This window comes from Massilia sp. UBA6681 (assembly GCF_002454935.1).
Taxonomy (GTDB): domain Bacteria; phylum Pseudomonadota; class Gammaproteobacteria; order Burkholderiales; family Burkholderiaceae_D; genus Telluria; species Telluria varians.
This window is the reverse complement of record NZ_DKJX01000123.1, coordinates 1-46,481: the sequence shown is the minus strand read 5'-3', so window position 1 is coordinate 46,481 and position 46,481 is coordinate 1. Positions and strand designations below refer to the sequence as shown.

General features: G+C 65.7%; 44 protein-coding genes and 1 pseudogene. 21 read left to right on the top strand and 24 right to left on the bottom strand.

Translation table 11 applies throughout. From position 1 onward, the window contains the following. A pseudogene (locus B2R83_RS22980) lies at positions 1-237 on the bottom strand (EamA family transporter); the annotation flags it as partial. Positions 238-350: 113 nt separating this feature from the next. Between B2R83_RS22980 and B2R83_RS22975 the strand changes: the two are divergent. Next, complete coding sequence (locus B2R83_RS22975; protein ID WP_292045374.1) at positions 351-1,772, top strand: PLP-dependent aminotransferase family protein; 1,422 nt, start codon at positions 351-353, stop codon at positions 1,770-1,772. Positions 1,773-1,775: 3 nt separating this feature from the next. On the opposite strand, the gene B2R83_RS22970 is transcribed toward B2R83_RS22975, so the two are convergent. The 10 genes from B2R83_RS22970 to B2R83_RS22925 form a co-directional block, all read right to left on the bottom strand. Then, complete coding sequence (locus B2R83_RS22970) at positions 1,776-2,246, bottom strand: VOC family protein (RefSeq protein WP_292045372.1); 471 nt, start codon at positions 2,244-2,246, stop codon at positions 1,776-1,778. A gap of 82 nt (positions 2,247-2,328) precedes the next feature. Further along, entirely contained in the window at positions 2,329-3,528 is a 1,200-nt protein-coding gene (locus tag B2R83_RS22965) for a Gfo/Idh/MocA family protein (protein ID WP_414674464.1), read from the bottom strand. Continuing rightward, positions 3,525-4,580, bottom strand: a complete 1,056-nt coding sequence (locus B2R83_RS22960; protein WP_292045369.1) for a sugar phosphate isomerase/epimerase family protein — start codon at positions 4,578-4,580, stop codon at positions 3,525-3,527. Before B2R83_RS22960 ends, B2R83_RS22965 begins: the two co-directional genes overlap by 4 nt. Before the next feature lie 16 nt (positions 4,581-4,596). After that, a complete protein-coding gene (locus B2R83_RS22955) occupies positions 4,597-5,559 on the bottom strand; it encodes a substrate-binding domain-containing protein (RefSeq protein ID WP_292045366.1) in 963 nt (320 codons plus the stop codon). A 29-nt stretch (positions 5,560-5,588) separates the two neighbouring features. Further along, positions 5,589-6,596 carry an ABC transporter permease gene (locus B2R83_RS22950; protein WP_209586065.1) on the bottom strand — a complete coding sequence of 336 codons (1,008 nt, stop codon included), beginning with the start codon at positions 6,594-6,596 and terminating at the stop codon, positions 5,589-5,591. Beyond that, on the bottom strand, positions 6,565-8,064 hold the full coding sequence (locus B2R83_RS22945) for a sugar ABC transporter ATP-binding protein (protein ID WP_292045363.1): 1,500 nt from the start codon (positions 8,062-8,064) through the stop codon (positions 6,565-6,567). The genes B2R83_RS22950 and B2R83_RS22945 overlap by 32 nt, the downstream gene beginning before the upstream one ends. Next, complete coding sequence (locus tag B2R83_RS22940) at positions 8,061-8,927, bottom strand: sugar phosphate isomerase/epimerase family protein (protein ID WP_292045361.1); 867 nt, start codon at positions 8,925-8,927, stop codon at positions 8,061-8,063. The genes B2R83_RS22945 and B2R83_RS22940 overlap by 4 nt, the downstream gene beginning before the upstream one ends. A 16-nt stretch (positions 8,928-8,943) precedes the next feature. Beyond that, positions 8,944-10,683, bottom strand: a complete 1,740-nt coding sequence (locus tag B2R83_RS22935) for a GMC oxidoreductase (RefSeq protein ID WP_292045359.1) — start codon at positions 10,681-10,683, stop codon at positions 8,944-8,946. 17 nt (positions 10,684-10,700) lie between these two features. Beyond that, positions 10,701-11,303 (bottom strand): gluconate 2-dehydrogenase subunit 3 family protein, encoded by a 603-nt coding sequence (locus B2R83_RS22930; protein WP_292045357.1) that lies wholly within the window; start codon positions 11,301-11,303, stop codon positions 10,701-10,703. Next, entirely contained in the window at positions 11,297-12,202 is a 906-nt protein-coding gene (locus B2R83_RS22925) for an AraC family transcriptional regulator (RefSeq protein ID WP_292045355.1), read from the bottom strand. The genes B2R83_RS22930 and B2R83_RS22925 overlap by 7 nt, the downstream gene beginning before the upstream one ends. Positions 12,203-12,472: 270 nt before the next feature. Between B2R83_RS22925 and B2R83_RS22920 the strand changes: the two genes are divergently transcribed. Both B2R83_RS22920 and htpG read left to right on the top strand, forming a co-directional pair. Next, on the top strand, positions 12,473-13,276 hold the full coding sequence (locus tag B2R83_RS22920; RefSeq protein ID WP_292045353.1) for a 3-keto-disaccharide hydrolase: 804 nt from the start codon (positions 12,473-12,475) through the stop codon (positions 13,274-13,276). 134 nt (positions 13,277-13,410) lie between these two features. Then, positions 13,411-15,330: a molecular chaperone HtpG gene (gene htpG / locus B2R83_RS22915; RefSeq protein WP_292045351.1), complete on the top strand. Its 1,920-nt coding sequence runs from the start codon at positions 13,411-13,413 to the stop codon at positions 15,328-15,330. Between the two features lie 287 nt (positions 15,331-15,617). Here htpG and B2R83_RS22910 read toward each other — a convergent pair whose 3' ends face one another. From B2R83_RS22910 to kynB, 6 genes are all read right to left on the bottom strand, one after another. Beyond that, the gene (locus B2R83_RS22910; RefSeq protein WP_292045348.1) at positions 15,618-16,145 is read right to left on the bottom strand and encodes a GNAT family N-acetyltransferase; all 528 of its coding nucleotides are present in this window, start codon (positions 16,143-16,145) and stop codon (positions 15,618-15,620) included. Further along, a complete protein-coding gene (locus tag B2R83_RS22905) occupies positions 16,142-16,693 on the bottom strand; it encodes an RBBP9/YdeN family alpha/beta hydrolase (protein WP_292045346.1) in 552 nt (183 codons plus the stop codon). The genes B2R83_RS22910 and B2R83_RS22905 overlap by 4 nt, the downstream gene beginning before the upstream one ends. Positions 16,694-16,754: 61 nt before the next feature. Beyond that, on the bottom strand, positions 16,755-17,876 hold the full coding sequence (locus tag B2R83_RS22900; protein WP_292045344.1) for an acyltransferase family protein: 1,122 nt from the start codon (positions 17,874-17,876) through the stop codon (positions 16,755-16,757). A 54-nt stretch (positions 17,877-17,930) separates the two neighbouring features. Next, complete coding sequence (gene kynA / locus B2R83_RS22895; RefSeq protein WP_292045342.1) at positions 17,931-18,776, bottom strand: tryptophan 2,3-dioxygenase; 846 nt, start codon at positions 18,774-18,776, stop codon at positions 17,931-17,933. A gap of 7 nt (positions 18,777-18,783) precedes the next feature. Next, positions 18,784-20,040 (bottom strand): kynureninase, encoded by a 1,257-nt coding sequence (kynU, locus tag B2R83_RS22890; protein WP_292045339.1) that lies wholly within the window; start codon positions 20,038-20,040, stop codon positions 18,784-18,786. Continuing rightward, complete coding sequence (gene kynB / locus B2R83_RS22885) at positions 20,037-20,684, bottom strand: arylformamidase (RefSeq protein WP_292045338.1); 648 nt, start codon at positions 20,682-20,684, stop codon at positions 20,037-20,039. Before kynB ends, kynU begins: the two co-directional genes overlap by 4 nt. Before the next feature lie 590 nt (positions 20,685-21,274). Here kynB and flhD point away from each other — a divergent pair. The 15 genes from flhD to B2R83_RS22810 all read left to right on the top strand — a co-directional run bounded on the left by flhD (position 21,275) and on the right by B2R83_RS22810 (position 33,963). Continuing rightward, positions 21,275-21,592 carry a flagellar transcriptional regulator FlhD gene (gene flhD, locus B2R83_RS22880; RefSeq protein WP_027863769.1) on the top strand — a complete coding sequence of 106 codons (318 nt, stop codon included), beginning with the start codon at positions 21,275-21,277 and terminating at the stop codon, positions 21,590-21,592. A gap of 59 nt (positions 21,593-21,651) precedes the next feature. Continuing rightward, positions 21,652-22,218, top strand: coding sequence for a flagellar transcriptional regulator FlhC (gene flhC / locus B2R83_RS22875; RefSeq protein WP_292045335.1), 567 nt, complete (start codon positions 21,652-21,654; stop codon positions 22,216-22,218). A 145-nt stretch (positions 22,219-22,363) separates the two neighbouring features. After that, a complete protein-coding gene (locus tag B2R83_RS22870) occupies positions 22,364-23,107 on the top strand; it encodes a class I SAM-dependent methyltransferase (RefSeq protein WP_292045333.1) in 744 nt (247 codons plus the stop codon). 136 nt (positions 23,108-23,243) lie between these two features. After that, positions 23,244-24,098: a flagellar motor stator protein MotA gene (gene motA, locus B2R83_RS22865; RefSeq protein ID WP_292045330.1), complete on the top strand. Its 855-nt coding sequence runs from the start codon at positions 23,244-23,246 to the stop codon at positions 24,096-24,098. A gap of 52 nt (positions 24,099-24,150) precedes the next feature. Next, positions 24,151-25,098: a flagellar motor protein MotB gene (gene motB / locus B2R83_RS22860; protein WP_292045328.1), complete on the top strand. Its 948-nt coding sequence runs from the start codon at positions 24,151-24,153 to the stop codon at positions 25,096-25,098. A gap of 17 nt (positions 25,099-25,115) precedes the next feature. Then, a complete protein-coding gene (locus B2R83_RS22855) occupies positions 25,116-25,664 on the top strand; it encodes a chemotaxis protein (RefSeq protein WP_292045325.1) in 549 nt (182 codons plus the stop codon). Between the two features lie 84 nt (positions 25,665-25,748). Continuing rightward, the gene (locus B2R83_RS22850; RefSeq protein ID WP_027863763.1) at positions 25,749-26,114 is read left to right on the top strand and encodes a response regulator; all 366 of its coding nucleotides are present in this window, start codon (positions 25,749-25,751) and stop codon (positions 26,112-26,114) included. A 36-nt stretch (positions 26,115-26,150) separates the two neighbouring features. Next, positions 26,151-28,322 (top strand): chemotaxis protein CheA, encoded by a 2,172-nt coding sequence (cheA, locus tag B2R83_RS22845; RefSeq protein WP_292045322.1) that lies wholly within the window; start codon positions 26,151-26,153, stop codon positions 28,320-28,322. A 38-nt stretch (positions 28,323-28,360) separates the two neighbouring features. Beyond that, positions 28,361-28,861: a chemotaxis protein CheW gene (locus B2R83_RS22840; RefSeq protein ID WP_209586083.1), complete on the top strand. Its 501-nt coding sequence runs from the start codon at positions 28,361-28,363 to the stop codon at positions 28,859-28,861. Positions 28,862-28,961: 100 nt separating this feature from the next. After that, on the top strand, positions 28,962-29,828 hold the full coding sequence (locus B2R83_RS22835; protein WP_292045316.1) for a CheR family methyltransferase: 867 nt from the start codon (positions 28,962-28,964) through the stop codon (positions 29,826-29,828). A 9-nt stretch (positions 29,829-29,837) separates the two neighbouring features. Continuing rightward, the gene (gene cheD / locus B2R83_RS22830) at positions 29,838-30,431 is read left to right on the top strand and encodes a chemoreceptor glutamine deamidase CheD (RefSeq protein WP_292045313.1); all 594 of its coding nucleotides are present in this window, start codon (positions 29,838-29,840) and stop codon (positions 30,429-30,431) included. A 32-nt stretch (positions 30,432-30,463) separates the two neighbouring features. Further along, on the top strand, positions 30,464-31,525 hold the full coding sequence (locus B2R83_RS22825) for a protein-glutamate methylesterase/protein-glutamine glutaminase (protein ID WP_036207316.1): 1,062 nt from the start codon (positions 30,464-30,466) through the stop codon (positions 31,523-31,525). A gap of 140 nt (positions 31,526-31,665) precedes the next feature. Then, entirely contained in the window at positions 31,666-32,061 is a 396-nt protein-coding gene (cheY, locus tag B2R83_RS22820) for a chemotaxis response regulator CheY (RefSeq protein WP_036207318.1), read from the top strand. 1 nt (position 32,062) lies between these two features. After that, positions 32,063-32,701 carry a protein phosphatase CheZ gene (gene cheZ, locus B2R83_RS22815; RefSeq protein WP_292045307.1) on the top strand — a complete coding sequence of 213 codons (639 nt, stop codon included), beginning with the start codon at positions 32,063-32,065 and terminating at the stop codon, positions 32,699-32,701. A gap of 56 nt (positions 32,702-32,757) precedes the next feature. After that, positions 32,758-33,963 (top strand): EAL and HDOD domain-containing protein, encoded by a 1,206-nt coding sequence (locus B2R83_RS22810; protein WP_292045305.1) that lies wholly within the window; start codon positions 32,758-32,760, stop codon positions 33,961-33,963. Between the two features lie 13 nt (positions 33,964-33,976). On the opposite strand, the gene B2R83_RS22805 is transcribed toward B2R83_RS22810, so the two are convergent. The 6 genes from B2R83_RS22805 to metG all read right to left on the bottom strand — a co-directional run bounded on the left by B2R83_RS22805 (position 33,977) and on the right by metG (position 40,664). Further along, a complete protein-coding gene (locus B2R83_RS22805) occupies positions 33,977-34,750 on the bottom strand; it encodes a PilZ domain-containing protein (RefSeq protein ID WP_292045304.1) in 774 nt (257 codons plus the stop codon). A 124-nt stretch (positions 34,751-34,874) separates the two neighbouring features. Continuing rightward, a complete protein-coding gene (gene panC, locus B2R83_RS22800; protein WP_292045302.1) occupies positions 34,875-35,714 on the bottom strand; it encodes a pantoate--beta-alanine ligase in 840 nt (279 codons plus the stop codon). A gap of 35 nt (positions 35,715-35,749) precedes the next feature. Continuing rightward, positions 35,750-36,631 (bottom strand): segregation and condensation protein A, encoded by an 882-nt coding sequence (locus tag B2R83_RS22795; RefSeq protein WP_292045301.1) that lies wholly within the window; start codon positions 36,629-36,631, stop codon positions 35,750-35,752. Positions 36,632-36,647: 16 nt separating this feature from the next. After that, positions 36,648-36,857 carry a DUF3460 family protein gene (locus B2R83_RS22790; protein WP_027863751.1) on the bottom strand — a complete coding sequence of 70 codons (210 nt, stop codon included), beginning with the start codon at positions 36,855-36,857 and terminating at the stop codon, positions 36,648-36,650. Positions 36,858-36,923: 66 nt separating this feature from the next. Continuing rightward, positions 36,924-38,240 (bottom strand): enoyl ACP reductase FabMG family protein, encoded by a 1,317-nt coding sequence (locus B2R83_RS22785; RefSeq protein WP_292045300.1) that lies wholly within the window; start codon positions 38,238-38,240, stop codon positions 36,924-36,926. Between the two features lie 270 nt (positions 38,241-38,510). Further along, positions 38,511-40,664 carry a methionine--tRNA ligase gene (metG, locus tag B2R83_RS22780; protein ID WP_292045299.1) on the bottom strand — a complete coding sequence of 718 codons (2,154 nt, stop codon included), beginning with the start codon at positions 40,662-40,664 and terminating at the stop codon, positions 38,511-38,513. Positions 40,665-40,812: 148 nt separating this feature from the next. Here metG and apbC point away from each other — a divergent pair, with 148 nt between their 5' ends. Then, on the top strand, positions 40,813-41,901 hold the full coding sequence (apbC, locus tag B2R83_RS22775) for an iron-sulfur cluster carrier protein ApbC (protein ID WP_209586090.1): 1,089 nt from the start codon (positions 40,813-40,815) through the stop codon (positions 41,899-41,901). A gap of 25 nt (positions 41,902-41,926) precedes the next feature. Next, positions 41,927-42,946 (top strand): RNA methyltransferase, encoded by a 1,020-nt coding sequence (locus B2R83_RS22770; RefSeq protein ID WP_292045297.1) that lies wholly within the window; start codon positions 41,927-41,929, stop codon positions 42,944-42,946. Between the two features lie 12 nt (positions 42,947-42,958). On the opposite strand, the gene ycaC is transcribed toward B2R83_RS22770, so the two are convergent. Next, complete coding sequence (gene ycaC / locus B2R83_RS22765) at positions 42,959-43,612, bottom strand: isochorismate family cysteine hydrolase YcaC (protein WP_292045295.1); 654 nt, start codon at positions 43,610-43,612, stop codon at positions 42,959-42,961. 201 nt (positions 43,613-43,813) lie between these two features. Here ycaC and B2R83_RS22760 point away from each other — a divergent pair, with 201 nt between their 5' ends. Then, the gene (locus tag B2R83_RS22760) at positions 43,814-46,381 is read left to right on the top strand and encodes a putative bifunctional diguanylate cyclase/phosphodiesterase (protein ID WP_292045293.1); all 2,568 of its coding nucleotides are present in this window, start codon (positions 43,814-43,816) and stop codon (positions 46,379-46,381) included. Positions 46,382-46,481: the final 100 nt, after the last annotated feature.

Genomic DNA, 46,481 nt, shown 5'->3' with positions numbered 1-46,481 from the left:
TGGCGGCGGCAGCGGGGCGCGGCGCCACAGCAGCCATCCGGCCGCCAGCAGGGCGGCGCCCAGGGCGCGGCCGAGCGCGACGAACACCGGATCAAGCTGCGCGACCGCCATGCGGGTAAAGGGCATGGTCAGGCTGAACATCGCCACGCCGAGCAGGCCGAGCAGCATGCCCCGGTTCTGGTCAGGGGTATCCGTGCTGCGGATGGCAGCGGCGGCGGGGCAGGCGGCGGTAGGCATGGGAGTCCTTCGGAAGATGCTTGCGGCGAGGTGGGCACAGGTCTATGCTAGCGCGGTGGACCAATACAGTCCCAGTACACTTTGCTACTTAATTTCTTCACTGTGATGGTGAAATGACTAATACGCCCGTCTTGAGCCTGGCGCGCGATTCCGGCGAGCCGCTGGCCGACCAGATCGTGCGCCTCGTTGCCGCCCGCATCGACGAGCGCCTGCTGCGCCCCGGCGCACGCATGCCCTCGATCCGCCAGTTCGCCGCAAGCCACGGCGTGTCGCCCTTCACCGTGGTGGCCAGCTACGACCGGCTGGTGGCCCAGGGCTACCTGGATTCGCGCCGCGGCGCCGGGTTCTTCGTGCGCGGGCGGACGCCGGTACCCGCGGGCTCGGCCGACAGGGCGCTGGCGCCCGTAGGGAGCGCCGGCGCCAGCCTCGACGTCGCCTGGCTGATCCGCAACCTGTTCCGGCAATCCCCGCTGCAGCACTCGCCGGGCGCGGGCGTGCTGCCGGCCGACTGGCTCGACGGCCCGGCCGTGGCCAGGGCCCTGGCAAGTCTGAGCCGGCAGAACAGCGCCGCCTTCCTCGGCTATGGCGCGCCGCAGGGCTTCCTGCCCCTTCGCCAGCAGCTGCAGCGCAAGCTGGCCGAGTTCGAGATCGGCGCGCCGCCGGAACAGATCGTCATGACCCTGGGCGTGAGCCAGGCGCTCGACCTGGTGGCGCGCGAATTCTGCCGGCCGGGCGACACCGTTTTTGTCGACGATCCGGCCTGGTTCCTGATGTTCGGATCGTTTGCCGCCATGGGCCTGAACGTGGTCGGCGTGCGCCGCCTTGGCGACGGTCCCGACCTGGAGCAACTGGCCGAGCTGGCGGCGCGCTACCAGCCGCGCCTGTACGTGATCAACTCGGTGCTGCACAACCCGACCTCGACCTCGCTGTCGGCCTCGAAAGCCTTCCAGGTCCTGCGCCTGGCCGAGCAGCATGGTTTTACGGTGGTGGAGGACGACATCTACGCCGATCTCCATCCCGGGAATGCGACGCGCCTGGCGGCGCTCGACGGCCTGCGCCAGGTGATCTACCTGGGTGGCTTCTCGAAATCGATGGCGCCCAACCTGCGGGTCGGCTTCATCGCGGCATCAAGCGAGCGGGCGCAGCGCCTGGCCGACCGCAAGATGCTGGCCACGCTCACCACCAGCGACATCGGCGAGCGCGTGGTCTACAAGATCCTGTCCGATGGACTCTACCGCAAGCACCTGGACCGGGTGCGCAGCCGCCTGGACGCGGTACGGCCGAAGGCATTGCGCCAGATCGAGGCGCTCGGCCTGCGCCCCGAACCGGCCCCGGCAAGCGGCATGTTCGTCTGGGTCGATGCCGGCCGCGACACCAACGAGCTGGCCGCGCGCGCCATGCGGGAAGACCTGCTGCTGGCGCCGGGCAGCCTGTTCTCGCCAAGCCAGCTGCCCTCGACCCGCATGCGCCTGAACGTCGCCGCGCTGCAGGACCCGGCGACCTTCCGCTTCCTCGAACGTGCGTTGACCGGCTGAGGCTCAGGCGCCGGGCACCTGCCTGGCCATCTCGGCCGCGATTTCCTGCGGCGTCATGTCGCGCAGGTGGGTGGCGATCGCCCAGCGGTGGCCGAAGGGATCGACCAGCTGGCCGTAGCGGTCGCCCCAGAACGCATCGCCCAGCGGCATGATGGGCTGGCCGCCGGCGGCCAGCGCCCGTTCCCAGACCGCATCGGCGTTGGGAACGTAGAGGTGGATGGAGACCGCCGACCCCGGCGCGGGAATCTGTCCGCTGCTGCAGAATTCGGGGAATTCGTCGCACAGCATGAGGATCGAATCGCCGATGCGGATGCTGGCGTGCAGGAGCCTGCCGCCCGGCCCCGGCATGCGATCGAGTTCGACGGCGCCGAAGGCTTGCTGGTAGAAGGCAATGGCGTCGGCCGCGCCCTTGCAGATCAGGTGCGGGGTGATGCTGTGGAAACCTTCGGGGATGGGACGTGCTGCCTGATTCATGATTGGACCTCCTGTTCTGGTTGTGGGGTGCTACTGCCACTACGACGAACGGGGAGGTCCGGATTCGACATGCGCCGCCAAATTATTTTTTTCCGAGCTCCACCCAGCGCGAACCCGCGTCGTGGCTGGCCAGCACGGCGTCGATGAAGCGCAGGCCGGCCACGCCGTCCTCGACCGTCGGCAGGCTGGCGCTCGCCGCCGGCAAGGGCTGGCCGGCCTCGGCCGCATGGATCTGCGCCGCCGCGTCCCGGTACAGCTGGGCGAACGCCTCCAGGTAGCCTTCCGGATGGCCGCAGGGCACGCGGGTCGCATGTCCGGCCGCGACGCCGCCCACGCGGCCGCGCGTGAGCCGCTGCGCACAGCCGCCCTGGGGCGTCAGGACGAGCTCGTTCGGGTTCTCCTGGTCGAAAGCGAGGCTGGCCTTGCTGCCGAACACCCGCAGCTTGAGCGCGTTCTCGCAGCCGGTCGCCATCTGGCTCGACCACAGCATGCCGCGCGCGCCGTTCGGGTAGCGCAGCATCACCTGCACGTGGTCGTCCAGGATGCGCTCCGGCGTGAACGAGTGCAGCTCGGCCAGCAGTTCGCTCGGCTGGATGCCGGTAACAAAAGCCGCGAGGTGGAAGGCATGGGTGCCGATGTCGCCGGTACAGCCGGTCGGGCCGGCGCGGCGCGGATCGTTGTGCCAGTTGGTGGCCTGGAATTCCGGGGACTGGTTGGCGGCTTCGGCCATCCAGTCCTGGGCGTACTCCACGTGCACCAGGCGCACGTCGCCGATCGCGCCCGAGGCGACCAGTTCGCGCGCGTGGCGCACCATCGGGTAACCGCTGTAGGTGTGGGTGAGGGCGAACACCCGCCCCTTGGCGCGCGCCAGGGCGGCCAGTTCTTCTCCTTCGCCCAGCGAAATGCCGAGCGGCTTGTCGCAGATGACGTGGATGCCGGCTTCCAGGAAGCTTCTCGCCACCGGGGTGTGCAGGTGATTCGGCGTGACGATCGCCACCACGTCGATGCCGTCCGGACGCTGGCTTTCCAGCCGCGCCATCTCGCGGTAGTCGCTGTAGCTGCGCGCCGGGTCGAGCCGGATCGCCGCGCCGCTGCGCAAGGCGCGCTCGGCGTCGCTGGAGAGGGCGCCGGCCACGATCTCGTAGCAGTCGTCCAGGCGCGCCGCGATGCGGTGCACGGCGCCGATGAAGGCGCCGTCGCCGCCACCCACCATCCCCAGGCGCAGCCGGCGCGGGGGCAGGCCGTCCTGCTTGTCCGTTTCGTTACGTTCGATCGCACTCATGCTTCGATCCCCATCAGCTGGCGCAGGGCGGAGCGGTCGGCGCCGCCGCCTGCGAAATCGTCGAAGGCGCGCTCGGCGACCCGGATGATATGGCGGCGAATGAAATCGGCGCCTTCGCGCGCGCCGTCTTCCGGATGCTTGAGGCAGCACTCCCACTCGAGCACCGCCCAGCCGGCGTAGTCGTACTGCGCCAGTTTCGAGAAGATGGCCGAAAAGTCGATCTGGCCGTCGCCCAGCGAGCGGAAGCGCCCGGCGCGCTCGGCCCAAGAGCTGTAGCCGCCATAGACGCCCTGGCGCCCGGTCGGGCGGAATTCGGCGTCCTTGACGTGGAAGGCCTTGATGCGCTCGTGGTAGATGTCGATGAAGGAGAGATAATCGAGCTGCTGCAGCACGAAGTGGCTCGGGTCGTACAGGATGTTGGCGCGGCGGTGGCCTTTCACTCCGTCCAGGAAGCGCTCGAAAGTCACGCCGTCGTGCAGGTCCTCGCCTGGATGCAGTTCGTAGCACACGTCCACGCCGGCGTCTTCGAAAGCGTCCAGGATCGGCAGCCAGCGCCGCGCCAGTTCGCCGAAGGCTTCCTCGACCAGGCCGGCGGGCCGCTGCGGCCATGGATACAGGTAAGGCCAGGCGAGCGCGCCCGAGAAGCTCGCGTGCGTGTTCAAGCCAAGGCGGCGCGAGGCGCGCGCCGCGTTCTTCATCTGGCCGACCGCCCATTCCTGGCGCGCCCGCGGGTTGCCGCGCACCTGCGGCGCGGCGAAGCCGTCGAACAGGGCGTCGTAGGCCGGATGCACGGCCACCAGCTGGCCCTGCAGGTGGGTCGACAGCTCGGTGATCGCCAGGCCGTGCGCGGCGAGCACGCCCTGGATCTCGTCGCAGTAGTCCTGGCTCTCGGCGGCGATGTCGAGGTCGAACAGGCGCTTGTCGGTCGGCAGCTGGATGCCCGCGTAGCCCAGGCTGCTGGCCCAGGCGGCCAGGTTGGCCAGGGTGTCGAAGGGCGCCTGGTCGCCCATGAATTGGGCGAGGAAGATCGCCGGTCCCTTGATGGTTTTCATGCTGAGGCCTGTCGTATCAGTAAGGCGAATCGGGGAAATAGAACTGCTTGGCGTTCTCGCGCGTGATCAGGACCGACGGAATGATCGTCCTGCCCGGCAGGGCCTGGCCCTTCAGGCGCGCATTGGCGGTCATCTTGATAGCGTCGTAGATGAACTTGGGCGAGTAGGACACGTCGGCCTGCACCAGCTTGTCGCCGTCCATCACCTTCTTGACCGCGAACTTGGCGCCGGCGCCGCCGAACACTTCCTTGATGTCGCTGCGCTTGGCCTGCTCGATGGCCTTGATGACGCCGATCGCCATGTCGTCGTCGGACGCCCACACGGCGTCGATCTGCTTGAAGCGGGTCAGGTAGTCCTGCATGACCTTGAAGGCGTCGTCGCGGTTCCAGTTGCCGTACTTGGCATCGAGCACCTTGATGCCCGGGTGCTTCCCGATCTCGGCCTGGAAGGCCTTGACGCGCTCGTTGTCGATGGTGCTCGGCATGCCGCGCAGGACCACGATATTGCCCTTGCCGTTCATGCGCTTGGCCAGGTATTCGGCCGGCAGCCTGCCGAAGGCCGTGTTGTCGCCGGCGACATAGGCATGCTGGGCCGCCGGATTGGTCAGGCCGCGGTCGACCACGGTCACGTAGACGCCCTTGTTCTTGACCTGTGCCACCGGCTGGGTCAGCGAAGCCGATTCCAGCGGCAGGATCACCAGCGCGTTCATCTTGTTCACCACCAGGAGGTCCTGCACCTGGTTGGCCTGCTCGGGCGTGCTGCCGGCGGTCTTGACGATGATCTTCAAGCCAGGGTTGGCCGCTTCCAGCTCGCGCTTGGCCTGGTTGGCCCACCAGACTATGCCGCCGGTGAAGCCATGGGTGGCGGTGGGGATGGCCACGCCGATGGTCAGTTTTTCAAGGGCGAAAGCCTGGCCGCTGCCGAGCACCAACAGGCAGGCCGCGGCCAGTTTGCCGAATTGTCGTTTGGATGGACGCATGGAGATTCCTTTGTTAATGAATAAACGGTTCAGCGGCGGCCGCGCTGCAAATACGCCACGGCGATGATCACCACGCCCTGCACGGCAGGGTTCAGGTGCACGCTGATGATGCTGGTGAGGTTCAGGATGTTGCCGATCACGGACAGCAGGATGGCGCCGATCACGGTGCCCATGACGCGCCCCGAGCCGCCCCTGAGCGAAGTGCCGCCCACGACCACCGCGGCGATGGCCTCCAGCTCCCACAGGATCCCGGTGGTGGGCGTGGCCGAACCCAGGCGCGGCACGTACAGGATGGTGGCGATCGCCACGCACACGCCCAGCAGCAGGTAGGTCAGCACCTTGACGCGGTCGACGCGGATCGCGGCATAGCGCGCCACCTGTTCGCTGGAACCGATCGCCTGCACGTGCTGGCCGTAGGCGGTGCGGTTCAGGATCAGGGCGCCCAGCAGGGCCACCAGGGCGAACACCCATACCGGCACCGGCACGCCCAGCAGGCTGTGGTAGTAGACCGGGCTGTAGGTCTCGGACAAGGTGAAATCGAGCGTCAGGGCGCCGCCGTCCGACAGCCAGGTCAGCACGGCGCGGAACACGCCGAGGGTGCCGAGCGTGACGATGAAGGCTTCGATGCGGCCACGCGCAATCAGGAAACCATGCAGGATGCCGAACACCGCGCCGAAGGCGAGCGCCAGCCCGATGCCGAGCAGGACGATGGTGACGGCGCCGGGCGGATTCGCGCCGCTTGCCAGCGCGTTCATCGCCACGATCATGACGCCCGCGATCAGCGCCGCCATCGAGCCGACCGAGAGGTCGATGCCGCCGGAGACGACCACGAAGGTCATGCCGACCGCGATGATGCCGATGAAGGCCGTGCGGGTGAGCACGTTCATCAGGTTGTCGAAGGTGGCGAAATCGGGATTGAGCAGGCCGCCCGCAATGCAGAGCAGGATCAGGGCCAGCGCCGGGCCGAGGCCCTTCAGGCGCGGCAGGGCAGGCAGGAAGGAGGGCCTAGTGGCGGGTGTGTTGGGTGTCGGTTGCATGGGAAATGATGTTTTCTTCACTGAGTTGGTCGGGGCCGAGCACGGCCTGCAGGCGCCCGCCGTGCAGCACCGCCACCCGGTGCGACAGGCCGATCAGCTCGATCAGTTCGGACGAGATGACGATTACCGCGCGGCCCTCGGCAGCCAGACTGTGGACCAGTGCATAGATGTCGCGCTTGGCGCCCACGTCCACGCCGCGGGTCGGCTCGTCGAGTACGATCACGCGCGGGTTCGAATGCAGGTACTTGGTCAGCGCGAGCTTTTGCTGGTTGCCGCCCGAGAGCGAGCGCGCCACGCAGTCCGGATCGCGCAGGCGGATGCCGAAGTCCGCGATGGCCCGCTCGAGCGCCGCGCGGCCCGCCTTCAGGTCGACCCAGGGCCTGGCGTCGCGCTCCAGCGTCATCATGGTGAGGTTCTCGCGCAGGCCCAGGTCGAGGTGCAGGCCCTTGCCCTTGCGGTCTTCGCTCAGGTAGGTCAGGCCATGCCGCATGGCCTCGCGTGGGCTGCGGATGTCGACCGCCTGCCCACCTATCTCGATCCTGCCGCTCTGGCGCGGACGCAGGCCGAGGATGGCCTCAAACGCTTCGGTGCGGCCTGCGCCGACCAGGCCGGCAAAGCCCAGGATCTCGCCGGCGCGCACTTCGAAGCCCAGCCTGTGTACCCAGCCCGGGACCTCCAGGTTCGATACCCGCAGCAGCACCGGCGCGTCGGCGGGCAGGGGCTGCTTGGGCGGGAACATGTCCGACACGTCGCGTCCGACCATCAGGTTGGCCATCTGCCGGCGGTTCACGTCGCAGGTAGCGGCGCGCGTGACGAACTTCCCGTCGCGCATGACGACCACCTCGTCGGTGTGCGCTTCCATCTCGTCGAGCTTGTGCGAGATGTAGACGATGGTGACGCCCTCCGCCTTCAGGCGCGCCATCAGGTCGAAGAGTTTTTTCGTTTCCCCGGCCGACAGGCTGGCGGTCGGCTCGTCCATGATCAGGAGGCGCGCCTTGCGCGACAGGGCCTTGGCGATCTCCACCAGCTGTTTTTCGGCGACGATCAGCTCGGACACGCGGGTGTCCGGGTCGCGGTCCAGGCCGACCTGCTCGAGGCAGGCAGCAGCCTCGACCGCCATGGCGCGCCGCTCGAGCAGGCCGTTGCGGGTCTTCTCATGGCCCAGGAAGATGTTCTGGGCGATCGTGAGGTGCTCGGCCAGGTTGAATTCCTGGTGGATCAGGGCGATGCCCAGCTCCTCGGCGTCGCGCGCGCTGTCGAATTGGCGCTCGACGCCGTCGACCAGCAGCTGGCCGCTGGTAGGACGTTCGTAGCCGGCCAGGATCTTCATCAGGGTCGATTTGCCGGCGCCGTTTTCCCCCAGCAGGCCCACCACGCGCCCGGGTTCGAGCGCGAAGTCGACTCCGTGCAGGACTGCTACCTTGCCGAATTCCTTGACGATGTGGCTGAAGCGGACGGACAGGCTCATTTGGCCGGCATCTTCGCGAGCACGGCCTTCAATCCTTTCAGGGAGGCGGCCACCGTGTCGAGCTGGCCCATGCCGTTCGGGTATTCCTCCTGCTCGACGATGATCCATTGGGTAGCCCCGACCTCGCGCAGGGCGCGCGTCAGGCCCGCCCAGTCGGTCCTGTCCTGGCCGATGATCGGCGTGCCGCTGGTGCCCGGTGCGAACTTGGCCTTGTAGTGGGTGCTCACGGTGCGGCCTGGGTACTTGTAGACGTAGGCCACCGGGTCTTTGCCGGCGTGCGTGGTCCAGCCCACGTCCTGCTGCATGATCGACGCCTTCGGCGTGTTCCGGGCGATCACGTCCCAGGGCGTGCTGCCGACCTCACCCGCCATTTCCTGGGCGTGGTTGTGGTAGCCGATGCGCATGCCCTTGGGAGTCAGCTTGCCGGATAAGGCGCTGAGCTCCTTGCTCATCGCGGTGCTGCCTTCGACACTGGCGCCGCGCGCATCCATCGGGATCACCAGGTTGGCGCAGCCGAGCGTCTTGTAGAAGGCGGTGGTGGCCTCGAAGCGCGCGTCCGCCAGCTGGTCGAAGCCCACGTGGGCGCCGGCGCACTGCAGCTTGTTCTTGTCCAGGAAGGCTTTCAACCCGGCCGGGTTCGACTTGTAGGGACCGAATTCGCCGGCGAACTCCACGCCCTGGAAGCCGAGCCTGGCGATCTTCGTGAGCGTGCCCTCGAAGTCCTGCTTGATCTCGTCCTTGACGGACCACAGCTGCACGCCGATGCGCGGCGACGCCTCCGCGACACCCGCGGCGGCCAGGGCCTGGGAAGCTGCGCCGAAATTGGCGGCCAAAAGGAAGTACAGCATCGTTTGCTTGTTCATTCTGTCTCCGTTCTTGTCAGATTTTCCCGGCTTTCAGCTGGTCCACCGCATAGGCGCAGGCGCGCGCGGTCAGCGCCATGAAGGTCAGCGAAGGGTTCTGCCAGGCGCAGGACGCCAGCGAGGAACCGTCGGTGACGAACAAATTCGGCACGTCGTGCGCCTGGTTGAAGCCGTTGAGCACCGAGGTCTTCGGGTCGCGGCCCATGCGCGCCGTGCCCACCTCGTGGATCGCCAGGCCGGGCGGGTATTCGGCTTCCGTCAGCATGCGCTTCTTCACGTCCTTGACGCCGAGATCCTCGAGGATGTTGGCGGCGGTATCGGCCATGTCCTCGCGCATCTTGCGGTCGTTCTCGCCGTGGGTGATGTCGATGTGCAGCAGCGGGATGCCCCATTTGTCCTTCCTGGTCGGGTGCAGGCTGACCATGTTCTCGAAGCGCGGCAGCATTTCACCCTGTCCCCCCAGGCTGAAGTGCCAGGGGCCCGGCTTTCTCAGCATGGCCTTGAAGTCCTTGCCGAAGCCGGGTTTCCACGCCGCCGATTGCCAGCCGTCGCGCGCGGCGCCGCCCGCCAGCGCATAGCCGCGCAGGAAGGAAGGGTGCTGGTCGATCACGTTGCGGAAACGCGGGATGTAGGGGGCCGTGGGACGGCGGCCGCGGTAGTAGTCGTTCTCGAAACCCTCGACCCGGCCGCTGGCGCCGGCGGCCCACAGGTGGTCCATCAGGTAGTGGCCGAGCACGCCGGACGAGTTGGCCAGTCCGGTGGGGAAGGCGCTGGAGGTCGAGTTCAGCAGGATCGCGGTGGAGGCCAGGGTCGAGGCGCACAGGATGACCACCTTGGCGTGGAATTCGCGCGTCTCCATGGTCTCGGCATCGATCACCCGCACCCCGGTGGCGCGGTTGGTCTTGGCGTCGTAGATCACGCTGTGCACGATGGCGTTGGTGGCGATGCGCAGGCGGCCGGTCTTGAGTGCCGCCGGCAGGGTCGAGCTCTGGGTCGAGAAGTAAGCCCCGAAGGAGCAGCCGCGGTGGCACTGGCTGCGCGCCTGGCAAGGGGCGCGGCCCTGGGCCAGGTGCTCGTCGCTGGCCTTGTTCAGGTTCGCGGTGCGGCCGATGATCATGCGCGCCGGCGCATACATGGCGTCGAACTTCTTTTTCAACGCCGCTTCGACCGTGTTGAACTCGAAGGGCGGCAGGAACTCGCCGTCCGGCAGCACCGCCAGACCTTCCTTGCTGCCGCTGATGCCCACGAAGCGCTCGACGTGGCTGTACCAGGGCGCCAGGTCGGCGTAGCGGATCGGCCAGTCGGTGCCGTGGCCGTCCTTCAGGTTGGCGCCGAAGTCCAGGTCGCTCCAGCGATAGGACTGGCGCGCCCACATCAGCGACTTGCCGCCCAGCTGGTTGCCGCGGATCCAGCTGAACGGACGGCCCGCGGGCGTCGAATAGGGCATGTCGCGGTCGTTGTTGAAGAACTGCTTGGTGTGCTCGTCGAAGGCGTAGCACTGCTTCTGGACCGGGTACTGCTCGTCGGCCACCGTGGCGTCGACCCGGCCGCGGTTGGGCATGGTCCACGGGTCCTTGTTTTCGCCGATGTAATCGATGCCATGCTCGACCGGACGGCCGCGCTCGACCATCAGGGTGGTGAGTCCGCGTTCGGTCAGTTCCTTGGCGGCCCAGCCGCCGGTGATGCCCGAGCCGACGACGATCGCGTCGAACTGTTCCGGGCTGCTTTTGATGTAGAAGGAGGAGACGGGTTCCATGGGGCCTGGTGTCGGGTTCATTGGATCGCCCAGCCGCGGCTGGATCGGGTGAGCTTGTAGTTGCCCTGGAAGCCGCCGGGGATCGGCAGGTAGGCCAGCTCGCGCGTGGCGCCGGCTTCCGAGGTGTAGTAGGCAAAAGCGACGTAGCCCTTCAGCTGGCGGAAGAAGCCCTGGTCTTCGCCCTCGAAGGGCGCGCTGCCCGCGTCGAGCGCGCGCAGCAGCGCCACCTGGCGCGCCGCCGGCAGGGCCTTGAACCGCTTGCCGCCCTGCGCCTGCGCCACCGCCTCGATACGGGCCAGCCCGGCCTTGAAGCGCGCCTGCTCTGCTGCATGCGCGCACACCTTGAGCAGGTGGTCGATGGTGCGGTGCGCGCCGACCTCCATGGCGCCGGGAGTGTCGGTCCTGGGGATGATCAGCTCGGCCAGCACGCCGGTCAGCAACAGCTCGTCGCGCGTGAGCAGCACCGGCTCGTAGGCGGCGCCCTTGCCGGCTGCCGCCACGGCGGCGAGCACGTCGCCGCTGGACGCGAGGGCGGACAAGCCGGTAACGCCACACAGGGCGCCCAGCCGCAGCAGGGCCGAGCGCCTTTGCCGGGCGCGAGGATCAAGAGGCTTCAACATGGTTTCCTTTTCGGTGAAAAGATGGGGGCGTTCCCGGCCCGTCCTGCCGCCAGCGCCAGCTGGTACTGCTTGGGCGTGATGCCGACGATGCTGCGGAACTGCTTGGTGAAGTAGCTCTGCCCGCCGAAGCCGGTCGCCAGCGCGACCCGGGCGATGCTGTTGGCGCCGGGGAGCAGGCGGCAGGCTTCGTGGACCTTCATGTGCAGCACGTACTGCTTGGGCGTGAGCGAGAAGTGCTCCTTGAACTTGCGCTCGAAGGTCGACAGCGACATGCAGGACAGCTTGGCGAGGTGGTCGATGCTGATGTTCTCGGTCAGGTGTTCCTGCACGTACTCGATGCATGCCTTGAATTCGTGGAAGGGCGCGATCGTGTCCTGCGAGCGGCGGGCGTCGCGCGAAAAGCCTTCGATGCCGACGATCGCCCCCTCGCGGTTGCGGATCGGGGCCTTGGTCGTGAACAGCCAGGTCAGTTCGCCGTTGCCGCCGTCGATCACCTCCAGCTTGTTCTTGACGGTGACGCCGGTCTCCATCACGGCCAGGTCGTCGGCGCGGATGCGGTCGGCGATGTCGCGCCGGAAGAAGTCGTGGTCGGTCTTGCCGAGGATGTCCTTGACGTCCGCCAGCGCGTGCTGTTCCTGCAGCAGGCGGTTGCCCCAGACGAACTGGCCGGCCCGGTTCTTGGCGAAGTAATAGGTATCGGAGAGCGTGTCGAACAGGGTGCTCGGGGTCGAGATGCCGTTCGCGGCGAAGAAGCCGGCACATTCTTCCCGTGCGGCGGAGGCGCAGGGCCTGGCCACGGAGGCGGGACGCCGGGTGCGCTGGCGCTCCTTGCGCTCGCCGGGCTCGCTGCCCGAGCCCATGGCAATAACCATGCCCATGCCAACGACAATTGTGCTCATCCTGCCTGTCTCCGCTTTTGTGATCAGCCATGTGCGCGCTAACACCATCGGCACGCCTGGCTGTTTATATGGGAAATACTAGCATTCGGAAATGTTTAAGAGTGTCAATAAATCGGAAAAATTTATAAGGAATTCGGCAAGATGGTTTTTTGTGGTAGCGCTAACACACATGCCCATGCTAGATTCACTTCGTCCGTACGGACGGGCTGCCAACGGCGTCGCAAGGCTTGTTCAGGCCAGGCGCATATTTATAAGAGAAGGAGACTGTCGATGACCCGCTATTCCTTTGCCAGAGCCGGCCTGCTGGCCGCCGCCCTGGCCCTGTGCGCGCCGCTGCAGGCGGCCGAGGCCGGATGGACCTCGCTGTTCAACGGCCGCGACCTGTCCGGCTGGACGACCTGGATCAGCATGCAGCCGACTTCCCCGAACATGAAGGCGCCGACCTCGAGCCGCGGCCTCGACAAGGACCCGCGCAAGGTGTTCTCGGTGGTCGACGGCATGCTGCGCGTGTCGGGCGAGGAGTGGGGTGCCATCAGCACGGTCGGCGAATACGAGAACTTCCACCTCAAGCTCGAGTTCAAGTGGGGCAGCAAGAAGTGGGCGCCGCGCCTCGACCTCCCGCGCGACAGCGGGCTGCTGTACTACGCGGTCGGGCCGGAAGGCGCCGAGAGCGGCCACTGGATGCGCAGCCACGAAGCCCAGATCCAGGAAGGCGATACCGGTGACTACCACAGCCTGGACGGCGTGACCGTCGATGCCCACGTGGGCGACGCCAACGAGGGCGACTGGAAATTCTACCGCTACGAGCCCTCGCTGCCGCTGCGCACCGGCCTGAAGGCGCGCATCCTCAAGCGCGGCAACCCCGAGAAGCCGACCGGGGAGTGGAACACGCTGGAAGTGATCGCCGACGGCAAGACCCTGGTCCACATCGTCAACGGCGTCGAAGTGCTGCGCGCCGAGAATCCGCGCCAGAACGTGGGCGGCAAGATGCTCCCGCACACGCGCGGGAAGTTCTCGCTGCAGTCGGAAGGCGCGGAGACCTTCTACCGCAATATCCAGGTCAGGCCCTTATAAGCAGCGCCGGTGGATCGGTTAAAATAATTGCAATATTGCTGCAATGACGGGGCCTTGAAATTGTTGTTGGTGTCCCTATATTGCAGCAGTCCGTTTGTTTTTAACCCTTTATCAGACCCACCACGAGGAACAAGATGGCAGTTGCCGAAAAAGAAACCCTTGGCTTCCAGGCAGAAGTAAAACAGCTGTTGCAGCTCATGATTCACTCCTTGTACTCGAACAAGGAAATCTTCCTGCGCGAACTGATCTCGAACGCGTCCGACGCGGCCGACAAGCTGCGCTTCGAGGCGATCAACAACGACGCCCTGTACGGCAACGACCACGAGCTGAAAATCAAGGTCAGCTTCGACAAGGACGCGCGCACCATCACGATTTCGGACAACGGCATCGGCATGAGCCGTGACGAAGTCATCTCGCACCTGGGCACCATCGCCAAGTCGGGCACCAAGGAATTCTTCAGCAAGCTGTCGGGCGACCAGCAGCAGGACGCGGCCCTGATCGGCCAGTTCGGCGTCGGCTTCTACTCGGCCTTCATCGTGGCCGACCGCGTCATCGTCAACACCCGCCGCGCCGGCGCTTTTGCTTCGGACGGCGTGCGCTGGGAGTCGACCGGCGAGGGCGACTACAGCGTCGAGCAGATCGAGAAGCCGGGCCGCGGCACCGACGTGATCCTGCACCTGCGCGCCGGCGAGGAAGAGCTGCTCTCCGGCTGGAAACTGAAGTCGATCATCCGCAAGTACTCGGACCACATCTCGCTGCCGATCGTGATGCAGAAGGAAGAGTGGGACGAGGAGAAGAAGCAGACCGTCGTCAAGGACGAGTTCGAGACCGTCAACCAGGCCAGCGCGCTGTGGGCGCGCTCGAAGAGCGACATCACCGAAGAACAGTACAACGAGTTCTACAAGCACGTCTCGCACGACTTCCAGGACCCGCTGGCCTACACCCACAACCGCGTCGAAGGGCGCAGCGAGTACACCCAGCTGCTGTACGTCCCGGGCCACGCTCCGTTCGACCTGTGGGACCGCAACAAGCGTGCCGGCATCAAGCTGTACGTCAAGCGCGTGTTCATCATGGACGACGCCGAGCAGCTGATGCCGACCTACCTGCGCTTCATCAAGGGCGTGATCGACTCGAGCGACCTGCCGCTGAACGTCTCGCGCGAGATCCTGCAGGAATCGCGCGACGTGCGCGTGATCCGCGAAGGCTCGACCAAGCGCGTGCTGGGCATGCTGGAAGAGATGGCGAATTCGGAAGAGCAGGCCGGCAAGGATAAATACGCCACCTTCTGGAAGGAATTCGGCCAGGTGCTCAAGGAAGGCATCGGCGAGGACGCGACCAACAAGGACCGCATCGCCAAGCTGCTGCGCTTCGCTTCCACCGCCGGCGAGTCCGACGCCCAGGACGTCTCCTTCGCCGACTACATCGGCCGCATGAAGGAAGGCCAGGACAAGATCTACTACGTCACCGCCGACAACTACAGCGCCGCGAAGAACAGCCCGCACCTGGAAATCTTCCGCAAGAAGGGCGTCGAAGTGCTCCTGATGACGGACCGCGTCGACGAGTGGATGCTGTCCTTCCTGAGCGAGTTCGAAGGCAAGGAACTGGTGTCGGTCGCCAAGGGCGGCCTGGACCTGGGCGCCCTGGAAGACGAGGCCGAGAAGAAGGAGCACCAGGAGGTCGAAGCCGGCTACAAGGAACTGGTCGAGCAGATAAAGGGCGCCTTGGGCGACAAGGCCAAGGACGTGCGCGTGACCTTCCGCCTGACCGATTCGCCGGCCTGCCTGGTCGCGGACGAGAACGAGCTGTCGGGTAACCTGCTGCGCATGCTGAAGGCGGCCGGCCAGAACGCGCCGGAATCGAAGCCGATCCTCGAGATCAACCCGAACCACCCGCTGGTGACGCGCCTGAAGTACGAGGACGCGAGCGGCCCGCGCTTCGCCGACTGGTCGCACATCCTGTTCGACCAGGCCATGCTGGCCGAGGGCGGCAGCCTGAGCGATCCGGCCTCGTTCGTGAAACGCCTGAACGAGATGCTGCTGGCGACCGCCAAGTAATCGACTGAGCTGCACACCGGACCGGGGCCTCGCGCCCCGGTTTTTCGTTAACGCGTCCGGGTTTTCGTAGGGTGGGCGGCTCCACCCGAGTAATCGCCCAGCTCGCGGCTTTTGCGCCGCCCACGCGGTCGACATGCCGGGTATCGAAGCGCGTCAGTGGTCCGCAACTTCGGGTTGAACGCGTGGGCGGCGCAGGTGCCGAAGGCTGAGCGACGGCCTGGGTGGAGCCGCCCACCCTACGGGTTTGCTGCTTCGGTCAAAGTCACGGCAGCTGCCGTGGTAGGTCTTCATGTGCGAAGCGCTGCGAAGGCGTCCGCGCCGATGTCGTACACCGCCACGGTTTGCGCGTGCCAGTTCTCTATACCCCGGTAGCGCATGCCTAAGCGCCGCATCACTTTCGCGGAATCCGCATTCTCCGGGTGGCAGATCGCCGCCAGCGAGGGCGCTTCAAGATCGTCGAAGGCGAAGGCCGCCATGCGGCGCGCCGCTTCCGTGGCATAGCCGCGGCCCCAGCGGCTGGGCAGCAGGCGCCAGCCGATCTCGTGTTCGTTAGCCGGGTCATGGCCCAGGTGCTGGATGCAGCCGGCGCCGACCAGTTCCCCCGTGTCCTGCTCGATGAAGCTCCACCACGAATGGCCGAATTGCCGCCAGCGCCCTTGCACGCGTTCGATCATGGCCGCGGTTTCCTCCGGCGTCTCGGGGCGGCCTGCGATGTAGCGCTGCACCGCCGGGTCGGCGTTCAGCAGCCGCAGGCCCTCGTAGTGCGCGGGGCAGACGGGTTCCAGGCGCAGGCGCGCGGTAACGAGGATCGTCACGTCGTATGCCCGATCTGGTCGCAGAACTCCTGCAGCAGGCGCTCGCCCTCGGGCCAGGGGCCGTGGCCGGAATCCGCGTTCACGTGGCCGGCCTCGCCGATGTGCACCAGGCGGCTGCCCCAGGCCTGGGCCAGGGCGGCGGCGCGTTCGGGGGTGATGTAGGGATCGTTGCCGCTCGCCAACACCATGCTGGGAAAGGGCAGGGGAGCGAGCGGGATCGGCGCGAAGCCGTTGACGGGGGCAGGGTAGCTTGGCGCCTCGACGTCGCTCGGGGCCACCAGGAAGGCGCCGGCGACCATCAAGGGCGAACGGCTGGCCGCCCAATGCGCCACCAGCATGCAGCCGAGGCTGTGCGCGACCAGGATCGGTGCGCCTTTACAGGCGGCGATGGCGGCGTCCAGTTCGGCCACCCATTCGTCGCGCGCCGGGCAGTTCCAGTCGCGGTGCTGGGCCTTGGTCCAGGCGGGATAGCGCTCCTGCCACTGGCTCTGCCAATGCTCGGGACCGGAATTCCACAGGCCTGCCAGGATCAGTACGTCGCACTTCATCGCGCCTCCGCCATTAGGAAAAGATGAACGGCGATTGTACGTCGAAAGCGGCAGGCCGGTTTCAGGCCCCGGTTTTTTCGGCCGCGACCATGGGCCTGCGTGGCGCCAGGAGCCGCGCGAACAGGGCCTGGAACAGATGGCGGCGATGTTCGGTGAGCGCGCCGAGGGCAAAGGTCGTCGCCACGATCGCCGCGCCGAGGCCCAGCAGGGCCGCGCTGGAAGGGCGCGCCTGCGGAAAGGCCGCCAGCCACATTCCGATCACGATCGCATGCGACAGGTAGAGCGTGAAGGTGTACGAGGCCAGCAGCCGCACCGCCGGTGCGATGCGCTCAAGCGCAGTGAAGCCGGCATCGCGCGCGCAGGCGAAGTTGAGCAGGACGATGGCGCAGACCACGTAGTCGGCCAGGAAGCGGTCGGCACTGCCAAGGGGCAGCCCGGGGAAGGGCCACCAGGCGATGCCGGCCATGCGCAGCGGCTCTTCCAGGCGCAGGCCGACCCAGGCCGCGAGTAGCACCAGGCTGGCCAGCCATCCGGCCCGGGCCGCATTGCGGCCGAGCCAGGGGCCATGGCTGCGCCGGTACAGCCAGGCGCCGGCCAGCCACACCGGCAGCAGCAGCCACAGCTTGTAGCCCATGACAAGCAGCGCCAGTCCCACGAGGGCGATACGGCGGCGGCCCTGCAGGTAGCAGGCCAGTCCGAACAGCAGGTAATACCAGGCCTCGTAGTTGAGCGACCAGTAGGGCTCCATGTAGGGCGGCACTTCGCCCAGGGTCCAGTGCTGGCCGAGGAAGAGCAGGTGGAATGGTACGTACACGTACAGCTTGTCGAGCACGTAGCCGTAGGGCGGGACCAGGTCGGTGAAGGCGCGCACGGCCAATGCGCAGGCCAGGCCCAGCAGCAGAACCGGCAGCGCCACCGAATACAGGCGCGACAGGCGCGCCACCGCGTAGTCGCGCGCGGACGGCCGGCGCTGCGCCGTCGTCGCCGCGATCACGAAGCCGGACAGGACGAAAAACACGATCACTGCCTCGCGCCCCATTTCCGGCACCAGGCCCCAGGCGCCTTTCGTGATGACCCCGAAGTACTCGACATGGGCGAGCACCACCATGACCGCAGCGAGGAAGCGGGTCAGGTCGAGATAGACGGAAAAGGGCTGCGCGAGCGCAGGTGGCGTGGATTGCATTGTTTCTTTAGGTTATGGAAACAATGCGATCATACACCGCCTGGCCTGCTGGAATCACAAAGCAGTTCTTAGCGCAAACAATTCAGGGAACAACACCACGTCGAGCATCTTGCGCAGGTAACTCGCGCCCGAGGTGCCGCCGGTGCCGGTCTTGAAGCCGATGATGCGCTCGACCGTGCTCACGTGGCGGAAGCGCCAGAAGCGGAAGGCGGTCTCCAGGTCGACCAGCTTCTCGGCCAGTTCGTACAGCGCCCAGTGGTGTTGGGTAGCCTGGTAGACCGCCAGCCAGGCTGCCTTCACGCTCTCGTCACCCACGGTCGGCCGGGTCCAGTCCGCCGCCAGGCGCTCCGGGGCGATCGTGAAGCCGCTGCGCGCCAGCAGCATCACCGCCTCGTCGTAGACCGAAGGCGCGTGCAGCTCGCGTTCCAGGATGGCATGCGCCTCGGGCGACTTCTCGTGCACGCCCAAGAGGTTCGGGTTCTTGTTCCCGAGGATGAATTCGAGCTCGCGGTACTGGAAGGACTGGAAGCCCGAGGACGCGCCCAGGTAGGGGCGGATCGCCGTGTATTCGGGCGGGGTCATGGTCGCCAGCACGTCCCAGGCATGCACCAGCTGGTCCATGATGCGCGCCACGCGCGCCAGCATCTTGAAGGCCGGCGGCAGGTTGTCCTCGCGAATGTGGCGGCGCACCGCCTGCAGCTCGTGCAGCATCAGCTTGATCCACAGCTCGCTGGTCTGGTGCTGGATGATGAAAAGCATTTCGTTGTGGTTCGGCGAGAGCGGATGCTGGGCGGCCAGGATCTGGTCGAGTCCCAGGTAGTCGCCGTAGCTCATCGATTCCTTGAAATCGAGCTTGGCGCCGTGCCATTCGGCCGGCTTGGGGGTAGCTTTGTCGTTCATGTCGGCCTCAGGTCACTGCGCTGCGTTCGGACCGGGTATCGTAGGCTTCGCGGTCGAGGATGTCCTTCAGGATCGCCACCGCATCCCAGACGTCGGCGAAGCTGGTGTAGAGCGGGGTGAAGCCGAAGCGCATGATCTCGGGCTCGCGGTAGTCGCCGATCACGCCGCGGGCAATCAATGCCGCCATGACCGCGTAGCCGTGCGGATGGGTGAAGCTGGCCTGGCTGCCGCGCCGCGCGTGTTCGCGCGGCGTCACCAGTCCGAGCGGATGGTCGCCGCAGGTCGATTCGACCAGCTCGATGAACAGGTCGGTCAGCCCCAGGGACTTCTCGCGGATGGCCGCCATGGTGGTCTCCTCGAACACCTCCAGCCCGCACTCGACCAGCGCCAGCGACAGCACCGGCTGGGTGCCGCACAGCGCGCGCCCGATACCTTCGCAAGCCGCGAAGCCGTGCGACATCGCGAAGGGCTTCGCATGGCTCCACCAGCCCGTGAGCGGATGGGCGAAGGCCGCCTGGTGGCGCTGCGGCACCCAGATGAAGGCAGGGGCCCCGGGGCCGCCGTTCAAGTACTTATAGGTGCAGCCGACCGCGAAGTCGGCTTTGGCCGCATGCAAGTCGACCGGTACCGCGCCGGCCGAGTGGGCCAGGTCCCAGACGGCGAGCGCGCCGGCGGCGTGCGCGTGGCGGGTCAGCTCCGCCATGTCGTGCTGGTAGCCGGTGCGGTAGTTGACGTGGGTGAGCATCAGCACCGCGCAGTCGGCGTCCACCGCCGCCGGGATCTCGTCCACCGAATCGACCAGGCGCACGCGGTAGCCGCGATCCAGCCACTGGGTCAGGCCTTCGGCCATGTAGATGTCGGTGGGGAAGTTGCTGCGTTCGGTGACGATGGTGCGTCTTTCAGCCCCGGCTCCTTCAGCCTGCAGCTGCAGGGCCGCGGCCAGCGCCTTGAACAGGTTGAGCGACGTAGTGTCGGTGACCACGACTTCGCCCTCGTTGGCGCCGATCAGCGGCGCCAGGCGATTGCCGAGGCGCTTGGGCAGGTCGAACCAGCCGGCCGTGTTCCAGCTCTTGATCAGGTCCTGGCCCCATTCGCGGCTGACGACTTCCTGGGCGCGCGCCAGGGCGGCCTTCGGACGGGCGCCGAGCGAATTCCCGTCCAGGTAGATGATGCCGTCGGGCAGGTCGAAGCGCTCGCGCAGGGCGCGCAGCGGGTCGCGTTGGTCGCGCGCGACGCAGTCGGCGCGTGTCGTTACAGCGGTCATGCAACTTCCTTCATGGGTAATTGACGCAGGATGGCGCGCACCGGGCTGGCGTCCATGCCGGCGAATTTCAGGGGCAGGGCGACCAGCTCATAGTCGCCCTCGGGGACCTCGTCCAGCACGATGCCCTCCAGGATCGCCATCCCGCCGGCGCGCACCGCATGGTGGGCGTCCAGGGTTTTCGAATCCTGCGGGTCGAGCGAGGGGGCGTCGGTGCCGACCAGGATTGCGCCGCGGCTGGCCAGCAAGGCGATCGCGTCCGGGCTGATGGCGGGGAAGGCCGGGTCCCAGGCCTGCCGGGGCGCCCTGGCGTAGGTACGCAGCAGCACACGCGGCGGGACGCCGTCCAGCTTGCCCTCGAGGTGGGACGGCTCGACCGTAGTCACGCCGGTGCAGTGGATCACGCGGCAGGCGCCGATGTAGGGCAGCAGGTCGACCTGGTCGATCGACTTGCCGGCCGGGTCATAGTGGCTCGGGGCGTCGGTATGCGCGCCGAGATGGGTGGTCATGGTCATGCGGCTGACGCGGACCGGGCAGCCATCCTTTATCTCCCAGGTGGGGGCGGCCTCGAACGGGGTGTCGCCTGGCCAGACGGGAATGCCGTTCGAGATCGTCGGGCTGATGTCCCAGATGCGTAAAGATTCCATGCTTGCCTTGGATTAGTTGAGGCTTGAAGCTTTTGCCAGTCTCGCAGTGTAGCAAGTTCCCGGGCCTGCCGCCTGCCTTTGTTGGCTTGCCGATAACTTTTTCGCGCCTCGAAAAATTTTTAAAATTTTTCTCAAGAACCCTAAAGTTCCTAAAACCGCTGCCGTTACCCCTACCAGAAGCGCGGTAAAGGGTCTTGAAAAAATATTTTCAACAAACCCTCAAGTTCTCGCCAGGCGCTCCGTTAATGCAGTGGAGAAGGGCAGCAAGATTTGAAAAAATATTTTGCGAAAACCCTAAAGTTCTCCGAAAGCTTGACGTAAACCGTATCAAGCGCACGACAGAAGCAGTCGCGAGCGCGCACAATTCGGCGGATTTTCCGCAGCTCCCTCAGCCCCGTTTTCATAGGGGCGCCAGAGTGATCCAGCAGGGTTTGTCAGACAAACTCCTACGGATCATGCCGTCATTTCGCGGACGAAAAATACAGAGTTCGTCCAATACCGAAAAAGTTTCCTCACAGTCAGAATCTATCTCAACGGCAACACCTCAGTAGCAACTGAGTCGCCGATCAACGGATACGGAGAGATAGAAAATGACGATGAACGACATGATGGCTGAAATCCGCGACGCAAACCTGAGCTACCTGATGCTGGCCCAGCAGATGATCCGCGCCGACAAAGTCACCGCCATTTTCCGTCTCGGCATCTCCGCCGACATCGCCGAGCTGATCGAGGGCATGAGCAACGCCCAGATCCTGAAGCTGGCAAGCGGCAACATGATGCTGGCCCGTTTCCGCTTCGACGACACCGCCATCCTGTCGATGCTGACCAGTCACACCAAGGAGCGCAGCCTGGCCCAGTCGCACGCCGCGATCCTGATGGCCGGCCAGCCTGTTGAAGAGATCGTATAAAATCCCGCTGACGCGGTCCCGTCGGGGCTGCATGGCAAGTAACACGGGCGGGAGTAGCAATGAGCAAGAAGAGTGTCGTATCGGAAGCGCAGGAAATCCAGCTTGCGATCGAACTGATCAACCTGGGGGCGCGCCTCCAGCTGCTCGAAACCGAAGTCTCGCTGTCGCGGGAGCGCCTGCTCAAGCTGTATAAAGAACTGAAGGGCGTCTCTCCGCCCAAGGGCATGTTGCCGTTCTCGACCGACTGGTTCCTGACCTGGCAGCCCAACATCCATTCCTCGCTGTTCATCAACATCCATCACTTCCTGGTCGAACATGCCGGCGCCAGCGGCATCCAGGCGGTGATGAAGGCTTACCAACTCTACCTCGAACAGATGCCGCCCGAGCCGGGCGAAGAGCCGCTGCTGTCGCTCACCCGCGCCTGGACCCTGGTGCGCTTCTTCCAGAGCGGCATGCTGGTGCTGGCCCCGTGCCAGAAATGCCAGGGCAAGTTCGTCGTCAACGCCCTCGACCTGAACGCCGGCTACCTGTGCGGCCTGTGCCACATGCCTTCGCGCGCCGGCAAGACGCGCAAGGCCAAGGATGCCAAGGACGCGGCCGCTGCTGCGGCCAGCCAAAACAAGTGATGATGGGGTTTTGTAGGGTGGGCGGCTTGCATCTGGCCCACTGGGCCAGATTGCCCCACGCGGTGATAGTTATCAGCAAGATCATCAGGCGCGAGATCGGAGCCCGCAGCGCTCACCGCGTGGGCGGGAAACCCGCCCGCCCTACGTGAAGCCCGCGGTGGCGGCGCTGCTGCTGCAGCTTGCCGCCTTCCCCCTCACGCTCGCCGTCACCTGGCTGCTGGCCACCGCCGGCATCCCCATGTCCTACCTCTCCGTGGCCGTGATCCAGGGACTGGCCGCCGCCGGCCTGAGCTGGTGGCGCGGCCTGGCGAGCTGGTGGCGCGCGATCCAGCTGCTGTTCCCGGTCGCGCTGTTCGGCGCCGTTCAACTGGCGATCCCGCCGCTGGTCTTCCTGGCCGTCTTCCTGTTCCTGCTCCTGCTCTACTGGTCCACCTACCGCACCCAGGTGCCGTACTACCCGTCCAACCGGCGCGTCTGGGAGGCGGTGGCCGGACTCCTGCCGGATAAACAGCCGGTGCGCGTGATCGACATCGGCAGCGGCCTGGGCGGCCTGGTGCTGGACCTGGCGCGCCGCGGCCCGGCGGTCGAGGCAATTGGCATCGAGCTGGCGCCGCTGCCCTGGCTGGTGAGCCGGCTGCGCGCGCGCCTGGCGCGCAGCCGCGCCCGTTTCATTCGCGGCGACTACGATGCCCTCAATTTCGGCCAATTCGACGTGGTGTTCGCCTACCTGTCGCCGGCCGCGATGCCCACCCTGTGGCGCAAGGCGGCGCGCGAAATGCGGCCCGGTTCGCTGCTTCTCAGCTACGAATTCATCATTGACGATCGTCTACCTAACCGTATCGTCTATCCCACAGAGGGCGGCCCGGCCCTTCATATCTGGCACTTTTAGACGACAAAACCGGCCTTTCTGCTTGCCGGTGAGCCATTCTCCCGCTAGAGTGGTTCCCTGCGTCAACTTTGCCTGAAATCACTATTATTGAGTCGGCCGGACGAAACATTCCCGGCATTTCTGGAGCGGAATTCCCTTGTTAGTCATTCTTGGTTACATCGTCGTCTGCCTCTGCGTCTTCGGCGGCTTCGCCCTCGCCGGCGGCCACCTGGCCTCGCTGTGGCAGCCGATCGAACTGCTGATGATCGGCGGCGCCGCCCTCGGCGCCTTCTTCGTCGGTAACACCATGAAGTCGGTCAAGGCGACCATGAAGGCCTTGCCGAGCATCTTCAAGGGCTCGCAGTACACCAAGGACATGTACATGGAGCTGATGGCGCTGCAGTTCGACGTGCTGTCGAAGGTGCGCAAGGAAGGCCTGATGTCGATCGAAGGCGACATCGAGGCGCCGGAAGCCTCGCCTTTGTTCTCCAAGTACCCGGCTGTCTTGGGGGACCACCACATCGTCGAATTCATGACCGACTACCTGCGCCTGATGGTGTCGGGGAACATGGACGCGATGCAGATCGAAAACCTGATGGACAACGAGATCGAGACCCACCACCACGAAGGCGCGATCCCGGCCCACGTGATCGCCAAGGTCGGCGACGGCCTGCCGGCCTTCGGTATCGTGGCGGCGGTGATGGGCGTGGTCCACACCATGGAATCGGTGGGCCTGCCGCCGGCCGAGCTGGGCATCCTGATCGCCAAGGCGCTGGTCGGCACCTTCCTCGGCATCCTGCTGGCCTACGCTTTCGTGTCTCCGCTGGCCAGCGTGCTGGAACAGAAGCTGGAAGAATCGACCAAGATGTTCCAGTGCGTGAAGGTCACGCTGCTGGCAAGCCTGAACGGCTATGCGCCGGCGCTGGCCGTCGAATTCGGCCGCAAGGTGCTGTACTCGACCGAGCGTCCGAGCTTCGCCGAACTCGAAGAGCACATCAAGAAGAAGAAATAGGGCGTGATGCTGCTTTCAGATCAACTGCAGGAATCGGGGCGAGGAGGGGACCATGGCTGACGACAACATGCGTCCCATCGTCGTCAAGCGCATCAAGAAGGTTCAGGGTGGCCACCATGGCGGCGCCTGGAAGATCGCCTACGCCGACTTCGTGACCGCGATGATGGCCTTCTTCCTGCTCATGTGGCTGCTCGGCTCGACCGCCAAGGGCGACCTGGAAGGCATCTCGGAATACTTCAAGACGCCGCTCAAGGTGGCGATGGCGGGCGGCTCGGGCGCCGGCGACTCCTCGTCGGTGATCAAGGGCGGCGGCACCGACCTGTCCCGCCGCAACGGCCAGGTCAAGAAGGGCGACATCGACCCGACCTCGAAGACCTACAACCTGGAGGCGGCCAAGGCCCAGATCGCGCGCGCCGAGGCCGAGCGCCTGCAGTCCCTCAAAATGAAGATCGAATCGGTCATCGAGGTCAATCCGCTGCTCAAGAAGTACAAGAACCAGCTGCTGCTCGACCTCACCAGCGAAGGCCTGCGCATCCAGATCGTGGACGAGCAGAACCGCCCGATGTTCGAGCTGGCCAAGGCCGAGCTGCAGCCGTACACGAAAGAAATCCTGAATATCATCGGCATGGTGCTCAACGAGGTGCCGAACAAGATCGGCCTGTCGGGCCATACCGACGCCACCCCGTACTTCAGCCACGCCGGCTACAGCAACTGGGAGCTGTCGGCCGACCGCGCCAACGCCTCGCGCCGCGAACTGGTGCGCGGCGGCCTGGGTGACGACAAGGTGCTGCGCGTGGTCGGCCTGGCCTCGGCCGCCAACCTCGATCGCAAGGACCCGTTCAACCCGATCAACCGGCGCATCAGCATCATCGTCATGAACAAGAAGACCGAGGAAGCCGTGCAGCGCGACGCCGCCTCGCTCGAGGTGCCGGCGCAGCAGCCCGCGGCGGCCGCCGAGGCGGTCGCGGCGAACGCCGGTATGCCGGCCACAGGCAAGTAGTCCAGCAGGAGACTCGAATGAAAAGAAAAAAGATTCTCGGATCGCACGTCAAGCGCCTGCTGTCGGGTGTGGCCATCCACGGACGCCGCCACCTGACCGAGGTCGAGACCGACCTGCTGCAGACCGAGCTGCTGCTGGAAGAAGCCATCGACAAGCTGACCAGCAGCTTCATGGCCATCCACACGGCGGTCGGGGCGCGCCAGGAAGCAATCAACCGCCTGCTGGCCGGCGAGACGCCGAGCGCCGAAGACAGCGCGCGCCTGTCCGACATGTCGGGCGAGATCGGCCAGCACGTGAACTCGGCCATCACCAGCATGCAGTTCCAGGACATGACCAGCCAGTTGATCGACCGCACGCTGCGGCGCGTGACCGGCCTGCGCGATTTCCTCGGCACGCTCAGCGAGCATGGCGCCGAGATCGCACCGGAAACCGACAGCGACGAGATCGTCGAACGCCTGGGCAAGGTCAGCATGGCGCTGGCGATCCAGTCGCTCGAGCTGCGCAGCATGCTGCGCAAATCGGTCGACCAGCAACACCTCGAGAGCGGGGACATCGAACTCTTCTGAGTGCGCCGCCGGTACTGAACAACACGACATTTCGCCACTTAACATTCAACCGGAACATACCGGATAAAACAGCAGGAGCAAAACATGGCAAAAACGATTCTCGCGGTCGACGATTCCAGTTCGCTGCGCCAGATGGTGGCCTTCAGCCTGAAGGCGGCTGGCTACAACGTGGTGGAAGCCGTGGACGGCCAGGATGGCCTCGACAAGGCAAAGCTGCAGAGCGTGGACCTGGTCCTGACCGACCAGAACATGCCGCGCATGGACGGCCTGGCGCTGATCAAGACCCTGCGCACGCTGCCGACCTACGCCAAGACCCCGATCCTGATGCTGACCACCGAGTCGTCCGACGAGATGAAGGCCAAGGGCCGCGCCGCCGGCGCCAACGGCTGGCTGGTCAAGCCTTTCGATCCGCAGCGCCTCATCGAGGTCGTGAAAAAAGTCATCGGTTGAACCGATGATGCGCCGGGTAATCGAGGAAACAGCACCATGACGATCGACATCAGCCAGTTCTACCAGGTCTTTTTCGACGAGGCAGAGGAACTGCTCGCCGAAATGGAGCGGCTGCTGCTGGCAGTTGACGTGGCCGCGCCCGACCCGGAAGACCTGAACGCCATCTTCCGCACCGCCCATTCGGTCAAGGGTGGCGCCTCGACCTTCGGCCTGTCCGACATGAGCGAGGTCACGCACGTGCTCGAGTCGCTGCTGGATCGCATCCGCAAGGGCGAGATGGCGCTGACCGCGAACCACGTGGACGCCTTCCTGGCGGCCAAGGACAGCCTCAAGATGCAGCTCGACGGCCACCGCCACGGCGCAGCCGTCGACCAGGAGGCGGTCGCCAACGTGCGCATGGTGCTGCACGACCTGGCCGAGGGCCTGGTGCCGCACGCACCCGTGGTGGCGCCGTCATATCTCACCGCCGAGGCGAAGGTACATCACCCGACCGAGGGAGCGCACCGCTACAAGATCGAGCTGCCGCCGGTCGAGCAGCGCGACATCAGCGCCCTGGTCGACGAGCTGGGCCTGATGGGGCGCGCCAAGGTGACGCCCCTGGAGGGCGGGCGCAGCGCCATCATCATCACCACGCACGAAAGCCTGGACGACATCATCGCGATCTGCTCCTTCGTGCTCAATCCGGAAGACCTGAAGATCTTCGAGGCCCCGGCCTTGACGCTAGAGCAGCGCGCCATCGAGGCCGCCGAGCGCAAGCGCATCGAGGACCAGCAGGGCTACGGCTTCTTCGACGCCGACGACGAGACCGCGGCCGCGGCAAGCGGCGGCGACGAGCTGTCGGACGACGAGCGCGGCTACGGTTTCTTCCAGCCGATCGAACAGATCCGCGCCGCGGCCGGCATCACGGGCGAACCGAAGCCGGCTGCCGCGCCGAAGGGCCCGGAAGCGCTCGAGCTGTCCGAAACGGCAAGCGAGCTGGCGCTTGAAAAGAAGGCCGCCGCCAAGAAGGACCCGCACGCGGAATCGTCCTCGATCCGGGTGTCGGTCGAGAAGGTCGACCAGCTGATCAACCTGATCGGCGAACTGGTGATCACCAACGCCATGCTCGAGCAGAGGAGCGGCGGGCTGGATCCGATGACCCACGAGCGCCTGCTCAATTCCATCAGCCAGCTGGGCCGCAACACCCGCGAGCTGCAGGAAGCGGTGATGTCGATCCGCATGATGCCGATGGACTTCGTGTTCTCGCGCTTCCCGCGCATGGTGCGCGACCTGGCCGGCAAGCTTGGCAAGAAGGTCGACTTCATCACCAACGGCGCCGCCACGGAGCTCGACAAGGGCCTGATCGAGCGCATCGTCGATCCGCTGACCCACCTGGTGCGCAACTCGATCGACCACGGCATCGAGATGCCGGCCGCGCGTGTCGCCAGCGGCAAGTCGGAGGCGGGGCGCCTGTTCCTGTCGGCCGGCCACCAGGGCGGCAACATCGTCATCGAAGTCTCGGACGACGGCGCCGGCCTGAACCGCGAGCGCATCCTGGCCAAAGCCAGCCAGAACGGGCTCTCGGTGAGCGAGAACATGAGCGACGAGGAAGTCTGGCAGCTGATCTTCGCGCCGGGCTTCTCGACCGCCGAGCAGGTGACGGACGTGTCGGGCCGCGGCGTCGGCATGGACGTCGTCAAGCGCAACATCGCCTCGATGGGCGGCAGCGTCGACATCCGCTCTGCGCGCGGCTTCGGCACCACGATCTCGATCTCGCTGCCCCTGACGCTGGCCATCCTGGACGGCATGTCGATCCGCAGCGGCGAAGAGGTGTACATCCTGCCTCTGTCCTTTGTCGTCGAGTCGCTGCAGCCGGCGCTTGCCGACATCCGCGAGATCGCGGGACGCGGCCGCGTGCTGAAGGTGCGCGGCGAATACCTGCCCCTGATCCCGCTGTACCAGATGTTCGAGATCCAGCCGCGCATCACCGACCCCTCCGAGGGCATCGTGGTGATCCTCGAGACCGAGGGCAAGAAGGCCGCGCTGTTCGTGGACGAACTGGTAGGCCAGCAGCAGGTGGTGGTGAAGAACCTGGAAGCGAATTACCGCAAGGTGGCCGGCATCTCGGGCGCCACCATCCTGGGCGACGGCGGCGTCGCCCTGATCCTCGACGTGGCCGCGCTGGTGCGCTCCTCGCGCCAGCTGCTCGGCGACACCGTCGTATCGTGAAGCTTTTTACAAAACATTAACCCCAAGAGGACGCGAACATGTCTACTGTACAGAACAACAAACCGGCCGACGGCACCATCGAAGGGGCCGGCAGCGAGTTCCTGGCCTTCACCCTGGGCTCCGAGGAATACGGCATCGATATCCTCAAGGTGCAGGAGATCCGCGGTTACGAAGCGGTGACCCGCATCGCCAACGCACCGGAATTCATCAAGGGCGTCATCAACCTGCGTGGCATCATCATCCCGGTGGTGGACATGCGCATCAAGTTCAAGCTGGGCACCCCGGTGTACGACCAGTTCACCGTCGTGATCATCCTGAACATCGGCGGGCGCATCATGGGCATGGTGGTGGACAGCGTGTCGGACGTGACCACGCTCACCCCGGACCAGATCAAGCCGGCGCCGGAAATGGGCACCGCCTTCAACTCGGACTACATGATCGGCCTGGGCACGGTGGACGAGCGCATGCTGATCCTGGTCGACATCGACAAGCTGATGTCGTCCAGCGAGATGGGCCTGATGGACAAGCTGGCAGCGTAAGCGTAGGGTGGGCGGGGGAAAACAGTCCAGTGGACTGTTTTCCCGTCCACCCTACAACAGCCGGCACAAGCAACACTGATAGCAACGAAGAGGCAATAACGTGCCGCAGCAACGAACCGATACGGCCAAGGAATTCGATTTCACGCGCAGTGATTTCGAGCGGGTCCGCGCGCTGATCTACCAGCGCGCCGGGATATCCCTGGCCGACAGCAAGCAGGAGATGGTCTACAGCCGCCTGGCGCGGCGCCTGCGCGCCACCGGCATCCAGTCCTTCGTGCGCTACCTCGACGACCTGGAAGCAGGCCGGATGGCGACCGAATGGGAAGCCTTCACCAATGCGCTGACCACCAACCTGACCTCGTTCTTCCGCGAAGCCCACCACTTCCCGCTGCTGGCCGAGCACCTGGCCGGGCTGCAGCGCCGCGACGGCAAGCCGCTCACCATCTGGTGTTCGGCCGCGTCCACCGGCGAGGAACCGTATTCGATCGCGATGATTGCCTGCGAGGCCTTCAACAGCTTGAGCCCGCCGGTACAGATCGTCGCGACCGATATCGACACCAATGTGCTGGCGGTCGGCGCCACCGGGGTCTATCCGATGGAGCGCGTCGACAAGGTGGGCGCGGAGCGCCTGAAGCGCTTCTTCCTGAAGGGGAAGGGCGCCAACGAGGGCATGGCGCGGGTGCGTCCGGAACTGCGCCAGCTGGTGAGTTTCCGCCAGCTGAACCTGCTGGCGAACGAATGGCCGGTGGAAGGGCAGTTCGACGCGATCTTCTGCCGCAACGTGATGATCTACTTCGACAAGGACACCCAGCGCAAGATCCTGGCGCGCTTCGTGCCCCTGATGAAGTCCCATGCCCTGCTGTTCGCCGGGCATTCCGAAAACTTCCTGTACGTGTCGGATTCGCTGCGCCTGCGCGGCAAGACGGTGTACGAACTCGATCAGGCCGCGCGCCGCCACCCGTTCTAAGACACCGACATGAACAACCAGTTCGCCACCAACGTCTACTACGACCGCACCTTCGACTGCGACGCCGCCAAGATCCTGCCGGGCGAGTACTACTACACCAGCAAGAACATGCTGATCGTGACCGTGCTCGGTTCCTGCGTGTCGGCCTGCATCCGCGACCGCATCACCGGCCTGGGCGGCATGAACCATTTCATGCTGCCCGACGGCGGCGACGCAGGCAGCCCGGTGTCGGCCTCGATGCGCTACGGGAGCTTCGCCATGGAGATCCTGATCAACGACCTGCTCAAGGCGGGTGCGCGCCGCGAGAACCTGGAAGCCAAGGTGTTCGGCGGCGGCGCCGTGCTGCGCGGCTTCACCGCCATGAACGTGGGCGAACGCAATGCCTCCTTCGTGATGAACTTCCTCAAGACCGAACGCATCCCGGTGCTGGCCTCGGACCTGAACGACGTCTATCCGCGCAAGGTGTACTTCTTCCCCAAGACCGGCAAGGTGCTGGTGAAGAAGCTGATGCAGACCCAGAACGATACGCTGGCAAAACGCGAGCTCGATTACGCCAAACGACTCAAGGTCGAACCGGTTGGCGGCGACATCGACTTGTTTTGACCAGGGAAGAACAAGACCTGAAAGGACGACACATGACAATCAAGGTGTTGATCGTCGACGACTCGGCGCTGATCCGCAGCGTGATGAGCGAAATCGTCAACTCCCAGCCCGACATGGAAGTCGTGGCCACGGCCCCCGACCCGCTGGTCGCGCGCGAGCTGATCAAGCGCCACAACCCGGACGTGCTGACACTCGACGTCGAGATGCCGAAGATGGACGGCCTCGACTTCCTGGAAAAGCTGATGCGCCTGCGCCCGATGCCGGTGCTGATGGTGTCCTCGCTGACCGAGCGCGGCTCGGAGATCACGATGCGCGCGCTGGAACTGGGCGCGGTCGACTTCGTGACCAAGCCGAAGCTGTCGATCCAGACCGGGATGCGCGAATACACCGAACTCATCGCCGACAAGATTCGCGCGGCAAGCCGCGCGCGCATCAAGCGCATGGTCCCGGGCAGCAGCCCGGCGCCGCAGCTGTCGGCCCTGCGCAGCCCCCTGATCTCGTCGGAAAAGCTGATCATCATCGGCGCCTCCACCGGTGGCACCGAGGCGATCCGCGAATTCCTGATGCAGATGCCCTCGGACTGCCCGGGCATCCTGATCGCCCAGCACATGCCGGAAGGCTTCACCAGCTCCTTCGCCAAGCGCCTCGATTCGCTGTGCAAGATCAGTGTCAGCGAATCGCAGGGCAACGAGCGGGTGCTGCCCGGCCACGCCTACATCGCACCGGGCCATTCGCACCTCCTGCTCACCCGTTCCGGCGCCAACTACATGACGAAGATCGAGCAGAGCCCGCCCGTCAACCGGCACCGTCCCTCGGTGGACGTGCTGTTCCGCAGCGCCGCGCAGGCGGCGGGCAAGAACGCGGTCGGTGTTATCCTGACCGGCATGGGCAAGGACGGGGCCGCCGGCATGCTGGACATGCGCACCGCGGGCGCGCACAATTTTGCCCAGGACGAGGCAAGCTGCGTCGTGTTCGGCATGCCGCGCGAAGCGATCGCGCTCGGCGCTGCCCACGAAGTAGGCAGTTTGCAGGCCTTGCCGGGCATGGTGCTCGAGCACCTGGCCTCGCAGGGCAGCCGGGCGTTGCGTGTTTGATCCGGATGCGCTTGTATTGATGCCATTTTATCGCCGTACGGCAACAAAAATGCTATTCTTGAGGCTGATCCCACGGTCGCGCGGTTTTGTTCAGCGCTCACCTACTAAACCAAAGCAAAAGATTCAAAACGGAGTAATTCATGGCTGATCCAAAGTTGCGTTTTCTGGTTGTTGACGATTTCTCGACGATGCGCCGCATCGTCCGGAATCTGTTGAAGGAACTGGGTTATGCCAATGTCGACGAAGCAGAAGACGGCGTGATGGCGCTGGCCAAGCTGCGCAGCGAACCCTTCGACTTCGTGGTGTCGGACTGGAACATGCCGAACATGGACGGCCTGACCATGCTGCAGAACATCCGTGCCGATCCCGCGCTGGCCAAGCTGCCGGTGCTGATGGTGACCGCCGAAGCCAAGAAGGAAAACATCATCGCGGCCGCGCAGGCAGGCGCCAGCGGCTACGTGGTCAAGCCGTTCACGGCCGCCACGCTGGACGAGAAGCTCAACAAGATCTTCGAAAAGATGGACAAGGCGGGCTGACATGACGGAGCAGACTGCGGCGCAGGTCGAGACCTCCCACGAGGAGGTCCTGAGCCGGATCGGGCACATGACGCGCGCGCTGCACGAAAGCCTGCGCGGCCTCGGCCTCGACAAGCTGATCGAGAAGGCGGCGAGCGACATTCCCGATGCGCGCGATCGCCTCGACTACGTGGCGCGCCTGTCCGAACAGGCTGCCAAGCGCGTGCTGGACGCCACCGACGCCGCCGGCCCGGTGCAGGATGCGATCGAGACCCGCTCCGGCGAGCTCGCCGGCGCCTGGCAGGCCTTGCTGGACCAGGGTGCTTCGGAACAGGACTGGCGCGCGCTGGCGCAGCGCACCATCGCCGGCCTCGACGAGTCCCGCGCCGGGGCCTGCGCGACGCGTGCCCAGCTGATGGACATCATGATGGCCCAGGATTTCCAGGACCTGACCGGCCAGGTGATCGGCCGCATCACGGGCATCGCCCAGAACCTCGAGAAGCAGCTGGTGCAGGTGCTGATCGACTTCGCGCCGAGCGAGATCCGGCGCGAGATCGACAATGGCTTGCTCAACGGCCCGCAGATCAAGCCGGAAGGCAAGAGCGAAGTGGTTGCCGACCAGGGCCAGGTCGACGACCTGCTCGACAGCCTCGGTTTCTAAGGCGCGCGGGCCACGGGGCCGCCCGCGCACCGTCACACGTTTCACTCACGCGCCACATGCATCAAACTAACTTCATCGTCCGCGAACCGCTGCTCGACCCCAGGCAGCGCGTCATCGGCTACGAGCTGTCGTGGCAGCATCACGACGGCAAGGTCCCGAGCGACCAGGAACTGGAAGACCTGGTCGGCTTCGTCGCCGAGCATGTCAACCATGCCGAGCACGGCTGGCTGCTGCGCGACAAGGTCCTGTTCCTCGATGCCGTCCCGGAGATGCTCTCCCTCGATGCGCTGCACGCGCTGCCGCCGGAGCGCACCGTCCTGACCCTGAATATCCGCAAGCTGACCGACCCTGACGTGCGCGCGGCGGTGCAGGCGGTGCGCGTGGGCGGGGTAGGGGTGTCGATCCGCGGCGCCGACCTCAAGCTGCTGGGCCGCAACCTCTCGCCCTATGCCTCCTACGTCGAGGTGCAGTTCGCCGGCAGCGACGTCGCCACCCAGGCCCGCACCTATGCCGCCGCCAGGCATGCCGCGGTGCGCATGGTGGGCCGTCCGGTAGCCACCTGGGCCGACTTCGACGCCTGCGCCACCCTCGGCCTGGATGCCTTTGTCGGCAAGCTGCACCTGACCCCGCGGCCGGGCAACCCGGTCAAGGGCATGAACCCGACCCAGAGCACCATCCTGCAGCTGATGCAGCTGGTGCAGAACAACGAGGACCTGCCCAAGCTCGAGAACATCCTGAAGCGCGATCCGGCGCTCACCTACAAGCTGCTCAGCTACATCAATTCCGCGGGCTTCGGGGCCGCGCGCAGGGTGGAGTCGCTGCGCCAGGCGATTGCCCTGATGGGCTATGCGCCGCTGTACCGCTGGCTAGTGCTGCTGCTGGCGACGGCCAGTTCGAGCGGTTACTCGCCGGTGCTGATGGAGACCGCGGTGGTGCGCGGCCGCCTGGCCGAGCTGCTCGGCTCGACGGCGCTGCGCGGCGAGGGCGAGCACCTGTTCGTGGCCGGCATGTTCTCGCTGCTGGACCGGCTGCTGGGCCTGCCGATGCAGGAGGTGCTGGAGACGGTGCCGCTGCCCGAGGAAGTGGTCCGGGCGCTGGTGTCGCGCGAAGGCAAATATGGGCCTTACCTGGCCCTGGCCGAAGCTTGCGAACTCAATTCGAAGCTGGTGGCGGGGCTGGCGGAGTCGCTCGAGATCTCCCCGCTGGAAGTCAACAAGGCGCACCTGTCGGCGCTGGCCTGGGCGCAGTCGGTCGCCGCCTGAGGCGCAAGAAAAATTAGCGTGGCACCGCCCGCCGCTCCGGCGTCCCGGTGGTCACGAAGCGTTCCAGGGTCTGCTGCATCTGCATCGAGATCCTCGCGAAGCTGCAACCTATCTGCACCTGCTCACCCAGCAGGAAGGTGCGGAACGGCCGCAGCAGGCGCACTTCGAGGTCGGCCATGATCACCAGGTTCGGCCCCAGCTGCAGGCGCACGCCTTCCAGCTTCTTCCCCACGTGCAGCCCGAAGCATTGCTCGGGCGCCGCGCGCAGCCCCACGCCGCCTTGCGAGAAGTCGTACAGGGGCAGTTCCATCTCGGCGCCCTTGATGCGGAAGTTCGCCAGGTAATGGACGCCCACCGGCGTCTCGACCCGGCGCGCGGCGCGGCGGTTCAGCACCAGGCAGGAGGGCGGGAATTCGGCTTGCACGTGCAGCTTGTCGGAGGGCGCCGGTTTCCAGGACTGGTCGAGCTCGAACTGCAGCTTGGCGTTGCCGCCCAGCGAAGCGACCAGGGTGGCCCTGCCGGCTGGCGGGCGCTCGCTGCCGGTGAAGTCGATCACGAAATGCGGCAGCTCCGGGTCGACCGATTCGATGCGGGCCAGCAGCGGCTCGATCCAGCCGGCCGGGAACACGGTGATCGGCTCGCCGGACAGGGACAGCGCGGTCAAGGCCTCGCCGATATCGAAGGGATCGCGCATTTCATGCGGCTCGGCGGTGCTGCCGATGCGGCTGAGCGCGTCCGACTGCCTCGGCGGGCCCTTGCGGTCGATGGGAGCGGCGGTTTCGTTCACGGCGACTTTCCTTGCGAGATTCCTTCATGATGCGCGAAAACCGGCTGGTTTCCGCGCGCGTCAAGTATAAGGCCAGTCCTACTAATATTGCAATTCTGCAAGCAACGATGGTTTTTTACTACGCTCAGATTTCCAGGTTGTCGATCAGGCGTGTGTTGCCGAGCTTGGCTGCGGCCAGCACGACCAGCGGCGTGCCCGCTTCCAGGTCGGTCATGCCGGGCGCCTGCAGGTCGATGCGCTTGCGGATCGAGACATAATCCGGCTTCCAGCCGCGCGCGGCCAGGAAATCCATGGCCTGGCGCTCGACGGCGGCGACGTCGCGGCTGTCCGCGCGCATCGCCTCGGCGACGGCGTTCAGCTGCCGGTACAGCGCCGGGGCCTCGAGCCGCTCCTCGCTCGAGAGGTAGCCGTTGCGCGAGGACAGGGCCAGGCCGTCCTCGGCGCGGAAGGTCTCGGCGCCGATGATCTCGGTCGGCAGGGCGAACTGGCGCGCCATGTTACGGACGATCATCAGCTGCTGGTAATCCTTCTTGCCGAATACGGCCACGCGCGGCTGCACGCAGGAGAACAGCTTGGTCACCACGGTGCAGACGCCGTCGAAGAAACCGGGGCGGAACTCGCCTTCCAGGGTATTGCCCAGTCCCTCGGGCGGGCGCACGCGGTATTCCTGCGGCTCCGGGTACATGTCCTTCTCGGTCGGCGCGAACAGCACGTAGACGCCTTCCTTTTCCAGCTTGGCCACGTCGTCCTGGAAGGTGCGCGGGTACTTGTCGAAATCCTCGTTCGGGCCGAACTGCAGACGATTGACGAAGATGGACGCCACCACCGGGTCGCCGTGCCGGCGCGCCAGGCGCATCAGCGACAAATGGCCTTCATGCAGGTTGCCCATCGTCGGCACAAAGGCGGTGCGCAGCTGGCCGCGCAGCTGGTCGCGCAGTTCGTCGATGGAGGAAATGATTTTCATGGGGGTAACGGAATAGGAATAAAGTAACCGGCCCTTCAAGCCGGGGAATAGGCCAGGCGCACATAGATCGGCGCAAAGGGTTCGGCCTGCGTGATCTCGATCAAGGTTTCCTTCGCCAGCTCGAGCATGGCGACAAAGTGTACAACCACGATCGGAATCGTGTGCTGGCCGGCGAACAATTCGGAGAATTCGACGAAGCGCTGCGACTGCAGGGTGCGCAGGATGGCGGACATGTGCTCGCGCACCGAGAGCTCCTGGCGGCTGATCCGGTGGTGCTGGGTCAGCTTGGCGCGGCGCATCACATCCAGCCAGGCGCGCTGCAGGTCCCACGGATCCACGTCCGGAAGCACGGGCGCCACGCCCTGTTCGACAAACAGCTGCGGGCGTACGAAGTCGCGGCCTTCCTGGGGCAGGGCGCCGAGCGCCACCGCCGCCGCCTTGATCTGCTCGTAGTCCAGCAGGCGGCGCACCAGTTCGGCACGCGGGTCGCCGACGTCCTCGACCAGGTCCTCGTGCCTTTTGGGGAGCAGCATCCTCGACTTGATCTCGATCAGCATCGCCGCCATGAGCAGGTACTCGGCGGCCAGCTCCAGGTTGCGCTGGCGGATCTGCTCGACGTATTCCAGGTATTGCAGGGTCACCTGCGCCATGGGGATGTCGAGGATGTTGAAGTTCTGCTTGCGGATCAGGTACAGCAGCAGGTCGAGCGGACCTTCGAAGGCGTCGAGGAAGACCTCGAGCGCGTCCGGCGGGATGTACAGGTCGTTGGGCAGGCGCGTCAAAGGCTCGCCGTACAGGCGCGCGATGGCCGCCTCGGCCGCATCGGCCGCTGCGTTCAGGTGCTCGTCGTGGATAGTCGGAGGCGCCCCATCCTGCGGGGGATCGGCCGCGTTTGGCGCGGCCTGCTCGGGCAGCATGGGGCTTACCTCAGCCTCAGACCTTGGACTGGTACGGGTAGGCTTGCTGGCGCAGGCGCGACGCGTTGATGCGCTCCTGTTCGTCCAGCGACAGCGGGGCCTTGTCCCACAGCAGGGCGCGGCCTTCCACCTGGCGCTCTTCCATGCCCGGGGTCTTGGCTTTCAGTTCCTTGATGAACTTGGTGTGCTCGGATTCGTACAGCGAGTGTTGTTTCTTGAAGAACATGATTTCCAGAATGAAGTAGCAAACAGACGGGGCAGATTCTTCAGCCCCGGCCCGTTCGCGTCAAGTTTACTTGTGCAGTTCGTTCAGCTGGCGGGCGATGATGTCGTGGTTGAGCCACAGCACCGGGGCGATCTTTTCCGATGCGCCATGGAACATCAGGGGGCCGGCGCCTTCCAATACGAGGCTCGACAGGTGGTCGGTGATCAGCGCCTTCTTGTCCTTGTGCAGGTTGGTGATGGCTTCCGAGGTGCCGATCATGACTTCGGCCAGTTCCGGGGTGTTGTCCATCGGCCAGGCTTCGAAGTTGCGGAAGTGGGCGCTGGTCGCGTCGTTGTTGTAGTGCTCGATGGTGTCGAGCAGCGACTGCAGCGAGATGCCGTCGCCCAGCAGGTCCTGGCAGATTTGCCATTGCTGGTCGGCCCATGCTCCGCCGCCTTCCTTCTTCAGGGCGACCAGCAGCGGGAACAGCGACAGCTCGACGCCCACGAAGATGTCCGAGGAGTTGGTGCGGATTTCCGGGCAGTTGAACACGGTGGCGTAGATGCCCTGGTTCCAGGCTGCCTGGGCGATCGACTCCAGGCGCATCTTGGCGTAGCCCTGGGTGTAGTTGGTGTAGGTCTGCCACTGGTACTCGCCCTGGATGAGGATCTCGGTGCCGTGGTAGCCGTAGGCGGTGTAGCGCACTTCGCCGCCGGCCTTGGTGACGCGCTCGCGGATCGTGCTTGACGCATCGATCAGGTACTTGAGCGTGTTGGCGGTGACTTCGTCGAAGTTCATCAGGATCAGCTTGCCCAGGTCGCTGTCGAGCAGGGCGCGCGAGGATTCGAAGCGCTCGCCGCGGCCCTTGTAGATGCGGTTGGCGATGGCCAGGAAGGCCTTGATCTTCGGGATGCCGCCGGCCATGGTGTGGGCGAAGAAGACGTTCGCGCCTTCCGGGATCAGCTTGTCGATCTCAGCCATCGCCTGGGCGGCGGACGTGGTGAAGCGGCGCACGCCGGCCTCGCGGCAGCGCTCGATCTTGTCCCAGTCCAGCTTGTCGTCCTGCCAGGTCTTGAGCTTGACGTCCGCCAGCAGTTCGGTCGGGTTCTGCTCGCCTTCCGGGGCGTCCATGTCGAAACCGGCCATCAGCGGCACATTGACGATCTTGCCGCCGAGCTTCTCTTCCGCCTCGGCGTGTTCTTCCGCGGTGAGCGCGCGCAGGGCGCCGGACTCGTCGCGGCGGCCGACGGTGATGCCGACGATGCTCATGCCGGCAGCGCGCGCCTCGTCGATCAGGCCGTTCACATAGCCGCGGCCGAACAGCTCGCCGAACAGGACGAAGACGTCGCCCTTGCGGAACACGTTGGCGTGCGGGATATGGCGGAGAGGAGTGAATTCGGTCATCTTATTATCTACCTATCTTGTATGGTCTGAAGAAGGCCTGCCGGCAAGGGCCGTAGGGGCACGAGTTTCAGAAAAAACACGCCATTATAACGCTGTGGTTGATGGCGGGAGTTGATTTTGGCGGTTGGGGGAGGTGGTGCAGGCGGGCGCTAGTGGTGCGCTTGGGAACTTGGGTCCCGGCCTGCGCCGGGACGACGGTGCTTGCGTTACCACTTACTGCAAACAACGTCATCCCGGCGAAGGCCGGGATCCAATTTTGCATGCGTATAGTTAGCGAATACGCATGCCCGGCTGCGCGCCCGGCATCGGATCGAGCAGGTACAGGCCCGGATTGGCCTTCTCGTCGGCAGCGGACGCGCACAGCACCATGCCCTCCGACACGCCGAACTTCATCTTGCGCGGCGCCAGGTTGGCGACCATGACGGTCAGCTTGCCGACCAGGTCTTCCGGCTTGTAGGCCGACTTGATGCCCGAGAACACGTTGCGGTAGCGGCCTTCGCCCACGTCCAGGGTCAGGCGCAGCAGCTTGCCGGCGCCTTCGACGTGTTCGCAGTTGACGATCTTCGCCACGCGCAGGTCGACCTTCAGGAAATCGTCGATCGAGATTTCCGGCGCCAGTTCCTCGATGTCGCCCGCCGGCGCGGCCTCGGCCACCGGTGCCACAGCCTCGGCGGCCGGTGCAGGGGCTGCCACGGCAGGAGCCGCCGCAGGGACGCCTGCCGGCTTGTCGAACAGGTTCTCGACCATCTTCGCATCGACGCGCTGCATCAGGTGGCTGTAGGCGCCGATCGTGCGGCCCAGCATGGTTTCGTAGACGGCTGCGCCGTGGGTGTCGAGCCAGCTCAGTTCGGTGTCGCCCAGGAACTCGGTAACGCGCGCGGCCACCTGCGGCAGCACCGGCGACAGCATGATGGTGAGCTGGCGGAACAGGATCAGCGCGGTGGTGCAGACGTCGTGCAGTTCAGCAAGCTTCGACTCATCCTTGGCCAGCAGCCAGGGCTTGTTCTCGTCCACGTACTGGTTGACGATGTCGGTGATCTCCATGATCTCGCGCATCGCGCGGCCGTACTCGCGCGCTTCGAACGCGGCCGCGATGCTGGCCTGGCGCTCGGCGCCGTCAATCATCAGGGCCTTGCAGATCCAGCCCTTGGCGTTATCGGACAGGCTGTCGGCCAGCTTGCCGTCGAACTTCTTGGCGATGAAGCCGGCGCAGCGGCTGGCGATGTTGATGTACTTACCGATCAGGTCGCTGTTCACGCGGGCCACGAAGTCTTCGCCGTTGAAGTCGAGGTCTTCGACTTTCGCATTCAGCTTGAACGCCAGGTAGTAGCGCAGCCATTCCGGGTTCATGCCCAGCTCGAGGTAGCGCAGCGGCGAGATGCCGGTGCCGCGCGACTTCGACATCTTTTCGTTGTTGACCGTGAGGTGGCCGTGCACCGCGACCTTCAGCTTGTCGATGATCGGGTGCTGCGAGAAGTTCAGCATCGCCGGCCAGAACAGCAGGTGGAAGGACACGATGTCCTTGCCGATGAAGTGGACCTGCTCGGCCGCCGGGTCGTGCAGGAAAGCGTCGTAGTCGATGCCCTTTTTGCTGAAGTAGTTCTTCAGCGAGGCCAGGTAGCCGACCGGCGCGTCCAGCCACACATAGAAGAACTTGCCCGGCGCGTCAGGAATCGGGATGCCGAAATAGGGCGCGTCACGCGAGATGTCCCAGTCCGCCAGCTTTTCGCCGGACTCGCCCAGCCATTCCGAGACCTTGTTGACCATTTCCGGCTGCAGGCGGCCCGGGGTGTTCAGCCATTCCTTCAGGAAGGCGAAGCAGCGCGGGTCGGACAGCTTGAAGAAGTACTGCTCCGAGGGCTTGAGGATCGGGGTCGAGCCGGTGAAGACCGAGAACGGATTGATCAGTTCGGTCGGCTGGTAGGCGGCGCCGCAGACTTCGCAGTTGTCGCCGTACTGGTCCTTGGCGTGGCAGACCGGGCACTCGCCCTTGATGTTGCGGTCGGCCAGGAACATGCCCTTGACCGGGTCGTAGAAGCGGTCGACGGTCTTGGTGACGATCAGGCCGGCGTCGCGCAGCTGGCGGTAGATGCCCTGCGACAGCTCGACGTTTTCCGGCGAATCCGTGGAATACCAGTTGTCGAAGGCGATGTGGAAGCCGTTCAGGTACTGTGGGCGGCCGGCGGCGATCTTGGCCACGAATTCCTGCGGCGTGATGCCTTCTTTTTCGGCAGCGATCATGATCGGGGTGCCGTGGGTGTCGTCGGCGCAGACGAAATGCACCTGGCGCTGGGTACCATTATCGCGCTGCATTCGCTGGAACCGGACCCAGATGTCGGCCTGGATGTATTCCATCATGTGGCCGATATGGAAGGCAGCGTTGGCGTAGGGCAGGGCAGTGGTGACGAACAGCTTGCGGGTCATGGTGGTCGAAGCGCTTTGGTTATATGGAAAGAAGCATTTTACCAGCGGAAGGCGGCACCTGCGCAGCGGCCGGCGCCGGGTTTGCCAAAGCAACAAGAAGCGAGCGGCATTTTGCGCTACACTTCGCCCCTATAACCTGGAGAAACACATGAGCATCACTGAGAACGATGTCAAGGCAGCATTGTCGGCGGTCATCGATCCGAATACCGGGAAGGATTTCGTTTCTTCCAAATCCATCAAGAACATCAAGCTCAGCGGCGCGGACGTCTCCTTCGACGTCGAGCTGGGCTATCCGGCGGCCAGCCAGGTCGCCGGCATCCGCGACAGCGTCGTGGCTGGCGTCAAGGCGCTGCCCGGCGTGGGCAACGTGACGGCCAGGGTCTATACCAAGATCCTGTCGCACGCGGTCCAGCGCGGCCTGAAGGTCATGCCGAACGTGAAGAACATCATCGCGGTCGCCTCGGGCAAGGGTGGCGTGGGCAAGTCGACCACCGCCGTCAACCTGGCGCTGGCGCTGAGCGCCGAGGGCGCCAGCGTCGGCATCCTGGACGCGGACATCTACGGTCCTTCGCAGCCGATGATGTTGGGCATTAACGCCCGCCCCGAAAGCCGCGACGGCAAGACCATGGAACCGCTCGAGAACCACGGCGTGCAGGTGTCCTCGATCGGCTTCATGATCGATCCGGACGAGCCGATGGTCTGGCGCGGCCCGATGGTCACCGGGGCGCTGCAGCAGCTGCTGGAGCAGACCAACTGGCGCGACCTCGACTACCTGATCGTCGACATGCCCCCGGGCACCGGCGACATCCAGCTGACCCTGTCGCAGAAGGTGCCGGTCACCGGCGCCGTCATCGTCACCACCCCGCAGGACATCGCCCTGCTGGACGCGCGCAAGGGCCTCAAGATGTTCGAGAAGGTCGGCATCCCGATCATCGGCGTGGTCGAGAACATGAGCACCCATATCTGCTCCAACTGCGGCCACCACGAGGAAATCTTCGGGGCGGGCGGCGGCGAGAAGATGTGCCGCGACTTCGGCGTCGACTTCCTCGGCAAGCTGCCGCTGAACCTGTCGATCCGCGAGCAGACCGATTCCGGCCGCCCGACCGTGGTGGCCGATCCGGAAGGCCCGGTCGCGAGCGTGTACAAGGAGATCGCGCGCAAGGTCGCCGTCAAGGTCGCCGAGAAGGCGAAGGACATGACCAGCAAGTTCCCGAGCATCGTCGTCAAGAACGACTGATTTTTTACCATCTGGTAAAAAAACGATGCGCGTTTCCAGCATCCGCGAGCGCCTGGCCCTGCTGGGCGCGCTGCCGCTGCACCAGGAGCGCGTGCTGCGCGACTGGGTGCAGGGCGCCGCGCACGAGCGCGGGCGCCGTCCGGCGTCCGATTTCCTGCCGAAATCCGTCCGCGCAGCCTTGCCTCTGCTGGATGACGAGCTGGCCGGCCTGGTGCGGCTGGTCTCCAGCCACCCGGGCGAAGATGGTTCCGAACGCCTGCTGGTGGGCTTGAGCGATGGCCAGATGGTCGAATCGGTGCTGCTGCCGCGCGATGGCGTGTGCGTCTCGAGCCAGGTTGGTTGCGCGGTCGGCTGTACGTTTTGCATGACCGGCCGCGAAGGCCTGCTGCGCCAGGTGACCAGCGGCGAGATCGTGGCCCAGGTGGTGCTGGCGCGTCGCCGCCGGCCGGTGAGGAAGGTGGTCTTCATGGGCATGGGCGAGCCGGCCCACAACCTCGACAATGTGCTGGAAGCGATCGAGCTGCTCGGCATCGAGGCCGGGATCGCGCACAAGAACCTGGTGTTTTCCACCGTGGGCGACCCGCGCGCCTTCGAGCGCCTGCATGACGCGCGCGTGAAACCGGCGCTGGCCCTGTCGCTGCACACCACCAAGCCTCAGCTGCGCGCCGAACTGCTGCCGCGCGCGCCGCGCCTGTCGCCCTCGGCGCTGGTGGAGCACGGCGAGCGCTATGCGCGCCTGAGCGGCTATCCGATCCAGTATCAGTGGACGCTCTTGGCAGGCGTGAACGACGGTGCGGACGAAATGGACGGCATCGTGTCGCTCCTGCGCGGCAAGTACGCCATCCTCAACATGATTCCCTATAACACCGTGCCGGACCTGGCGTACCAAAGGCCGAGCTGGGAGCGCGCGCGCGCGCTCGCGGCCGGCCTGCATGCGCGCGGCGTGCTGACCAAGCTGCGCGATTCGGCCGGGCAGGACGTCGACGGCGGCTGCGGCCAGCTGCGCGCGCGGGCCGGGCGCACGATCGCCTTGCGCCGGGCTTGAATGGCCGAAGCCTCAGGCCGGACCGCCCGCCCGTGAGGCCTGGTGCGAGGCCGTCAGGGTATTGAAACTGCTCATCAGGTTCCGGTAATCCGGAATGTGGTTCGAGAACAGCGTGCCGAGGCCCTCGATATCGTTGCGCCAGTCGCGGTGCAGTTCGCAGGCGGCGCCGAACCAGGTCATCATCTGCACCCCGGCATGGCTCATGCGCGCCCAGGCGGCACTGCGCGTCGTCTCGTCGAAGGTGCCGGAGGCGTCGGCGACGACGAAGACCTCGAACCCTTCCGCCAGCGCCGACAGGGCGGGGAAGGCGACGCAGACCTCGGTGACGACCCCGGCGATGATGAGCTGCTTCCTGCCGGTCGCCCTGACCGCGTTCACGAAGTCCTCGTTATCCCAGGCGTTGATCTGGCCGGGACGCGGGATGTAGGGCGCATCCGGAAACATCTCCTTGAGTTCGGGCACCAGCGGCCCGTTCGGACCGGTCTCGAAACTGGTGGTCAGGATGGTGGGCAGTTTGAAGTAGCGCGCCAGGTCGGCCAGCGCCAGCACGTTGTTCTTGAACTTGTCGGGGCCGATGTCGCGCACCAGGGATAGCAGCCCGGCCTGGTGGTCGACCAGCAGGACCGCCGCGTTGTTCTTGTCGAGGCGCTTGTAGGGAATAGTCATGGCGTTCTCCTTCACCGAAAAATCGCTTCCGGAATACAGACCGTGAAAACGCCCGGAAGTGCCTGCGGCGCTGCGCGACCTTGCCAGAGTGGCATTGCTTGGCACGCCTCATTTTTCCAGTAACTTTCTGTTCGAAAATAAAGCTCACAGGAATCTTCCTGCCTACACTCGGAGTTTGGAGCGTGGCGCATGGGATGCTTGATGAGCGATAACAGCAGACAGCGGTGGCGCGGGCGTTACCTGGACGCGGCGCACCTGTTCGTACCAGGCAGGCTGCGGCAGGATGCGACCGCGCTCGCGCGTGCCGAGAACGTGGTCAACGCCGCCCTGATGGCGGCCACCGCCGGACCGCTGTACGCGCTGGCCTACTGGATGCTGGGCCTGCGGCTGGCGGCCGCCGAGATCCTGGCCTGCTGCCTGGTCATGCTGATGGCGCCTCCGGTGCTGCGCCTGACCGGCAGCATCGCGCTGGCGCGCGAACTGTTCCTGTGCGCGCTGTTCTTCAATTTCACCTGGCTGACCTGGCACCTGGGCGGCATCCATGCGCCCACGGCCAGCTGGCTGATCACCGCGCCGGTGGTGGCCATGTTCCTGGGCGGGGTGGCCAGCGGCGTGTTCTGGCTGATGGTCAGCTGCGCCGCCGCCGCCGCGATCTGGGGCGTGAGCGCCTTCGGCCTGGCTGCGCTGCACACCCCGAGCCTCGACATGCCGCTGCTGCACCTGATCTGCAACCTCGGCCTGTACGTGGTGGTGCTGGTGTTCGTGCTGCTGTTCGAACTGACCAAGACCGAGGGCTTCGTCAAGTTGCAGCGCGCCCTGGCCACCATCAACGAGCTGGCGATCCGCGACGAGCTCACGGGCAGCCACAACCGCCGCTTCCTGCTCGGCCTGATCGACCGCGAAAAGGAGCGCGCCGACCGCAATGGCCGCCCGTTCTGCCTGTGCCTGTTCGACATCGACTTCTTCAAGCGCATCAACGACACCTATGGGCATGCGGCCGGCGACCTGGTGCTGCGCCGCTTCGCCGAGGCGGTGCAGGGGCAGGTGCGCGGCACCGACGCCTTCGGGCGCTACGGCGGCGAGGAGTTCCTCCTGATGCTGCCCGAGACCCCTGCGCCGGACGCGCTGGTGCTAGCCGAGCGGGTGCGGCGCGTGATCGCCGGCCTGCGCTGCAGTGGCCAGGAAACCGGCGGCAGCGAGATCAGCCTGACGGTATCGGTCGGGGTAGTCGAATACCGTCTCGGCGAGGTCGTGGCCCAGGCCATCGCGCGCGCCGACGAGGCGCTGTACGTGGCCAAGTCCCTGGGGCGCAACCGGGTCCAGTGCCACGACGACGACGAGCGCCTGCCGGTGCTGCCCAAGCTGGCGGTCGAGCAGGCCGGGGCGGAGGGCCCCGGCAGCGGCCCGCGGGTGAGCGCCGGACGCCTGCAGGGCGGCGCCCAGTGCGACCAGCTCACCGGGCTGCTCAACCGGAGCCTGCTGCGCGACCGCCTGCGTCACGCCATGGACCGCGCCAACCGCAACCGTCGCCTGGTGGCGCTGCTGCTCCTGAACATCAACGGTTTCAAGGAGATCAACGACGAATTCGGCTACGAGGCAGGCGACGAGCTCCTGGCCCAGGCCGGCGCCGCGATCCGGCGCTGCCTGCGCGATTCCGACACGGTGGCGCGCTGGGGCGGCGACGAATTCATCGCGATGCTGGAAGACCTGAGCTTCGAGTCCGACGCCCAGGTGGTGGCCGAGAAGGTCCTCGACCGCTTCGGCCTGCCCCTGAGCGTGGCGGGGCGCGAATGCTTCGTCACGCTGGCGGTGGGCGTGGCCCTGTACCCAGCGGCCGACTGCGACCTCGACGCCCTGCTCAAGCGCGCCGACATCGCCATGCGCAGCGCCAAGCGCTGGGGCGAGCACAGCGTCCAGGTCTATTCCGGCGACACGGTGCAGCCGCAGAGCGAGCGCCTGGCCCTCAAGAACGGCCTGCGCGACGCCCTCGCGCAGGGCCAGCTGTTCCTGGAATACCAGCCGCAGATCGACCTGGCCACCCGGTGCGTGGTCGGCGTCGAGGCCCTGCTGCGCTGGCAGCATCCGGTGTACGGGCGGGTCGACCCTGGGCGCTTCATTCCGCTAGCCGAGGAGACCGGCATGATCGTCCCGATCGGCGACTGGGCGCTGCGCACCGCCTGTCTGCAGAACCGCGCCTGGCGCGCCAGCGGCCTCCCCGAGATCAAGACCGCGGTCAACCTGTCGGCGCGCCAGCTCAAGGAGCCCGGGCTGCCGGCGCGGGTGCTGGCGATCCTGCATGAAACCGGGATGCCGGCGCGCTGCCTCGACCTCGAGATCACCGAGGGCATGCTGATCGAAGACCTGGCCGGCAACTGCGCGCTGATGAGCGGGCTGCGCCAGGCCGGCGTGCTGGTCTCGATCGACGACTTCGGCACCGGCTACTCGAGCCTCAACTACCTGTCCGAGCTGCCGATCGACATCCTCAAGATGGACGGCCTGTTCGTGCGCCGCCTGGGCGCGGCCGGCGCGGGCGCGGGCAGGCCCGGCGGGCGCTCGTTCGCGATCGCCGAGGCCATCGTGTCGATGGCGCACCGCCTCGGCCTGAACGTGATCGCCGAGGCGGTCGAGACGCCCAAGCAATTGGCCGACCTGTGCGCGATGGGATGCGATTGCGCCCAGGGTTATTACTTCGCCCGCCCGCTGCCGCCCGCCGAGGTGGCGGCGATGCTGGCGCGCCAGGTCGAGGCCGCGCCCCTCGTCCCGGCCTGAGTTCCCGTCCATGTCGCTTGTCTGCTCATCTCTTGTACTGGAGGATGCCGTGCTGAATGAACCGATTCCCTTTGATCCCGCCCACGACCTCGACGCGCTG

What these genes read in the sequence shown, in the direction of transcription:
- cheZ (WP_292045307.1), top strand. Translation starts at nt 32,063, where the DNA reads ATGACGGAGCAGACTGCGGCGCAGGTCGAGACCTCCCACGAGGAGGTC.
- flhC (WP_292045335.1), top strand. Translation starts at nt 21,652, where the DNA reads ATGAGCAAGAAGAGTGTCGTATCGGAAGCGCAGGAAATCCAGCTTGCG.
- kynA (WP_292045342.1), bottom strand. Translation starts at nt 18,776, where the DNA reads ATGAACGACAAAGCTACCCCCAAGCCGGCCGAATGGCACGGCGCCAAG.
- B2R83_RS22785 (WP_292045300.1), bottom strand. Translation starts at nt 38,240, where the DNA reads ATGACCGAATTCACTCCTCTCCGCCATATCCCGCACGCCAACGTGTTC.
- B2R83_RS22850 (WP_027863763.1), top strand. Translation starts at nt 25,749, where the DNA reads ATGGCAAAAACGATTCTCGCGGTCGACGATTCCAGTTCGCTGCGCCAG.
- B2R83_RS22790 (WP_027863751.1), bottom strand. Translation starts at nt 36,857, where the DNA reads ATGTTCTTCAAGAAACAACACTCGCTGTACGAATCCGAGCACACCAAG.
- apbC (WP_209586090.1), top strand. Translation starts at nt 40,813, where the DNA reads ATGAGCATCACTGAGAACGATGTCAAGGCAGCATTGTCGGCGGTCATC.
- B2R83_RS22955 (WP_292045366.1), bottom strand. Translation starts at nt 5,559, where the DNA reads ATGCGTCCATCCAAACGACAATTCGGCAAACTGGCCGCGGCCTGCCTG.
- B2R83_RS22770 (WP_292045297.1), top strand. Translation starts at nt 41,927, where the DNA reads ATGCGCGTTTCCAGCATCCGCGAGCGCCTGGCCCTGCTGGGCGCGCTG.
- B2R83_RS22840 (WP_209586083.1), top strand. Translation starts at nt 28,361, where the DNA reads ATGTCTACTGTACAGAACAACAAACCGGCCGACGGCACCATCGAAGGG.
- B2R83_RS22950 (WP_209586065.1), bottom strand. Translation starts at nt 6,596, where the DNA reads ATGCAACCGACACCCAACACACCCGCCACTAGGCCCTCCTTCCTGCCT.
- B2R83_RS22825 (WP_036207316.1), top strand. Translation starts at nt 30,464, where the DNA reads ATGACAATCAAGGTGTTGATCGTCGACGACTCGGCGCTGATCCGCAGC.
- flhD (WP_027863769.1), top strand. Translation starts at nt 21,275, where the DNA reads ATGACGATGAACGACATGATGGCTGAAATCCGCGACGCAAACCTGAGC.
- htpG (WP_292045351.1), top strand. Translation starts at nt 13,411, where the DNA reads ATGGCAGTTGCCGAAAAAGAAACCCTTGGCTTCCAGGCAGAAGTAAAA.
- metG (WP_292045299.1), bottom strand. Translation starts at nt 40,664, where the DNA reads ATGACCCGCAAGCTGTTCGTCACCACTGCCCTGCCCTACGCCAACGCT.
- B2R83_RS22960 (WP_292045369.1), bottom strand. Translation starts at nt 4,580, where the DNA reads ATGAAAACCATCAAGGGACCGGCGATCTTCCTCGCCCAATTCATGGGC.
- B2R83_RS22940 (WP_292045361.1), bottom strand. Translation starts at nt 8,927, where the DNA reads ATGAACAAGCAAACGATGCTGTACTTCCTTTTGGCCGCCAATTTCGGC.
- B2R83_RS22795 (WP_292045301.1), bottom strand. Translation starts at nt 36,631, where the DNA reads ATGCTGCCCGAGCAGGCCGCGCCAAACGCGGCCGATCCCCCGCAGGAT.
- B2R83_RS22965 (WP_414674464.1), bottom strand. Translation starts at nt 3,528, where the DNA reads ATGAGTGCGATCGAACGTAACGAAACGGACAAGCAGGACGGCCTGCCC.
- panC (WP_292045302.1), bottom strand. Translation starts at nt 35,714, where the DNA reads ATGAAAATCATTTCCTCCATCGACGAACTGCGCGACCAGCTGCGCGGC.
- B2R83_RS22855 (WP_292045325.1), top strand. Translation starts at nt 25,116, where the DNA reads ATGAAAAGAAAAAAGATTCTCGGATCGCACGTCAAGCGCCTGCTGTCG.
- cheD (WP_292045313.1), top strand. Translation starts at nt 29,838, where the DNA reads ATGAACAACCAGTTCGCCACCAACGTCTACTACGACCGCACCTTCGAC.
- B2R83_RS22920 (WP_292045353.1), top strand. Translation starts at nt 12,473, where the DNA reads ATGACCCGCTATTCCTTTGCCAGAGCCGGCCTGCTGGCCGCCGCCCTG.
- B2R83_RS22970 (WP_292045372.1), bottom strand. Translation starts at nt 2,246, where the DNA reads ATGAATCAGGCAGCACGTCCCATCCCCGAAGGTTTCCACAGCATCACC.
- kynB (WP_292045338.1), bottom strand. Translation starts at nt 20,684, where the DNA reads ATGGAATCTTTACGCATCTGGGACATCAGCCCGACGATCTCGAACGGC.
- B2R83_RS22945 (WP_292045363.1), bottom strand. Translation starts at nt 8,064, where the DNA reads ATGAGCCTGTCCGTCCGCTTCAGCCACATCGTCAAGGAATTCGGCAAG.
- B2R83_RS22900 (WP_292045344.1), bottom strand. Translation starts at nt 17,876, where the DNA reads ATGCAATCCACGCCACCTGCGCTCGCGCAGCCCTTTTCCGTCTATCTC.
- ycaC (WP_292045295.1), bottom strand. Translation starts at nt 43,612, where the DNA reads ATGACTATTCCCTACAAGCGCCTCGACAAGAACAACGCGGCGGTCCTG.
- cheY (WP_036207318.1), top strand. Translation starts at nt 31,666, where the DNA reads ATGGCTGATCCAAAGTTGCGTTTTCTGGTTGTTGACGATTTCTCGACG.
- cheA (WP_292045322.1), top strand. Translation starts at nt 26,151, where the DNA reads ATGACGATCGACATCAGCCAGTTCTACCAGGTCTTTTTCGACGAGGCA.
- B2R83_RS22905 (WP_292045346.1), bottom strand. Translation starts at nt 16,693, where the DNA reads ATGAAGTGCGACGTACTGATCCTGGCAGGCCTGTGGAATTCCGGTCCC.
- B2R83_RS22925 (WP_292045355.1), bottom strand. Translation starts at nt 12,202, where the DNA reads ATGAGCACAATTGTCGTTGGCATGGGCATGGTTATTGCCATGGGCTCG.
- B2R83_RS22930 (WP_292045357.1), bottom strand. Translation starts at nt 11,303, where the DNA reads ATGTTGAAGCCTCTTGATCCTCGCGCCCGGCAAAGGCGCTCGGCCCTG.
- kynU (WP_292045339.1), bottom strand. Translation starts at nt 20,040, where the DNA reads ATGACCGCTGTAACGACACGCGCCGACTGCGTCGCGCGCGACCAACGC.
- B2R83_RS22975 (WP_292045374.1), top strand. Translation starts at nt 351, where the DNA reads ATGACTAATACGCCCGTCTTGAGCCTGGCGCGCGATTCCGGCGAGCCG.
- B2R83_RS22810 (WP_292045305.1), top strand. Translation starts at nt 32,758, where the DNA reads ATGCATCAAACTAACTTCATCGTCCGCGAACCGCTGCTCGACCCCAGG.
- motB (WP_292045328.1), top strand. Translation starts at nt 24,151, where the DNA reads ATGGCTGACGACAACATGCGTCCCATCGTCGTCAAGCGCATCAAGAAG.
- B2R83_RS22935 (WP_292045359.1), bottom strand. Translation starts at nt 10,683, where the DNA reads ATGGAACCCGTCTCCTCCTTCTACATCAAAAGCAGCCCGGAACAGTTC.
- B2R83_RS22760 (WP_292045293.1), top strand. Translation starts at nt 43,814, where the DNA reads ATGAGCGATAACAGCAGACAGCGGTGGCGCGGGCGTTACCTGGACGCG.